The following is a 48,715-nucleotide window of genomic DNA, read 5'->3' on the forward strand; positions in this document are numbered from 1 at the left end:
CAATATGCGCATCTCTTCAAGCGTGTTGTGAGCCAGGCTCCGGCCGTCTCGTTTCATGAGCGATCCTGTCAATAGCTGTCGCTCAAGCATAGACCATTTGTCCGCTAAATTTCTGACCTATGAGTAACAGCTCTCGTCGGAGAGAGGCGTCGCGGCCTTTGGTTGCTGCCTGGGCCATCTGCGGCTGCGCGCTCCCGCGTGTCAGAACGCCACAGTGGGGGGCGACTTAGGAGATATCCTGTAGCGAACTTGCCCTAAGTCCCTTTGCCTGCGTGACATCGCAGCCGATATTAGATTGCCGCCGCGCTAAATGTGGGTAGGATGGTGGGTAGGAAGCCATCTGCGATTGAGGGAGTCTTACCTGGCGGGCCTGTGCAAGCGGTGGTTGGATTTGGCTGCCTTCCACCAGCGCGCTTCCGATACCTCCATGCCACGGAACTTCGCGCGCCACGTGTAGAACGACGCGTCACTGACGCCGTGCTTCCTACACAGCGCCGTCACCGGCGTGCCGGCCTCGGCTTTCTTCAGAAACCCGATAATTTGCTCTTCCGTAAAACGCTTCTTCATGTTCGTCTTCTTCTCCGAAAACGGACTTTATAGGTTCCGGCTGGCCCTGTTTTCCGGGGGGCAGGTCATGGGAGCGAAGTCACCTACCTCCGCTCAAGCAACGCCGAATACGCGATATAGAAAGCTCGAATACTTGGTTGGGCACGCAAGGATGCTTCGCTACTATCCAACGCTCCCATCCGAGCAGGAACCGGAAGGTTCCCGGCTGCGCCGCCCGTTGCGGCATTTCGCGACTTTCCAACTGCTGACATGTCTTCCCACTTGATTCCCGACGGCGCGGCCGACGGCGTCACGCGCCGGCTGGCCGCTGCGATCGCGTGCTCTGAGCCCGCGCACGATCCGTCCGCCATCGCCACCGCGCGGCGTGGCCTGCTCGACTTCCTTGCCGCCGCGTTCGCCGGCGCTCGCGACAACGGTTACCGCAAGCTGCTGGCGGTGTGCGGTCGCGATTCGGACGGCGCAGCAGCGGTGATCGGCAGTGCGACACCGGCGTCGCCGCAACATGCCGCGCTGCTCAACGGCTATGCAGGCCACGCGCTCGACTACGACGACGTGCACAGCAGCGTGCGCGGCCATCCGGGCACAGTGCTGCTGCCGGCGCTGCTCGCGCTCGCGCAGGTGCGCGCACGCAGCGCGCTCGAACTGCTCAACGCATACGTCGTCGGCGTCGAGACGATGGCGCGGGTCGGTCTCGCGCTCGGCAGCCACCACTACGAACTCGGCTTCCACAACACCGCGACGCTCGGCACGCTCGGCGCGGCCGCCGCCGCGGCGCGTCTGCTCGGGCTCGATGCAGCGACCACCGAAAATGCGCTCGGCGTCGCCGCGACGCAATCGGCCGGGCTGCGGCTGCAGTTCGGCAGCGAGGTCAAGCCGTTGCACGCGGGCCTTGCGGCGCGCGCGGGGCTGTTCGCCGCCGAACTCGCCGAGGCAGGACTGGCCGGTGCGCCGGGCGCGCTCGACGGCCCGGAAGGATTCTTTGCCGTGTTCGGCGGCGGCGCGGCGCAGCCGCCGCGCGTGCTGGCCGACTGGGGGGCGCCGTGGCAGATCGTGTCGCCCGGCCTGTACTTCAAGCCGTGGCCGTGCTGCACGGCAACCCATTACGCGGTGCAGGCCGCGCTCGATCTGCGCGCTCGCCACCGCATCGCGCCGGCGGACATCGATGGCATCGCGGTCACCTTCCCGCCAGGCGGCGACACGCCGCTGTCGAACCGACTGCCGGCAACCGGCCTCGAAGCGCGATTCAGCGTGGAGTACGCGGTGGCCGCCGCACTGACGGACGGGCCGCCCGGTGTCGCGACGTTCGCCGACGTGCCCGTGCGCGACGACCTGATCGCGCTCGCCGCACGCGTGACGCGGCGCCACGATGCCACGGCGCCGCGCGCATCGACCGATCCCGCGACGCGCTTCTCGGTCGTCGAGATCGCGCTGCGCGACGGCGGCACGCTGCGGCAGCGCACCGAACGCCTCGTCGGCGCCGGCGACCTTGCCGCAAAGTTCTTCGACGCGACCGCCCACGATCCCGCGCTCGCGTTCGTGCCGGAACTGGTCGACAAGATGCGAAGCACGGCCGATCTTGCCCGGCTTTTCCACACCTTTACGTCGCTTCAATCATGAGCATCGATCACAGCACACCTTCGCGCCGACAGATGCGCCTCGGGTTGTTCCTCCAGGGCGCAGGACACCACGTTGCCGGCTGGCGTCACCCCGATGCCGAATCCGGCAGCGAGAACTTCGATCTGCTGCGCCGCGTCGTGCAGACCGCCGAGCGCGCGAAGTTCGACATGGTCTTCCTGGCCGACGGCTTGACGAGCGGCCCCGACGCGCATCCGTCGATGGCGATGCGCTTCGAGCCGCTGAGCCTGCTGTCGGCGCTCGCGATGCATACCCGGCACATCGGCCTTGCGGCGACCGCGTCGACGACGTACAGCGAGCCCTACCACATCGCGCGCGTGTTCGCATCGCTCGACCACCTGAGCGGCGGGCGCGCCGCATGGAACGTCGTGACGACTTCATACGATCGCACCGCCGCGAATTTCACGCGTGGCAATCATCCGGATCACGCGCAGCGCTACGAGATGGCCGGCGAATTCGTCGATGTCGTGAAGGGGCTGTGGGACAGCTGGGACGACGACGCGGTCGTCAGGGACAAGGCGCGCGGCGTGTATTTCGACCCGGCGAAGGTGCACGCGCTCAATCACGCTGGACGCTTCTTCAATGTGAGGGGGCCGCTCAACGCGTCGCGACCGCCACAGGGCTATCCGGTCGTGATTCAGGCCGGCTCGTCGGGGCCCGGCCAGGATCTTGCCGCGCGCACCGCGGAAGTCGTGTTCACCGCGCAGCAGACGCTTGAGGAAGCGCAGGCCTTCTATCGCGACCTTAAGGGGCGGCTTGCGGCATACGGCCGCACTGGTGACGCACTTGCCGTGATGCCGGGCGTATTTCCGGTGATCGGCCGCACCGAGCAGGAGGCCAAGGACAAGTATGCACAGCTCCAGCAATGGACAGATACGTCGGGCGCGCTGACGCTGCTGTCCGATCGTCTCGGCCACGACGTGTCGAAGTATCCGCTCGACGGCCCGCTGCCCGACCTGCCCGAATCCGATCAGTTGAAGAGCCGCGCGAAGCTGCTTACCGATCTCGCGCGCCGCGAGAACCTCACGCTGCGCGAACTCTACTATCTCGTCGCCGGCGCGCGCGGGCACCGGATCGTGTGGGGCACGCCGACGCAGGTCGCAGACGCGCTGGAGGAGTGGTTCGATGGTGGCGCCGCAGACGGCTTCAACATCATGCCGCCATATTTCCCGGGCGGGCTCGACGATTTCGTCGAGCATGTCGTGCCGGAGCTGCAGCGTCGCGGCCTGTTCCGTACCGAATACGAAGGCACGACGCTGCGCGACCATCTCGGGCTCGCGCGCCCGGCGAGCCGCTACGTGGCACGCTGAGTCAGACCGCGAAGCGCGTCAGGTCGAGTGCGACCGGTGCGCTGTCGCGGCTCACGGGCGCATTGCCGGCCGGGCCGAGCGCATGCGCGAGGAATGCGCGCGTGCGCGGGCTTTGCGGCGCGCGGAACAATTGCGCGGCCGGCCCGTGCTCGACGATCACACCCGCCTCGGTGAAGTAGACGACATCGCTGATCTCCTCGGCGAACCGCATCTCGTGCGTGACGAGTACGCAGGTCATGCCGTCGCGCACGAGATCGCGAATCACCGACAGCACGTCGCCGACGGTTTCCGGATCGAGCGCGGACGTCACCTCGTCGAACAGGATCAGTTCGGGCTGCATCGCGAGCGCGCGGGCGATCGCGACGCGCTGCTGCTGGCCGCCCGACAGCTCACCGGGGTATGCGTGCGCCTTGTCCGCGAGGCGCACGCGTTCGAGCAGCGCGTGCGCGGTGCGCACCGCATCGGTGCGATCGCGGCCGAGAATCCGGACCGGGGCGACGACGAGGTTGTCAATCACGCTCAGGTGCGGAAACAGGTTGTATTGCTGGAACACGAAGCCGACGCGCTTGCGCAGCGCGATTTCGTCGCGCTCCGATGCGATCCGCTCGACGCGCGTGCCGTCGACGTCGATCAGGCCGCGCTGCGGCCGCAACAGCCCCGTGATGCAACGCAGGATCGTCGATTTGCCGGAGCCGGACGGACCGATGATGGACACGGCCTGGCCACGGTGCACGTCGAGATCGATGCCGCGCAGCACGGGCGTCGTGCCGTAGGACAGATGCACGTCGCGCAGGCGGACGAGCGGCTCGTCCGCGCCGCGCGGAGTTTCAGTGGAATGCATGACGTCTTTCGAGAAGGCGGGTGAAACGGGCGATTGGGTAGCAGTACGCGAAAAACAGGCCGAGTACCGTGAAATAGACGACGACGGTGAAGTCGGCGCGCGCGACGGTGTTGCTCGCGACCTGCGCGGTGTCGAGCAGGTCGTGCACGCCGACGAGCGAGGCGAGCGCGGTGGCCATCGTGATGCTCGCGTACAGATTCATCCACGGCGGAAGCATGCGGCGCACGCATTGCGGCAGGATGATCCAGCGGAACACCTGCACGCGGCTGAACGCGAGCGAGCGTGCGGCGTCCCACTGCGCATGCGGAATCGACTGGATCGCGCCGCGGAAGATTTCCGCGAAGTTCGCGCTCGCGGGCAGCGCGAGGCCGAGCGTCACCTTGAACCAGTCCGGAAACGGCAGCGACGCATGGCCGAACCTGATTTCGAACGGGAATACGTAAGTCGAAAAATAGATCAGCACGAGAAGCGGCGCGTTGCGGAACAGCTGCACGTACGCACGCGCCGCGACGCGTGCGATGCCGAACCGCGACAGCGTCAGCGGACCGAGCACGAGGCCGGCGAGCGTGCCTATTGCGATCGCGATCGCGCTGATGCCGATGTTGACCAGCATCGCCTTGCCGAGCGTCGGCAGCCACGTGGCGAGCGCGACGAGGGTCGGGTGACGGCGACCCGCAACGGCCAGAGCGACGACGGCCAGCGCGGCCAGTGTTGCCGCGACAGCGCTCCATCGCACCAGGCGCGCGGGCTGCGCGTGCATGTCAATGGCCATAGCCGGGTATCCTCAGGCGGTGTTCCAGCCAACGTCCCGCGACGTTGACCGTGAACGTGAGCGCGCCGAAGAAGAGCAGGATCAGGATCATCAACTCGAGCACATTGTCGCGCTGCGTCCAGATCATGATCGACGCATAGGTGACGTCGCCGACGGCGATCGCCGAGGCGACCGTCGTCATCTTCACGAGGTCGACCAGGTTGTTGACGAGCGCGGGCAGCGCGAAGCGCACCGCGAGCGGAAGCTGCACGTGCCAGAGCCGCTGGCGGCGGCTGTAGCCGAGCGACTGCGCGGCTTCAAGCGTTGCGCGCGGCACCGCTTCGAGGCCGGCGCGCAGCGCTTCCGCATGGAACGCGCCCTTGTGCAGCGAGATCACGATTACGCTCCAGATGAACGGCGTCAGCGGATTGCCGCCCAAATCGCGCAGTGCGGCGCTGATCAGCATGTTGACGACGAGGAATGCGCAGAACAATTGCACGAGCGTCGGTGTGTTGCGGGTGACCTCGACGAATGCGCGCGCAGGGCGCGCGAGCGCTGCGCTCGGCGACACCAGCAACGCGGCGAGCACGACGCCGCAGGCGAGGCTGCCGAGCGCAGTCGCGACCGACAATTCGAGCGTCACGCCCATCCCGTGCACGAACGAGGCGCGCTCGTCCGCGGCGAGCACGAAGCCGTAGTCGAGGCCGAGCTTGCGGAGCGCATCGACGGCGTCGGCCGCCGTCATGTGCGCTGCGCCTTGAGCTTCGCGTGCAGGTCGAGCACGGCTTGCGACGGCGTCATTCCGTTCTTGCGCTCGACGTCGAGCAGCCAGCCGCTGCGATGCCAGTCCTGGACGATCCGGTCGAGCGCGCTCTGCGTATCGGTCTCGCCCTTGCGGACCCAGATCACCGCCGGCGACGGAATCAGATCGGTCGGCAGCGGCGTCGCATAGTCCTGCCAGTCCGGGTTGCGCTCGACCAGCATGCGCAGCGTCGGCGCGACGTGCACGGCGGCCACGCAGTTGTTGCCGCGCAGTGCGAGCAGCGATTCGGGCTGGCCGCGGAACGCCTTCACCTGCGCACCGTATTCCGTCGCGAGCGGTTTCGTATAGTTGCTGCCTTGCGACACGCAAACGGGCTTGCCGTGCACGTCGGCCCAGGACTTGATGCCGCTGTCCTTGCGCGTGATCAGCGCACCGCCGATGGATTCGAACGGCGTCGGCGCATACGACAGTATCTGCGCGCGCTCCGTCGTCAGCTCCATGTTGGCGATCAGCGCGTCGACCTTGCCCTGCTGCAGGAATTGCACGCGGTTCGACGGCTGCACAGGTGTCAGCTCGGCGTCCACACCGAGCCGTTTCGCGACGTCGTTCGCCAGATCGACGTTGAAGCCGACCGGTTTTTGCGTTGCGGGATCGAGCGAGCCGAACGGCGGGCCCGACAGGATCACGCCGATCGTGATCTTGTGACGTTGATGGATGCGATCGAGCGTGCTGTCCGCGCGAGCGACACCGGACAAAGCGGAAAGGAGGGCGGCGAGGAACAGCGCGTGGCCCGACGTAGTGCGAAACGATCTGCTGAACATAGGAAAGAGGGACGTTGTGTGAGCGAAGCGGGGCGGCGCATCGCGCCCGGTTGTCGGAACCCTGTATTTTCGGGATGTGGAACGCATCCAAGAACCAAGAAATTCTCATACCGTTATCTGGTCCTCAGATTTACGCAGAGGAACACGACGCTCGCACGGCCGGAATGGCGATGTGGCGGAGGGCTTCCGCCAGCGTATGCTGCAACAACCTTCGCGAATCCATTATCCGGCCGCGCCCACCACCACCGGGCCGGCTGAAGCGGGGCGTGCGGTCGGCGATCGCGCCATCCTCCGACCATCCGCCCAACGGTTTTCTAAATCACCTTTGGTTCTAGAGTTCGCACTTTTTATTCTTTATCGTAATTTCGTGGTTCTGTCATATTTTCGTGCACCGAATTCATCGGACGAGAAAAATGTCAAAGACCACCATCATCGCGACGATCGGGCCGGCGTCGAATACCACTGAAACGCTGCTCGCGCTGCACCGTGCGGGGATGACCGTCGCGCGCCTAAACGGTTCGCACGGTTCACTCGACTGGCATCGTACACGGACTCACCAACATGGGTGGCGCGTTGCTCGCCGTCTATGCGGCCAGCCGATACGACGACAAGCACGCGATGCGTGCGGCGATCTCGCGCTACTACCTGCTGTTCGGCACGATCCAGCTCGGCACGCTGGCGCTGCTGCGCCCGGCTGCACTTGATGTGCGCGGCGCAGTGATGGCGCCGATCGCGGTCGCCATCTACTTTGCGGTCGGCAACGTGCTGTTCGCGCGGGCCGGTGCGCCGTTGTACGAGCGTGCAATGACCGCGTTCATCGGCGTCTATGGCGCGGTCGTGCTGGCGAAGACGCTGGTCTTCGCGTGACGGGAGCCCAACCGATGCAGAACGTCCTGACCGCGCTGGTTCCGATTTTCGTGCTGATCCTGGCGGGATTCGTGCTGCGGCAGCGCCGGCTGCTGCCGGACGAATTCTGGCTACCATGTGAAACGCTGAACTACTACTACATGTTTCCCGCGCTGATGTTCAGCCAGGTCGCGAAAGCGAATTTGACGCAGTTTCCGGTCCGGCCGATCGCGGTCGCGATCCTCGGCGCGGTGGCGGCAAGCGCGGCGCTGCTGTACGTGTGGCGCGCGTGGAGCCGGCAGCCCGGGACGGTGTTCTCGTCGGTGATCCAGGGCGCGTTGCGGCCCAATACGTATGTGGGCGTTGCCGCCGCGGCAGCGTTGTACGGCAGCGTCGGTCTCACGCTCACGTCGATCAGCATAGCGGTCGCGATTCCGCTGCTGAACGTCGCGTCGATCATCATCCTGATGCAGCATGGCCGTGGTGGCGCGCCGTCGGCGCGGCAGATCGGCGGCGCGCTGCTGAGGAACCCGGTCATCATGTCGGTCGTGCTTGGCGCCGCGTTCAATCTCGGCGGGCTGCGTTTGCCGGGCGTGGTGGCAAGCGTGCTGTCGATTCTCGGCGCGGCGTCGCTGCCGCTCGGCCTGCTCGCGGTGGGCGCAGGCCTCGACGTGAAGGCCGCGAAGGCGGCACGCGGCCCGGTGTTCCAGTCGTCGGTGATCAAGTTGCTGCTCGTGCCGCTGCTGACCTTCTGGATCGGTTTCAGCCTCGGCATCCGCGGCCCGGCGCTGACGACGATCGTCCTGTTCAATGCGTTGCCGTGCACGCCGTCCGCCTACATCATGGCGAAGCTGCTCGGCGGCGATCATCGTTTGTCTGCCGGCATCATTACGGTTCAGACGGCGCTCGCAGCCGTCACGATGCCGCTGGTGCTGCTCGTGTTCCACGGTTGAACCGGTTTGCGCCCGCTTCGGACGGCGCGAATCTGCTCGCGAGAAGCCGGATCGACTCGATCCGCTGCGCGGCGTGCGCGAGCGGGTTGTCGATGACGAATTCGTCCACGCCGTAGCGGCGCTGCAGATCGGCGAGCGACGCATGCACCGTGTCGGGCGTGCCGTGCACGATGAATGTGTCGCGCGGTTCGATCCGGTGCGCGCCGCCGCCCGACTGGCGCACGAACGTGTCGGCCTGCACGAGGCTGCCGACCGTGACCGGTTGCCCGTCGCCGACCTGCACGCGATAGCGCTGGAAGCCTTCGGCCAGTCGCGCGGCTTCGCTCGCGGAGCCGGCGACGACGACCGACACCGCGAGCAGCGGTGCACGGCCGCCGGACGCCGTGCGGTAATGATCGAGCGCGCGCGCGATTTCGGCGGACGCGCCGTTGATATGTGCCGCGTAGACGAAGTCCCAGCCGAGATGCGCGGCCAATGCCGCGCTGTCCGTGCTCGCGCCGAGCAGGAAACGCGGCGGCGCGGCCGGCGGCAGCGGCGTCGCGCGCAGCTCGGCGCCGAACGCGTCTCCTTCGTCGGCGCCGGCCGGCGCGGCGTCCCGTTCGTTCAGGTGGCGATCGAGTTCCGCCGCGAGCGCGGCGAAGTCCGGCTTGTGCGCGGCGCCGCGCGACTGCTGCAGCGCGTGCGTCGACAGCGGCAGCACACCCGGCGCCTTGCCGATACCGAGATCGACGCGTCCGGGCGCGAGCGACGCGAGCAGGTTGAAGTTCTCGGCAACCTTGTCGGGGGTGTCTCCGGGGGAAAGCGGACTCTTGTCCAGCAGGCTCAATGCGTAGTCACGCATCCGGGAATCGAAAACGGCAGCGGTGGCGGTTCGGCTTCGGCGAATGCGCGGGCCGCAACGGCTGCGTTTCGTGAAGCGATCATCTGATTGGTTGTCCGAGATTATTTTCGTCATGCCGCGGGTGGTCAAACAATCAAGTCGAATAAGCAAAGCCGAAAATATTTGTACTGTCTGCCCTGTGTGTTCCTGCCAATGCCGATAGACTTTTTGAAACGGCGAGCGAGCCAAATCTTCCGGTATTTTCGTGAGAATGACCTGTCAGCACGCTGCTCCTCCATTTGAATTCTGCTGCTTCCATCCGCTATCCACAATCATTCGTATAACTGAATGGAAATCCTGAAAATGAATCCGATCGCCGTGATTGACCGATGCGTTGCGCCGTCGCCGGCCGCTGGTCACCGGGGGCCCGCATGAGCGCGGCGGGCCGCAGGCGGCTGAAGACGCTGGTGGGCGCAGGCAGCGTGCTGTACGCCGACGGTGACACCGATGCGCGCCGCGGCGTGACACGCGCGGCCGACCTCGCACGCAAGGCAGAACGCGCAAAAATCACCGGGCTGTTCACCGCCGATCTGCTGCAGGCGGACCCCGACGGCCTGTCCGGCGGCACGGGCAGCCAGGAGCCGATCGTCGCGCTTGCCGCGCTCAGCCAGGCAACTTCCGATATCGGCCTTGTCGCGACCGTGTCGACGACCTACCACCATCCGTACAATCTGGCGCGCCTGATTGGCACCCTCGATCACGTGAGCGGCGGGCGTGCCGCGTGGAATGCGGTGACATCGTCCGTCGGCGAGGAGAACTTCGGCGATTCGGCGCTGCCGGATCCGGCGCGCCGCTATGCGCGCGCGACGGAATTCGTCGAGGTCGTTCATGCGCTGTTCGACGCGAACGACGCGTCGGCCGCGCGGCGCACCGCGAGCGGCGGAGTCGCGGTCGATCCGCAGAAGCTGCACCGCATCGACTATCGCGGCGAGCACTTCCGCGTGCAGGGGCCGCTCAACGTGCCGCCATCGCCGCAACGCCGTCCCGTGCAGTTCCAGGCCGGACAGTCGCGCGAAGGCGTCACGCTCGGCGCGCGCCATGCGGAAGTCGTCTACACGTCGCAGCCGACGCTCGACGCCGCCGGCGCGTTCGTCGCCGAGCTGCACCGGCAGGCGCGCGCCTTCGGCCGCGCCGGGCGCCTGCCGCTCGTGATGAACTCGTTTCACTCGGTGATCGGCGAATCGGATGCCGACGTGCGCCGGCGCCTCGTGGAAAAGCACGAGCGGATCGATTTCGGAAAGGGCCGACTGAAGCTCGCGGACATGCTCGGCGGCGGCATCGAGCTCGGCGGCCTGCCGCTCGATCAGCCGCTGCCCACGAGTCTGCTGCCCGACATCGACAGCGTGAATCGCCGGCGCGGCCGGGTTGAGATCTTCGTCCGCTATGCGCAGCAGGGGCTGACGTTGCGCGAGCTGATCGTCCAGGCGCAGGAGACCGGCCACTGGTTCGTCGCCGGCACGCCGGAGCAACTCGCGGACGCGATCGAGGCGCGTTACCGGGCGGGCTGGGTCGACATCCTGTCGCTGCATGGGCTCGGGCAGCCGGATCAGGAGGACCTGCTGCTCAACGGGCTCCTGCCGGAGCTGCGCAAGCGGCAACTGATCGACACCGACTATCGCGGCGGCGACTTCCGCTCGAATCTCGAGCTGCCGGCGTGGCAGCGGGAAACCGAGCCGGCATGAGCAGCATCGCGCGATCATCGTTACTCTCACTCACCTGCGGAACAGGAACATGGAATATCGGCAACTTGGACGGAACGGCATCAAGGTGTCGGCACTGACGCTCGGTACGATGATGTTCGGCGGTCCGACTTCGGAAGGCGACGCGCGGCGCATCATCGACAAGGCATTCGAGCAGGGCGTGAATTCGATCGATACCGCGGACGTCTATGCGGGCGGCGAGTCGGAGCGAATCGTCGGTCGCGCGATCGCGTCCCGTCGCGACGGCTGGGTGCTCGCGACCAAGTTCGCGAATTCGCAGGGCGCGGGCCCGAACGACCGCGGCGCGTCGCGCAAGCACATCGTGCAGGCGGTCGAGGCAAGCCTCAAGCGCCTGAACACCGACTACATCGATCTGCTGTACCTGCATCGCGAGGATCACGAGACGCCGGTCGAGGAAACCGTGCGCGCGCTGAACGACCTGATCCGCGCGGGCAAGTTGCGCTATTACGGGCTGTCGAATCACCGCGCGTGGCGGATCGCGGAGTTCAGCCACGTCGCGCAGGCGCTCGGCGTCGACGGCCCTGCCGCGAGCCAGCCACTCTACAACATCGCAAACCGGCAGGCCGAAGCGGAGCAACTGACCGCCGCGCATCGCTACGGGCTCGGCGTGATTTCCTACAGCCCGCTCGCGCGCGGCGTGCTGACCGGCAAGTACGAACCGGGCGCGGCGCCGTCGGACGACACGCGCGCCGGCCGCAATGACCGGCGCTTGCTGGAAACCGAATGGCGGCCGGAGACGATCCGTCTCGCACGGCGCGTCCAGGAGCATGCACACGCGCGCGGCGTGCCGGCCAGCCGGTTCGCGCTCGCGTGGGTGCTGAACAGCACGTACGTCGCATCGACGATCGCCGGGCCGCGCACCGAAGCGCAGTGGGACGACTATCTGCCGGCGCTCGACTACCGGCTCGATGCCGATGACGAGGCGTTCGTCGACGCGCTCGTGGCGACCGGGCACTCGTCGACGCCCGGCTTCAACGATCCGGGCCATCCGTTCTTCGGCCGCGTGCCGCGCAACGGGGGCACGCAAACCGACATCCGCACAGGACACCGCGAATGAACGCCCCGCACGTCTTCGACGCGCACGACCGCCTGCGCGACGCGCTTGCCGCGCTGCCGGAGCTTGCCGCCGCGATCGGCGTGGACGCCGCGCAGCGCGAGGCGCGGCGCGAATTGCCGTTCGAAGGCTTCCAGCTGTTTCGACGCTCGGCGCTCGGCATACTGCGCATCCCGGCCGCACAAGGCGGCCTCGGCGGCACGCTCGTCGACCTGTTCGACGTGATCGCGACGCTCGCCGCCGCGGATTCCAATCTCGCGCATGCGCTGCGTATCCACTACGACCAGACCGAGGTTCTGCGTCTGTCGCCGCGCTCGCCGTTCAACGACCTGCAGATCGAACGTGCACGCACCGGCGCGATCTTCGGCGGTGCTTCGACCGAGCGCGGCACGTCGCGCCCCGGCGAGAATACGACCGTGCTGCGCAAGGATGGCGCGCACTATCGCGTGAGCGGCCGCAAGTACTACTCGACTGGCACCGCGTTCGCCGATTACGCCCGCATCAACGTGCAGGACGAAGCGGGCGCGTTCATTTCGGCAATCATCCCGGTCGAACGCGAAGGCCTGCAGGTCGTCGACGACTGGGACGGAATGGGCCAGCGGATGACGGCGAGCGGCAGCCTGTTGCTCGACCACGTGCAGGTGTTCGCCGACGAAATCGCACATCGCGACGGCACGACGCTCGTCGGCCGGCATACCGGCGCGCTGCGCCAGCTGCATCTCGTCGCGGTCGGCGCGGGGATCGTGCGCAACGTCGTGGCCGACGCCCGGCACTATGTGCTGCGGCATGCGCGTGCTGCGCTGCACAGCCCGGCGCCGTCGGCACGCGAGGATCTGCTGGTTCAGCAGGTGGTCGGCGATCTGTCCGCGCACAGCCATGCGATCGATGCGCTGGTGCGCGAAAACGCGCGCACGCTCGACCGCTCGGCGGACGCAATTCTCGCGGACGCCCCGGACGCGGAGGCGCTCGTGCTTGACGGCGCGCTCGCGACCGCGCGAACCCAGCTCATCGTCAGCAAGCTCGCGCTGCATGCGGCGGAGCGGCTGTTCGAGGTCGGCGGCGCATCGGCGACGTCGCGCCTGCACAACCTCGATCGCCACTGGCGCAACCTGCGTACGATCTTCAGCCACAACCCGCTGCTGCACAAGGCGCGGGTCGTCGGCGACTACGAGCTGAACGGCGTGACCACCCACCTGACCGAAGGGCGGGTTTTCTGACATCGACCACCATGACGACACGTACCGGGCAGTTGCATCTTGGCGCGTTCCTCTATCCGACGGGCCATCACATCGTCGCGTGGCGGCATCCCGACGCGCAGGCGGACGCCGGCGTCAACTTCCGCCATTTCGCACAGCTTGCGCGGGCGGCGGAAGCCGCGAAGTTCGACCTCGTGTTCCTCGCGGACGGCGTCGGCACGCGCGGTGACGACGTCGATTTCCTGAGCCGCACCGCGCACAGCTACGTCGCGCAGTTCGAGCCGCTGACGCTGCTGTCGGCGCTCGCGGCCGTGACCGAGCGGATCGGCCTTGTCGGCACCGCGTCGACCAGCTTCAACGAGCCGTTCCATATCGCGCGCAAGTTCGCGTCGCTCGACCATCTGAGCGACGGCCGCGCGGGCTGGAACCTCGTCACGTCGTCGAGTGTGCACGAGGCGCGCAACTTCAACCGCGACGTGCATTTCGAGCACGGCGAGCGCTATGCGCGCGCCGAGGAGTTCGCCGACGTCGTGCGCGGGCTGTGGGATAGCTGGGACGACGACGCGTTCGTGCGCGACAAGGCCGCCGGCCGCTTCTTTGATCCGGACAAGCGCCACGTGCTCGACCATCGGGGCCGTTTCTTCCAGGTACGCGGGCCGCTGAACGTCGCGCGCTCGCCACAAGGGCATCCGGTCGTGGTGCAGGCGGGCTCGTCGCACGCCGGCACGCGGCTCGCGGCGCGCACCGCCGAGGTGATCTTCACTGCACAGCAGACGCTCGACGACGCGGTCGCGTTCTACGCAGACGTGAAAGGGCAGCTCGATGCGTTCGGCCGCGATCCGGACGAGCTGAAGATCATGCCCGGCGTGTTTCCGATCGTCGGCCGCACCGAGAGCGAGGCGAACGAGAAGTTCGACGCGCTGCAATCGCTGATCGATCCGAAGGTCGGGCTCGCACTCGTGTCTGGGCTGACGGGCGGCTTCGACCTGTCCGCATATCCGCTCGACGGACCGATTCCGCCGTTGCCGGAGACGAACGCGAGCAAGAGCCGTCAGCAGCTGACGCTCGAACTCGCGCGCCGCGAGAACCTGACGATCCGTCAGCTTTACCTGCGTATCGCCGGCGCGCGTGGCCACTGGCAGATCGTCGGCACGCCGGAGCAGATCGTCGACCAGCTCGAGGAGCGGTTCGTGCACTACGGCGCGGACGGCTTCAACGTGATGGCGCCAACCTTGCCCGGCGGGCTCGACGACTTCATCGCGCTGGTGTTGCCCGAGTTGCGCCGACGCGGGCTGTTCCGCGACGAATACGCGGGCCGCACGCTGCGCGACCATCTAGGCTTGCGGCGGCCGGCCCGGCGCCTGCCTGCGGCCCGTCAGGCGCCGGCTGCCGCCGCCTGACGAAGCGCATCGCCGTCGTCGGTCGCGGCGTCAGCGCCGCAGGCCGGCTTCGCGGAGCAGCGGCAGCACGCGCTCTCCGAAGAAGTCGAGATCGGGCTTGAAGTCGTAGAAACTCAACTGCACGCCGTCGATGCCGGCGCGATGCAGTCGCAGGATGTAATCGACGACTTCCTCCGGCGAACCGGTGATCGACACGTTGCCACCGATCGCGCGCGCGGCTGCCTGCGAGCGCTGCTCGAAGCCGCCGCGCCACGCGTGCGCGTCGCTGTCGAAGCGGTGGAAGCTGCCTTCGTCCGCGTGCGCGACGATTGCGTCACGGTATGCGCGCGCCTCGGCCGGCGTCTCGCGGCAGATCACGAGCGGATTCAGCAGCGTGCGAATCGTCCGGCCATGCGCGGCTGCGGCGGCCTTCACGCGCGCGGTGTGCGCGGGCAGCGCGTCGAGCGCACGATCGATGTCCGGGCCGGCCGGGCTCGTGATGAACACGACGTCCGAATAGCGCGCGGCGAATGCGATGCCGGCGTCGGAGCCGGTCGCGTTGATCAGCAGCGGGCGGCCATAGCGCGGCTTCGGCGTGACGAACGCGCCGTTCAGGCGCCAGCTCGACAGCGCTGGCTCGAAGCTGAAGTTGTCCGGCTGCGCCCAGAGCTGCTGGACCGCGTCGAGGAATTCGGCGGCCAGCTCGTAGCGCCGGTCGTGCTCGATCCGGTGCCAGCCGAACATCTCGTGCTCGATCGCGCGATGGCCGGTCACGACATTGATCCCCCAGCGCCCGCGCGAGATGTGGTCGAGCGTCGCGGTGAACTTCGCGAAATGCAGCGGATGCCACGGTCCGTAGAGCACATGGCTCGTCGCAGCGAGGATGATGCGTTCGGTGCGTGCGGTCAGCGCGGCGAGCGTCATGAACGAATCGAGCGCCTGGCCATTGAATACGCCGCCGTACCCGCCCTTCGGCAGCCACTGCGACAGCGCGAACACGAGATCGAAGCCGAGCGCCTCGGCCTTCTCGACGAGCACGGCGTTGTAGTCGAACGACCAGTCGGTCGTGCGCGGTAGCGTCGACGCGCTCCAGCCGCCGGCCTGGATCGGCAGGAACAGCCCGAGCATCAGCGGCTGCGCAAACGCGCGTGATACGGGGCTGTTCGGGAATTCGGCCGGCGAACGGACGTCGACGAAGGAGGGCTGGGTGGCAAAAGGGACGCTGCGCTCGGCCAGTGGGGTGTCGCTCACGATGGGTGTCCTGTGCGGTGCGCCGCGCGGCATGCGCGAACGCTCAAGCGGCGAAAGCGGTGCCGACGCGACGATGCGGATGCAACGCGCTGTGCTTCGCTTCCGGCCCGAAAAGTTAAGCATGCGAAGCATCAATTCGCCAAAGAACGATTTCTGATTTTCTATTGAGCGAGCGGGCTGCACGGGCAGCCCGTCCGCACGGCTGCGTACCCGCTTCGCCCGCGCTCAGGATGCCAGCCACACGTCCGCCAGCGAGCCGTTCAGCCCTGTCGCCGTCGTCGTATGGTCCTGCACGCGGCGGTTCGCGATCGTCACCTGCTTGAGCGCGACGAGGTTGATGTCCGGCAACTCGTCTTCGACGATTTGCTGGAAGCGCTTGAACAGGTCGAGCCGCCGCGCGGCATCCGATTCGATGGCCGCGGCCTCGAGCAGCTGATCCACTTCCGGGTTCACGTAGTGCGAGCCGTTCGAGAACGGCACCCCACGCTTGAAATTCTGCGACCAGTACAGACGCTGCACGCCCGCCGTCGGATCGAAGAAATTGCCCATCGAATTGTTCGTGAAATCGAACGCACGGTCCGTGTAGACGCGGCGGATGTAGGTCGGAAAATCCTGCGCGCGGATCGTCACGTCGATCCCGACACGCGCCAGCGCGGATCTCACGTAGTCGGCGACGCGCCTGAACCCATCGCCGTAGGGCAGGAAGTCGTGCGTCAGCGCGAAGCGCTTGCCGTTGGCTCCGCGCGGGTAGCCCGCCGCGTCGAGCAATGCTTCCGCGCGCCTCGGATCGTACGGATACGGTGACGGGCGCGGATCGTGGAACGGCGAGCCGGGTGCGATCGGCGTCGGCGATTCGGCAGCGTAGCCGTACCAGATCGTGTTGCGGATCACGTTGCGGTCGAGCGCGTGCGCGATCGCCTGGCGCACCGGCAGCTTGCCGAGCACCGGATGATCGAGATTGAACTCGATCCGCGTCTGTGTGATCGAGTACTCATAGCCGCGCGTTTCCAGCCCGAGTTTCGGGTTCGCGCTCAGCCGCGCGAGTTCCGACAGCGGCACCGGGCTCTCGCCGCCGAGATCGACGGTGCCCGACTCGAATGCCACCGCCCGCGCGGCCGCGTCGGGGATGAACTTGACGATCAGCGTGTCGATGTATGGCTTGCCAGCATCCCAGTAGTCCGGGTTGCGCTCGTAGACGACGTGTGAGCCGCGCACCCATTCCTTGAAGCGGAACGGACCGGTGCCGACCGGCGCGTTGTTGTTCGGGTGGGACGCCACGTTCTGCGCGGTCGCGTCCTTGTACAGGTGTTTCGGCACGATCGGCGATTCGGCGGCGTCGAACGCGCGCAGCAGGTACGGTGACGGCTTCGACAGGACGACTACGACGGTCCAGTCGTCCGGCGTGCGCACGTCGGCGACGTTCGCGAACGTGCCGCGCCCGCGCGGATGCGCGCCCTTGAGCAGGCCGATCGAGAACGCAACGTCGGCCGACGTGAATGGCCGGCCATCGTGCCACTTGACGCCGCGGCGCAGCGTGAAGCGGTATTGCAGGCCGTCCGGGCTGACCTGCCACGCGGTGGCGAGCTGCGGCTTCGGCTTCAGGTCGAATCCATACGCGAGCAGGCCTTCGTTCGTTTTGGCACTGGTCTTCAGCGTCGAGCCGGCCGTGTTCGCGATCGACAGCAGCGTCGGCGGCTCCGGTTCGACGAGCAGCGTCAGCACGCCGCCGCGGCGGGGCGGCGCGCCGGCCGCCAGTGCGCGCGGCACGGCGAATGAAAACGGTGCGGTGGCGAGAAGCGCGCCGGTCAGCGCGACGAAGTGGCGGCGATCGTGACGTGGCATGGGCGGTAGCGGTATCGGCGAGTGGATGGTGGCCACATGGTGCGTCGTTTGCGACGGCCGCCGAACCAAGCATTTTTGCTATGGATAGCTGCCGCGCGCAGGATGCCGCGCAAGCGCCGGAAGCGCCGCGTGCGCGTCGTCGACGCCTGTCGTCGCGCGTGCCCGCTTGCCCGTTCGCGGCGCCGTCATAACGATAGCTGCAACGATTGGTTCGTGCGCCCGGAGCGGATTGCTAGGATTTTTCGTCCGCCTGCCGCGTTCGACGCACGCAGGCCCGGCTTGATCCCGGCAATCGGAACGTTATCAAATGGCACGTCTGACCCGTCGCGAGTTTCTCATTGCATCCGGCGCCGCGCTCGCGGGCGCGGGCCTCCCGCAGGCCGCACAGGCGCAGGCGCCCGGCGCGGCGCGCCCGCGCGGCGGCACGCTGAACGTGTTGATCAATCCCGAGCCGACGGTGCTCGTGTCGCTGTTCCAGACCACCGGGCCGACGCTGGCCGCAAGCTCGAAGGTGCATGAAGGCCTGCTCGCTTATGACTTCGACCTGAAGCCGAAGCCGCAGCTCGCCACCGCGTGGCAGGTCAGCCCGGACGGCCTGCAATACCGCTTCACGCTGCGTCGCGGTGTCAGATGGCACGACGGCCGCCCGTTCACGTCGGCCGACGTCGCGTTTTCGATCGAGCTGCTGAAACAGCTGCATCCGCGCGGCCGCAGCACGTTCGCGAACGTGACGAAGGTGCTCGCGCCCGATCCTTACACGGTGGCCGTCGAGCTGTCGAAGCCGGCGCCGTTCCTGATCCGGGCGCTGTCGGCCGGCGAGTCGCCGATCGTCGCGAAGCACCTGTATGAGACGGGCGACCCGCTGTCCAATCCGCGCAACCACGCGCCGGTCGGCACCGGTCCGTTCCGCTTCCGGTCGTGGACGCGTGGCGCGAGCATCGTCTACGAACGCAACCCGGACTACTGGGATGCCGGCAAGCCGTACATCGACGCGCTAGTCTACAAGGTGATCCCCGATCCCGCCGCGCGCTCGGCGGCGTTCGAGACGGGTGCGCTCGACCTGGGCGGCGAGAACCCGGTGCCGCTGACCGACCTCCCGCGCCTGTCGACGCTGCCGCACCTCGCGGTCGACACGCGCGGCTATCGCTTCCTCGCGCCGCAGGCGGAGATCGATTTCAATCTCGCGCATCCGATCCTGAAGGATCGGCGCGTGCGGCAGGCGATCGCACACGCGATCAACGTGCAGGTCGTGCAGAAGACCGTCGCCTACGGTTACGCCGACGTGTCCCCGACGCCGATCACGCCCGCATCGACGTATCACGACGCGCAGCTCGCGCCGGTCGCATTCGATCCGGCCACGGCCGAGGCGCTGCTCGATGCGGCCGGCTACCCGCGCAGTGCGGGCGGCACGCGCTTCGCGCTGACCCACGACTACCTGCCGTACGGCGACCTGTATCGCCGGCAGGCCGATTACGTGAAATCCGCGCTCGCGCGCGTCGGAATCGACGTGACGGTCCGTTCCCAGGATTTGCCGTCGTTCCTGAAGCGCGTGTACACCGATCGCCAGTTCGACTTCACGAGCATCGGCGTGAACACGCTGTTCGATCCGAGCGTCGGCGTGCAGCGTCTGTACTGGTCGAAGAACATCCGGCCCGGGGTGCCGTTCTCGAACGCGCCGCATTACAGCAATCCCGACGTCGACCGCCTGCTCGAGGCGGCATCGACCGAACTCGACGAGCGCCGCCGCGTGTCGCTGTACCGGCAGTTCCAGCAAGCGGTCAGCCGCGACCTGCCGATCCTGAATCTGATCGCGCCGCGGATGGTGACGCTCGCGAACCGCCGCGTGCACGACCACACGGTGACGGCCCAAGGCCTCGAAGGCAATCTCGCCGACGTCTACCTGAGCGCCTGATGAAGAGGAGAGCGCCCCGATGAACCGACACGCACGCTGGCGCACGATCCTGCGCCGCACCGCCTGGCAGGCGATGCCGACCGTGGTCGGCATCGTGATCGTCAATTTCTTCCTGCTGAAGCTGATGCCCGGCGACGCCGCCGACGTGATCGCCGGCGAGGCCGGCTCCGCGACCGTCGAGACGATGACGATGCTGCGCGCGAAGTTCGGTCTCGACCAGCCCGTGCTGCACCAGCTCGTGGCGTACCTCGCGCACCTGTCGCACTTCAGCCTCGGCTATTCGCCGCGTTACGACATGCCGGTGATGCCGCTGATCCTGTCGCGGCTGCCGAACACGTTGCTGCTGATGGTCGTCGCGCTGTCGCTCGCGCTCGCCGTCGGCGTCGCGCTCGGCGCGGTGATGGCGCACTGGGCCGGCAAGTGGCCGGACCGCGTGCTGTCCGTGTTCGCGCTGCTGTTCTATTCGACGCCCGGATTCTGGATCGGCCTGCTCGCGATCGTGCTGTTCTCGGTGCGCCTCGGCTGGCTGCCGAGCGGCGGCAACGTGACGATCGGCGCGCACCTGACCGGCTTCGCGTATCTGGCCGACGTCGCGCGACATGTGCTGCTGCCGGCCCTGACGCTGTCGACGTTCTTCGTCGCAATCTATGCGCGGCTCACGCGCGCCGCGATGCTCGAAGTGCAGCGGCAGGATTTCGTGCGCACCGCGCAGGCCAAGGGGCTGCATCCGTGGCGCGTGACCGTGGGGCACGTGCTGCGCAATGCGCTCGTGCCGCTGACGACCGTCGTCGGCATGCATTTCGGCACGCTGCTCGGCGGCGCGGCCGTCACCGAAACCGTGTTCAGCTGGCCGGGGCTCGGCCGGCTCGCGCTCGATGCGGTGCTCGCGCGCGATTTCAGCGTGCTGCTCGGCGTGCTGCTGCTGTCGTCGATGCTGGTGATCGTCGCGAACGCGCTGGTGGACCTGCTGCAGGCATGGCTCGACCCGCGAGTCGCGTGATGCATCGTTCGTCTTTTTTGTCGCGGAGAGACGTGCCATGAGTGCCGATTCGTCGAATTTCAACCCAGTTGCCGGCCAGGATAGGCCGATCGGCTCGCCGTGGCGGCGCCAGCTCGCCGGCGCGCTGTTCGGCCGCCATGGCGCAGGCGCGTCCGCCGCCGCCTCGGCGCGGCCGGGCGCGTGGCGGCTGCTGCTGCGCAATCCGTCCGCGTGCGCGGGGCTCGTGCTGCTGGCGGCATTCGTCGTGCTCGCGTTCGCCGCGCCAAAGCTGTATCCGGGCGACCCGCTCGACATGGTCGCGGCGCCGTTCGAATGGCCGGGCGCCGATCCGCAATTCTGGCTTGGCACCGATTCGCTTGGCCGCGACGTCGCGGCGGGCGTCGCGCACGGCACGCGCGTGTCGCTGCTGATCGGCGCGGCATCGGCCGCGATCGGCTTGGCGATCGGGACGCTCGTCGGTGCGATCGGCGGCTACTTCGGCGGGATCGTCGACGACGTGCTCGTGCGCGTGACCGAACTGTTCCAGACTGTGCCGTCGTTCCTGCTCGTGATCGTGATCGTTGCGATCGGCCGGCCGGACGTCGTCGTCATCGCGCTCGCGATCGGCATCGCATCGTGGCCGACCGTCGCGCGGATCGTGCGCGCCGAATTCCGCACGCTGCGGCGCGCGGATTTCGTGCTCGCCGCGCGCACGCAGGGCTTCGGCGACGCGCGCATCATCTTCGGCGAGATCCTGCCGAACGCGCTGCCGCCCGTGATCGTCACCGCATCGGTGATGGTCGCGAGCGCTATCCTTATCGAGTCGTCGCTGTCGTTCCTTGGCATGGGCGATCCGAACGTGGTGAGCTGGGGCGCGATGATCGGCTTCGGCCGCGACTCGCTGCGCACCGCGTGGTATCTGACTGCGATTCCGGGCGCCGCGATCGTGCTCGCCGTGCTCGCGCTCAACCTGCTCGGCGACGGCCTGAACGATGCGCTGAACCCGCGGCTGCGGCAACGGAACTGAGGATCAACGATGGCCACTCTGCTCGAAGTGCGCGATCTGCGCGTCGGTTTCGGCACGCACGAGGCGGTGCGTGGCGTGAGCTTCGACATCGCGGCCGGAGAGACGCTCGCGCTCGTCGGCGAATCCGGCTGCGGCAAATCGGCGACCGCGCTGTCGCTGATGCGCCTCGTGCCCGAGCCGGGCCGGGTGACCGGCAGCATCCGCTTCGACGGACACGATCTGCTCGCGCTGAAGCCCGCGCAGATCCGCGACATTCGCGGCCGGCAGATCTCAATGATCTTTCAGGAGCCGATGACGTCGCTCAATCCGGTGCTGCCGATCGGCGCGCAGATCGTCGAGACGCTGCGCCAGCACGAGTCGCTGTCGCAACGGGCCGCACACGCGCGGGCGGTCGAGCTGCTCGATCTGGTGCGGCTTCCGGAGCCGCAGCGCCGTGCGTTCGACTACCCGCACGAGCTGTCCGGCGGGCAGCGTCAGCGCGTGATGATCGCGATCGCAGTCGCCTGCCGGCCGCGGCTGCTGATCGCCGACGAGCCGACGACCGCGCTCGACGTGACGATCCAGTCGCACATCCTCGCGCTGCTCGATACGCTGCGTCGCGAGCTGTCGATGTCGCTGCTGCTGATTACCCACGATCTCGGCGTCGTTGCCGATCACGCGGATCGCGTCGCGGTGATGCTGGCCGGACGCAAGGTGGAGGAGGCGCCGGCGGCGGAGTTGTTCGCGCAGCCACGGCATGCATACACGCGGGGGCTCCTCGGCGCGTCGTTGAATCTCGCGGACGATCTGCACTATCGCGGATGGACGCTGCCGGAAATCCGGCACGGTGAGGCCGATGCCGAAGGTGGCTTCACCATCGTGCCGCGTACGGCGCGCACGGTGCCGCCCACGCCGGCCCCGGCGCGGCGCACACCGGCCGCAAACGATGTGCCGCCGCTGCTGGCGGTACACAATCTGCGCGTCGACTACGTGCAGCGGCAAAACAGGACGCCACTGCGCGCGGTAGACGACATCACGTTCGACATCGCGCGCGGCGAATCGGTCGGGCTCGTCGGTGAGTCGGGCTGCGGAAAATCGACGCTGTCGCGCGCGATCATGCGCGTCGCGCCAGTTGCTCAGGGCGAGATCCGGCTGAACGGAAAGGACCTGGTGCCGCTCGCGGAGCGTGCGCTGCGTCCATTGCGGCGGCAGATTCAGATGGTGTTCCAGGATCCGTACGCGTCACTGAATCCGCGCCGGACGGTCGCGCAGATTCTCGACACGGCGCTCGCGGTCAACGGCGTGGCCGACGCCGCGGCGCGCCGTTCGCGCGTGCGGACGATGCTCGACCGCGTGCGCCTGCCGTCGACGGCGCTCGACCGGTTCCCGCACGAGTTCTCCGGCGGACAGCGGCAACGGATCGCGATCGCGCGGGCGCTGGTGCTCGAACCGTCGCTGCTGATCTGCGACGAGCCGGTGTCGGCGCTCGACGTGTCGATCCAGGCGCAGATCCTGAACCTGCTTGTCGAGCTGAAGGAACAGCTTGGCCTCGCGTTCCTGTTCATTTCGCACGACCTGTCGGTTGTCCGCTATATCGCGGACCGCGTGCACGTGATGCAGCACGGCCGGATCGTCGAGAGCGGCGACCATCGCGACATCTGGCGCGCGCCGCAGCATCCGTACACGCGCACGCTGCTCGACGCGATACCGGGGCGGAAGCTCGACGTGCAGGCGGCCTGAAGCGCGGCGGCGATCGCCGCCGCGACGGACAACCGTCAGAACTTCACGCGCAGCCCGCCGACGACGGCCACCTGGCGGTTCGTCGACGACGCGCTGCCGATGTTCGCGATCGACGCGATCGCCCGGTAGCCGCCGGGCGTTGCCGTGCTCGGATCGCCGGCCGCGAGCTGATAGATGCCCGACAGATACAGATCGGTGCGCTTCGACAGCGCATAGTCGAAGCCGAGCGTGAACTGGTGCCAGCGCGGCTTGGGCGTCTGGCCGCCGGTGCCGCGCAGCCCGCTTGCGCGGCCGTCGGTGAACGTGTACACGCCGATCAGCGTCGCCGCCGGTGTAAGCTGGTAGCGCGCGTTCACGTCGTAGTTGTTGAACTTGCGCGACGAGCCGTCGAGATAGTCGAGCTGCGTGTGGCTCCACGCGAAGCCGAGCGTGGCGCGGCCGAGCATGTAGTTCGCGCCCGCGACGCCGATCTGCTGCTTGAGCACGCCGCCGTTCAGCCCGTAGAAGAACGCCCCGCTGTAGTCGTTGCCGGTCGTGCTCGTCGCGCCGCCGACCGCGCCCGTCGTATTCGACGTCGCATTCGGATGATTGAGGCGTACGTAGCCCGCACCCACCGACAGCGGGCCGCTCACGTAGTTCGCAGACACGCCCCACGCGCTGTTGTTCGAGAAGCCCGTGCCGGCGCCGCCATTCGCCTGGTTGCTGAACGCGTACAGCAGGTCAGCCGTGAAGCCGCCGATCGTGTCGCTGCGGAACTTCACCGCGTTGTTCACCCGGAAGCTCTGGTTCAGGTTGTCGTTGTCGCCCACATGGGTCGCCGCCGACCAGAACCCCGACCCCGCGTACTGGGCGACCAGATCGGCAAGCGGCTCGTACTGCCGACCGAACGTCAGCGTGCCGATGCCCGTCTTGCCGAGGCCGACGTACGCGGATCGGCCGAACAGGCGGCCGCCCTGGCCGAGCGTGCCGTCGCTCGGCTTGAAGCCGCTTTCGAGCGTGAAGACGGCCTTCAGCCCGTTCCCGAGATCTTCGGTGCCCTTCAGGCCCCAGCGGCTGCCGCTCAGCTTGCCGCTCGTCTGCTGGATATTGCTCGCGCCGCCCTGATTGTTCGTATACGCGATGCCTGCATCGACCAGACCGTACAGCGTGACCGAGCTTTGCGCGTGTGCGTTGATCGACGCGATCGAAACCAAACCTGCCGTCAGCAATTTGTTGTTCATCGAGGTCCTTCGTTTTTCATGAGGATGTTTGCGAGGAGCCCGATGCTATTGATTCCAACATGCCGAATGAATGATCGATCGCTGAATTGCAATCGTGCATGTCGCTGATTTGCAAATGCCGATGCCAACCCGCCGATGAATGCGCCGTGATCGCGTCGGCGCCACACGCTGTCGCCGGCATACCGCGTCGATGACGGACTCGAAACGCCGGAAAACCTGCGACGGATTGATATCGATAGGCGAATTGATTCGGAGTGCGTGGCATGCCAGGTGATGTTTTTGTGCAACGGATGCGGGCGCGCCGTGCGGCCGATACGGCAGTCGTGCACTTGCATGACGATGGAGGAATTGGTTGTTTGGCGGGTACGGGGAGGGCCGGTAAAGTCACGAATCCGGCCGGCGCGTGCCGAGCTCATCGACGTCCGGCGGGTCGGGTTCGAGCGGCCGTGCCACGCGGTGATCTGGATCGACTACGTTACCCCGGGCCGACTGTGAGGCCAGGTCGATCGCTGCATGAGTTGCTGAACGTGGAAACGAGGCAGGGTCGTGCCGAATTCGGATTGGCGGACGGTCAACGTAGCGGCGGTGTAAGCCGATGACGTCATGACCCCGCGCATCGCGCGTGGGAGAGGCTGCCGCCTCTCCCGTGTTACTGCGAGCGTGAAGACCGGTCAATGCGCCCACTTCGCCGCTTGCAGCGTTGCGTAAACCGCCTCGACCTGATCGAGGTATCGGCCGCTGCGCCCGCTGAAGCCCAGCACGACGCTGCCTGCTGGAACGCCCCAGCTGTACGGAGACCCGCCGTCGCCACCACCGCCGATACTGCGGTTGTCGCTGATGGTCACGCGCAGTTGATCGGTATATTGACCGGCACGGCCGCGCAGGCTGGTCACGAACTGGCCCGGCAACAGCGTCAACGTCTGGCTCAATCCGCCGCCGCCGCCGCCGTGGTTTGCGGTCCGGCGCGTACCGTCCTTGTCGATGTACGTGACGATCAGCGCATCGACATAACCCCCGCTGCGCAACTGGACGCTGCTGATGCGCGTCTGGCGCTGCAGATAGGTATTGACGTCGACGTCATAGAACGGATCGCCGCCGTCGCCGCCATGCACGGGAGACTCGGCAATCTGATACTGGAGTTGCGGCGTACCCAGTTCCAGCGACGGAAGCGGGGGGCGCTTGAACGACGCGGTAGGATCGTTGATATAGGTTTCCAGCTGATCGTTGATGGCCTTGATGTCGCTCCAGACCACCTTCCCGGCTTCGCTCACCTTCGCATCGCTGTAGTCCCCGTAGAATCGGTAGACGGCTTGAAGCCAGTCGATCTGGTTATCGAGCTGAACCACCTTCGCCAGATCGTCGGCGAGGCCCGACGCAGCGCGATCGCCCACCAGGTAGGTTCGATTATGGGCGATAGGCTCGAAACTTCCCACCCCCGGCACATGCTCATAACCCGTCGAGCCGAACGACAGTATGGACGGTGCGTCGATCGGTATGCCGGGAAAATCGAGCGCATACTGAATCAGCGTTTCCGGAGCCGGCAGTTTCGGATTGGCGATTCCGGCCACGTTCTGATTGAATGAAATGCGCACCTGGGTTTTCTTCGTCACGAGATCCAGTTTGGCCTGGAGGTCGCCGCTCACGGTGCCGAATTCGAAGATGCCGTTGGCCTTCAATTCAGCGGTGACGCTGTTCTGTTCCTCGCGGGTTTGCGCATAGAACGTGTACACGGCGTAGTACTCGGAACCGATGGTTTGCGACGAAATGAACGCGTCGCCGTAGCTGCGGAAGAAACTGCGCAGCTGATCATTGCCCACCGGAGGAGGAACGTCGTTCTTGAGCCTGAACGCAGTCGCCGTTTCCACGCCCTTGACGTGGCGGGCATGCACGACGATGTTCAAGCTGTACGTCGTCAGGTTCAGCTGACGCACGAAGTCGCTTTTCTCGCTGACGCTCCCGAACGGACCGAATCCAACTGATACGGATTGCGAAATATCAAGGGCCTGATAAAGCGTTTCCGTGTCGAGTGCGACCTGATAGAAGACCGAGCTCGATCCGCCGTTGGTGACCTGTGTGCCTTCCACGGCAGTCGATACGCCGTAGCCGTTCACGCTGTCGTAGCCCTGGAACAGACTGGCCGGCGGTGGCGGGACAAAGAAATCGATTGCAGCAAGTTCATCAGTCGTCGGAATCTTTGCTAGCGAAGGTGTTTCGAGAATAGCTCCCATGATGCTCGCTCCGTAAGTGCGGTTTAGTGATCTGAAACGTTTCAGAATGACCTTCGTGATTATTCACTCCGGATTGGCTTTCGCCGACCTGGAGTCAGAAATATATGCACGGGCGAACGGATCGGATCGATTATTTTTTCATGACGTTATACGTCTTTGTTCTTTTTTCTCCGCGACACATACGAAGGCGACACGCTTCGCGAGTACTTGGGGCTGACGTGATGCCGCATCGCGGAACGGCATGACGCCCGCGCGTGCGGCCTGCGCTAGTATGTCCGTTCGTTTCCGGACCGATCCTGCCTTATTCCGCAATCAGGAGAACCTCATCGTGGAGCATGACGTCGCCACTGTCGAGCAGCTCGAGTTGATCTACGGCAAGCCGCACGAATGCGCGCTATGGAAGGAAATCGACTTCCTCAACGACGACTATCAGGCGTTCGTTCGCGCGTCGCCGTTCGTCGTGCTTTCGTCGGTGGGGCCGCATGGCACGGACTGTTCGCCGAGAGGCGATCCGGCCGGCTTCGTAGCGATCTTCGATGCGTGCACGCTGGTGCTGCCGGACCGGCAGGGCAACAATCGCATCGACACGCTACGCAATATCGTCGCCGATCCGCGCGTGTCGCTGCTGTTCCTGATTCCCGGCATCGGCGAAACGCAGCGGGTCAACGGGCGTGCGCGAATCACGACCGAGCCCGGCGTGCTCGCGCGCTTCGACATGCACGGCAAGCAGCCGCGCACGGCGATTGTCGTGACGGTCGACGCCGTCTATTTCCATTGTTCGAAGGCGATCGTCCGATCGGGGCTCTGGAATCCGGACGCGCAGATCGAGCGCAGCCGGCTGCCGAGCGCCGGCGTGATGCATCGCCGGTTGAGCGGCGGCGGCTTCGACGGCGAGACCTACGATCGGGAGCTACCCGCGCGGACGCTGGCCGGGCTGTATTAGCCGGATTGTGCCACCGCGAACGGGTTGGCGGACAGGCGAGCGCGGAGTGCTCGCGCAGGATGGCGCCCTCGTAGTCGCCGAGCCGGAACGACGGCGAGGGCGCGAGCACCAGCTCGGAAGCATGAAGGCTTCAGTGCTGAATGTGCACGACAGCCTCGCGGATGTCGACGGCTTTCAGAATGAGTCGGCGCTGCGTTCGCCTTCGGCCTGCGGCGCGCTGCCACCGTCGGCTCCGCGACGTGAAGCGACGCGGGCGGCCTGTTTTCGTCAGTTGAGCGCAGTCGCGGCCGCCGCGACGACTGGCGAACCGGAGAGTGCATTGGACGCTGCACCGTCAGGGCCGACCGGAATGTCGCCGACGAGCGTGGTGCGGTAGAGCTGGCGGTCGAACTCGAGGTCGAAGATATCGGTCGGCGCAAGATGGGCCGTCGAGCGATTGTCCCAGAACGCGACGCTGCCCGGCTCCCACTTGAAGCGCACCGTGAATTCGGGGCGCGTGATGTGTTCCCACAGTAGTTCGAGCAGTACCTCGCTCTCGCGCGGCGCGAGACCGACAACCGACTTCAGAAAGCTTGGGCTCACATAGAGCGCCCGTTCGCCGGTCTCGGGATGCACGCGCACGAGCGGATGCTCTGCGACGAGTGTATTCGCCCGAACCGCGTCGTTGAATGCGGCACTGGCCGCGGCGCCCGCCGGCGCCGCGAAGCGATGAATGCCACGCAGGCCATCGACGAAGCGCCGAAGCGGCGCCGACAAGGTCTCGTAAGCACGCACCAGATTGGTCCACTGCGTGTCGCCGCCGTATGCCGGAATGGTGACGCCGCGCAGGATCGATGCCCATGGCGGATTGACGGCCGCGGTGACGTCAGTGTGCCAGCCGGTCCACGGCCGCCTGAGCGGCTCGCCGTCGAAGCGTGTTGCTTTGCGGTACTTGGAGATGGAGTAGACCTCCGGGTACCCGTCCACGTGGCCGAACACCGGATGCCCGCGCGTCAGCTCACCGAAGTGCGCGGCGAACGCAACGTGTTGCTCGTGTGTGAGCGATTGCTCGCGAAAGAACACGACGCGCCACTTGAGCAGAGCGGCGCGGATCTCGTGGATTTCATGAGCGCCCAGCGGCTGAGTGAGATCGACGCCGCGAATTTCGGCGCCGATATGGGCGGACTGCGGAATGACATCGACCGGTCCGGACTGCGACGCGGTTACGGCGCTCATGCAATGCTCCTTGCAGAATGAGATGAAGAGACCTTCCGGTCGCCACGGCTACCGCAGGGCGACGGCACAGCGAGGCGGCGCGAAACTGTCACTGCAGCGTCGCGCCGCGGCCCTTGAGCGTGACGCTGCTCCGGCCGTCCACACCGACCGGCACGTCGCCATGCACCGTCGCGCGTCGTACGATGCGTCGCGCGCCGCCATAGTCGTTGATCGCATAGTGCTGTGTGGCGCGGTTGTCCCAGATCGCTACGTCGCCTTCGCGCCAACTCCAGCGAACAGTGTTCTCGAGACGGGTCACGTGCTCGTGGAAGATCTGCAGCAGATTCGCGGAGTCGCGCGTGGAGAGCCCTTTCAGGCGCTGCACGAAATGTCCGAGCACGAGCGTGCGCTCGCCGGTCTGCGGATGAACGCGAACGACGGGATGCTCGGTCTCGTACACCGTCGACGTGAACACTTCACGGTAGCGTTTGAGTTGCGCGTCGTCGGCGTTAACGTGCGACGACGCGTAGTCGTACGCATTGGTATGCACGGCCCGGAGCGTATCGGCGAGCGCGCGCAGCGGCTCGGGCAGGTCCGTGTACGCAGCGGCCGTATTCGCCCAGACGGTGTCGCCGCCCACGGGCGGAATCACGACCGCGCGCAGGATCGAAATCTTCGGGTACGCGTCGACGAACGTCACATCGGTGTGCCACGAATTTGCGCGCGCGCCGTGGGCGGAGTCGAGTTCGAGCAGGCGCGTGCTGCCTTCCACGGAGGGCACCGTCGGATGCGCGACCGTCTCGCCGAAGCGGCGTGCGAAGGCTTCCTGCGTGACATCGTCGAGATGCTGCTGATTCCGCAAGAAGATCACCTTATGCTGCAGCAGCGCGGCCGCCAGCGCGTCGAACGTCGCGTCGTCGAGCGTGGGCGACAGATCGACGCCCGAGATCTCGGCACCAATCCGTCCGGCGACCTGGCGAAGTGCGAACGGAAAGCGGATTGCGCCGGCAAGGGCGTGGGCGTCATGCGGCGACAGACGGTCGGCAAGCTGGGATTCGGACATCGGAAGTCTCCGTGGCGGGGGGAACGAGGGTTCATTCAAGCAGGGTATGTCACAAAACAGAACCGATGAATCATCAGAACCTTAGTTGGAAATCCTGCGCAATCGATATGACAACCGATGCTTGGCAGGCGGGCGCAGGATCACAGCGCGCCCGGACGCGGATCGGGCACGAACCCGTCGCGGTTGGGCATGCGCACCTTCGGCAGGGTCTTCGCGTCGAGCCGCGTGTCATCGGGCACCACCTGGTTCAGGTACAGGAGATAGGCAGTGACGGCGTAGACCTCGTCCGCACTGAGCGACTGCGGTGCGTTGTACGGCATCGCACGGCGGATGTAGTCGAAAAGGGTCGTCGCATACGGCCAGTAACTGCCCACCGTCTTTCTCGGCTTCGCGCTCGACAGCGTGCCGGCGCCGCCGAAGAGCGGATCCCCGATGCCGCCCTGGCCGGCGTCGCCGTGGCACATCGCGCAACGTGCGGCGAAGATCCCGCGGCCGTGCGCAACCGTGCCCGATCCGGCCGGGAGGCCGGTGCCGTCGGCACTCACGTCGATGTCCCATGACGCGATCGCCGAGCGATCCACCGGCTGGCCGAGGTCGAAACGCGCGGCAGCGGCAGTGACGCCAAACGCGCCGGTCACGACCGCCACGGAAATCGCAGTGCGCTTACGCATTGCGCACCTCGCCGTCCGCGTCCACGCGCCAGTTCTGGATGCCGTTGTAGTGATAGACGGTGTTGAGGCCGCGTGCGGCCACCAGTGCCTCGCGGGTCGGTTGCACGTAGCCCGTCTCGTCGACGGCGCGGCTTTGCAGGGCGGCGGGTTCACCACGCCAGGTCCAGTCGGCCTCGAAGCGCGTCAGCGCGCGATCGTGGGCCTCGCTCGTGAGCCGCGCCGCCTGCCAGATCCTGCCGCCGTCCGTCGACACGTCCACGCGGCGAATGCGGCCACGCCCGGACCATGCGTAGCCGCTGATCGGATAGTAGCCGTGCGAAGCCAGCCGGTGTCCGGCGGACGGGCGGGTGATGACGGATTTCGCGTCCATCTCGAAGACGAATTGCCGCGCGCAGCCATTCGGTAGCAGGCTCGTGTACTTCGACGTCTCTTCGCGCGTCATCACGGGAGTGCTCACGAGCTTCAGGCGGCGCAGCCATTTGATGTTCGTATTGCCCTCGAAGCCCGGCACGATCAGGCGCAGCGGGTAGCCGTTCTCAGGCCGCAGCCGCTCCCCGTTCTGCGCGTACACGACAAGCGCACGCTCGAGTATCCGGCCGAGGGGCAGGCTGCGCGTCATCGCAGCGCCATCGGCGCCTTCGGCGAGCAGCCAGCGCGCGTCCGGGGCCACGCCGGTTTCGTCGAGCAGCGTCGACAGCCGCACGGCTGTCCATTCGCAGCACGAGAGCAGGCCGTGCGTGAACTGGACCGGCAGCCCGCTCGGGCCGCTCCATTCGCTTCCGGTGTTGCCCGAACATTCGAGAAAGTGCACGCGCGATTCGGCCGGAAAGCGTAGCAGGTCGTCCATCGTGAACAGCCGCGGCTCGCGCACGAGGCCATGCACGACGAGGCGGTGCTGCTCGGGATCGATGGCCGGCACGCCGGCGTGGTGGCGCTCATACACGAGTCCGTTCGGCGTAATGGTGCCGGTGAGGTCGGCGAGCGGTGTCATGGACGAGCCGGCGCCCGGCAGCGCCGGCATTCGTGCGCTGCGCCGGATGACATCGCCTTCGCGTGGCGACGGCAAGCCGTAGGCCGGTGACAGCAGCGGAGCACCGGGCTCGAGCGTCCATGGCGGGACGGCGAGCGGTATCGCGGCGCCGGCTGCCTGCGCTTGTGCAGCCGGGAGCTGGCTCGCCGCCCATCCGCCGGCCAGGGTGCCCGCCAGGCGTCGCAGCACGCCCCGGCGGGCGGGACGCGCGGGCGACGAGGTTGAGTCGGGCACCGCGTGTTGCGGTGAGCGGTCGTTTGTCATCGGGTGGGCATCGTGAATCGGCCGGGCCGCGCAGCGCGTGGCCGTCGGGCGGACGGCCGCTCAGGCGCTGGCGCCCGCGTGCCGGTCCACGAGACGGGAACGGAAATGCCCGGAGGCTGGCGCCGTGTCATCGGTTCAGTTGCCGATCGTCGACGGGGCGCGCGGTGTCGCCCGCATTGCCGGCGCCGGCGTCGCCGCGCGGCGCAGCGTCTTCGTCGAATTCGGCGAGCACGGTTTCGCGCAGGCGCACGAACTCGGGCGCGTCACGGCGGCGCGGCCGCGGCAGGTTCACATCGAGCACGCGCGCGATCCGGCCCGGACGCGCCGCCATCGTGACGACGCGATCGCCCAGATACACCGCCTCCTCGACGTCGTGCGTGACGAGGATCATCGTGATGCGCTCCCGCTCCCAGATGCGCAGCAATTCGTTTTGCAGGCGCGCGCGCGTTTGTGCATCGAGTGCGCCAAACGGCTCGTCAAGCAGCAGCAGGCGGGGGCGGTTCACGAGGCCGCGCGCAATCGCGACCCGCTGCGCCATGCCGCCCGAGAGTTGGTGCGGATACGCGCGCGCAAAGTCCTGCAGCCCGACGAGCGCGAGGTGCTCGTCGACCGCGCGCCGCTTTGCCGCCGGGTCGAGCGGCGCATTGCGCAGCGCGGCCGCAACGTTTTGCTCGACGGTGAGCCATGGGAACAGCCGGTGGTCCTGGAACACGATGCCGCGTTGCAGCGACGTATCGCGCACGCGTTCGCCGCCGGCGACGATCTCGCCGGCATAGTCGGCGTCGAGGCCGGCGATGAGCCTCAGCAGCGTGGATTTGCCGCATCCGCTCGCGCCGACGATGCTGACGAATTCGCCCGCGCGCACGGGCAGCGAAACGTCATCGAGCACAGTGAGCGTCCTGTCCGGTTGCACGTAGTGTTTGCTGACGTGAACGATGTCGAGTGAGTCGGAAACGGCAGTAGTCATGGTAGTGGACGTTGGGCGAATGAATGTCGGACGGCGCGCTGAAGGCCGCGGAATACGGGGTTACGCGGGAGCGCCGCCGCGCCGCGCGAGCAGCTTGCGCTCGATGCGGCGGGCGAATGCATTGAGTGCCCAGCCGGTCAGCCCCACCACGACGATGCCGAACACCACCAGATCCATGCGGAACTGTTCACTGCCGTCGATGAGCGTGTTGCCGATGCCGCTGCCCGCGACCAGCAGGTACTCGGCACCGAGCGTCGCGAGCCACGAATAGATGAGCCCGAGATAGAGCCCCGTAAAGATCGACGGCAGCGCGGCCGGGAGGATCACATGGCGGATCAACTGCAGCCGCGAATAGCGCAGCGCGCGTGCGACGTCGACGTACCTGCGCGGCACCTCATGAATGCCGTCGCATGTGTGGGCGGCCACCGGCAGCAGTGCGGCAAGCGACAGGAATACGACCTTGGCCGCGTCGCCGAGGCCGAACCAGACGGAGATCAGCGGGATCCACGCGAACAGCGAGATCTGCTTGAATGTGTCGAAGCTCGGGCCGACCATCCGCGAGGCGATACGCGACAGCCCAAGTGCGCTACCGAGCAGCAGGCCGCCTGCGGTGCCGAGCGCGAACCCGCAGGCTTCGCGCGCGAGCGAGGCCGACAGCGAGCGCATGAGCGCGCCGCTCGTCCATTGGGCCCACGCCGTGTGCAGTACCGCGCCCGGACTGACGAAAAGGCCGCTGCGAATCGCATGGCTTGCCGCGAGCGCCCACCACAGCGCGAGGATCGTGAGCGGCAGCACGAGGCCGCGCCAGTCCGGCGCGCGTCGGCGCGATACGGCACGTGCCGGCGCCGCTTGGACGGAAGTCTGCAGGGGTTTGTTTCCCTGCGGATGACGGGTCGGGTTTGCACTCATTCACGGAACGCCGAAGGCTGCCCGCGGCGCAGGCGCGCCTCGAGCGCGTCGAGCAACCGGTTGATCAGATAGCCGATTGCACCCACAACCACGACCGCCGCCATGACGAGGTCCAGCTGGAACAGCTGGCGGCCGTACACGATCAGGTAGCCCAGTCCCTCCGACGAGGCGACGAGTTCAACGACGACAAGTGCGAGCCACGCTTTCGTGAACGCGAGCCGCACGCTGGTGGCGAGGGCGGGTACGGCAGCCGGCAGCACGACGAAGGCGATGCGCTGCCAACGCCCGTAGCCGAACACGCGCGCGACTTCGTCGAGCGCGACGGGCGTCTGGCGAAAGCCTTGCAGCGTGCCGAGCGTTACCGGCACGAGGGCCGCGTGGGCGATCAGCAGATACTTGAGCGGTTCGCCAACTCCGACGAGCAGCAGCAGAAAAGGCAGCCAGCCGAGCACCGGAATCTGCACGACGGCGTTGAAGCTCGGCAGCAGGTACGCCTCCAGCGTGCGCGACAGACCCATCGCGGTACCAATGAAAAGGCCGGCCAGCGTTCCGGCAGCGAAGCCGAGCAGCACGCGCTGCAGGCTGATCAGTGTGTTGCGCGCGAGGTCGCCACTCGTGGCGAGGTCGACGAGCGTGTGGTACACGTTCGCCGGTGGCGGCAGGATCTGCGGCGCGATCCAGCCGCGCTCGCTGCCGACACTCCAGAGCGTGACCAGCAGCGCCGGCAGCACCCATGGCGCAAGATGCCACAACCAGGTGCGCAACCACGCCCTCGCACGGGGTGCGGACGCAGACACGGTCGGCAACAGCGCAATTGCGGTATCGCTCATTGTGGTTCCCTGTGCGAAGCGTATTGCATCACGACGACGGCTTGCCCGCTGCGTCGTACGGTGTCCAGTAGTGCTCGAGGTGCAGCGTGCGCAACGCAGTGTCGAGATACTTCGGCTCGATCCAGCCGTCCACGTCCACCGGCTGGCGAATCAGCTTGAGCCTCAGCGCGTCCTGCGCGACGGTCTTGTAGCGCGCGACGAAGAACGGATCGAGCAACGGCGAATTGCGGCTCTTCAGGCTCTGGCCCGCGAATTCGGCCTGCCATGACGAATAGGGCACACCGCTTTTCGCCCACAGCTTGAAGAGCGCATCGCGATTAGTCTCGTCGGACGACCAGCGTGCGCCCTGCACGAAGGCGGTAACGACGCGCTGGACGATATCGGGGTGGGCGCGCTCGAAATCGTCGAGCACGAGCAGATGGCTCTGCCGAGTCAGCTGCGGGCCGTCGTTCTGCGATTCGTAGATGATCTTCGCGAGGCCCGCGTCACGCAGCTTGTACAGGTGATAGTCGTTGACCGACGCGTCGATGCCTTTCGACGCGAGCGCGGCCAGCGAGCTTGCGGTGTCGAGGTTGATGACGTGCAGGTCTCGCTCGTCGAGCTGATTCTGTGCGAGGGCGTTGTCCACGACCAGCTGGAGATTCGTGCCGCGAAATATCGATACGCGGCGGCCCTTCAGATCCTTGATCGAACGGATGTCCGAATCCGGCGGAACCGCAATCTTGATGCCGCTGCGCACGCCTGTCGCGAGCAGCAGGTGCGTCTTCAACTGGTTGGCGCGCGCGAGCACCGCGGGCAGGTCGCCCTGAAACGCGAAATCGAGCGATTTGTCGGCAATTGCTTCATTGACGGCGGGCCCCGCGCCCTTGAAGAACACCCATTCCACCTTGATGCCATCCGCTGCGAATTCCTTTTCGAGCAGTTGCTGCAACTGGACCGTCGCGGCCGAGGAGCCGCCGAATGTCGGCGGATCCCCGGTGCCCTGCTGGGCGACACCAATACGGATGGCGGATGGCTTGTCGGCGTGCGCGGCCGCGGCTGTGAGCGATAGCGCGCAAGCGATCAGGAACGTTCGTAACAGGCGGGAAGCGAGCATGGATCGATTCGATGGCAGATGTTGTCGATGAAGCACAGGCAGGGGCGTTCAGCCCATTCTCGGCGCCAGCGCAGGTCTCCACAAGCGACGAATCGGACTATGCTTATCGCGACTCGCCGGATTTCGACAGCGTTGCCCTGCAGTCCTGTATAACGCTGTGCTTTCAGTCCGGTTACCTCGTGGGAACCGCCTGGATACTGCCTATGGAAGGGCCGTGGAAGTAAGCTCCCTGGAGTGCCTGACCATGCGACGCTGGGGCGTGCGGCAATGACGCGTTGCGGGCCGGCGCACGCGTTCGGCTTCTCTGACGCGCCGCACTACGCAAGGGCACCGCGGGCCGCCGTTGATCGTACCGCTTTAATTCCCTCTGCTCATATCGTTAGCGTAACCGAATAGTTGGCGGAAGAAGGGGGCTCAGTAGAATGCGTGGACCCCCGATGGCTTGTCCGCAAACCTGTCGATTTCGGGGCCTTTCGATCAACTCTGGGCTTGAATCATGAAATCCATTCGTTCCATCCTGCTCGTCGCACTGTTTCAGGCCGTTGCGGCAACGAGTGCATTCGCTGGCGACGATCTCGCACGGATCAAGTCCTCGGGCGCGTTCCGCGTAGGCACCGAAGGCACCTATGCGCCGTTCACCTATCACGACGAATCCGGCAAGCTGACCGGCTTCGACGTCGACATCGCGACGGCGGTCGCGCAGCACCTCGGCGTCAAGCCGCAATTCGTGGAAGGCAAGTGGGATGGGCTGATTGCGGGTCTCGACGTGAAGCGGTACGACGCGGTCATCAACGAGGTGTCGATCACCGAGGCGCGCAAGGTCAAGTACGACTTCTCTACGCCGTACATCGCGACGCACGCGGTGCTGATCGTGCGATCGGACAACACGACGATCAAGTCGTTCGACGACCTGAAGGGAAAAAAGTCGGGCAACACGCTGACGAGCAACTTCGGCAAGCTGGCGGCCGCGCACGGCGCCGAGGTGGTGCCGGTGCAGGGCTTCAACGAGTCGATCGACCTGCTCACGTCGGGCCGCGTGGACGCGACGATCAACGATTCGTTGTCTTACCTCGACTTCAAGAAGCACAAGCCCGACGCGAAGCTGAAGGTCGCCGCCACCGACACGTCGGGCGACGACGACCAGTCGGGCGTGCTGATCCGCAAGGGCAACCCCGAGCTGAAGGCGGCGATCGACAAGGCGCTTGCCGACATCAAGGCCGACGGTACCTACGCGAAGATCTCGCTGAAGTACTTCGGCAAGGACGTTTCACAATAACGCGAGGTTAGGCAATGCCGGCGTGGCTGCAACTGATGGCGCAATCGCTTTGGCCGCTGCTCTATGCGGGGCTCGTGTTCACGGTGCCGCTCACGCTGGCGTCTTTCGCGATCGGGGTGACGATCGCGTTCTTCGCCGCGCTGCTGCGCCTGTTCGGGCCACCCGCCGCGGCAAGCGCGGTGCGCGGCTATATCTGGCTCTTTCGCGGCTCGCCGCTGCTGGTTCAGCTGTTCGTCATCTTCTACGGGCTGCCCAATGTAGGCGTCGTGCTCGATCCGTTTACGGCGGCGATCATCGGCTTCTCGTTGAACGTCGGCGCCTACAACGGGGAGATTATTCGCGGCGTGATCGAGGCGATACCGAAGGGGCAGTGGGAGGCCGCGTACTCGATGAACATGACGCGCGCGCAGGCACTGCGCCGCGTGATCCTCCCGCAGGCCGCACGCGTGGCCCTGCCGGCGCTGTCGAACGCGTTCATCGCGCTCGTCAAGGACACATCGCTCGCCGCCGTGCTTACCGTGCCGGAGATCTTCCAGGCGGCGCAGCGCATCGCCGCCGTGACGTATGAACCGTTGATTCTCTATACCGAGGCCGGGTTGATCTATCTGGTGTTCAGTTCGGTTCTGTCGTCCGCGCAGGTGCGGCTCGAGGCGCGCTTCGGCCGCCATGCGCGATTCGAGGCGGCGCGCGCATGATCCGGCTCGAACATATCGACAAGCACTTCCACGGGCAGCGCGTGCTCGCGAACGTCGACCTCTCGCTTGCGCGCGGCAGCGTGACCGCGCTGATCGGACCGTCCGGCAGCGGCAAAAGCACGCTGTTGCGCTGCATCAACCTGCTCGAGATACCGGACGCTGGCGCGCTGACGGTCGGCGATACGCGGGTAGAGTTCTCGCACGAACGCAGGCTCGCGAATCGTGACGTCTTCGCGCTGCGCCGGCATACGGGCATGGTGTTCCAGAACTTTCAGCTGTTTCCCCATCTGACCGTGCTCCAAAATGTGATGGAGGGGCTCCTGACCGTGCAGAATTGGGATGCCGCCCGCGCACGGGCGCGCGCAGGGGAGCTGCTCGAGAAGGTCGGTATCGCGCATAAGGCCGATGCATGGCCGTCCACGCTGTCGGGTGGCCAGCAGCAGCGCGTCGCGATCGCACGCGCACTCGCGCCGTCACCGCAGGTTCTCCTGTGCGACGAGCCGACGTCGGCGCTCGATCCCGGACTCGCCGCCGAGGTCGTCGAGACGCTGCGCAGGCTCGGGCACGAGGGCATGACGATGCTGATGGCGACGCATGACCTGCGCCTTGCCGCGTCGATTGCGCGTCATGTCGTGTTTTTGCACGGCGGTCGCGTGGTCGAGGCGGGTTCCGCGCAGGACGTCTTCGTGCGGCCGCGCGAGCGGGAGACCGCCCAATTCGTGTCGACGCTGACACAAAGCCTGTCGGCAGTCTGGGCCGACTAGCCGTGGCGGGACATGCCGTTCGACAGACGAATGCGCGCGGCATCTCGTGGAATTCGTCTTCGTGCGGCGCAACCCCAATACAGCTGGTCTCAGAGAGGACACGCCCGTCGCGACAGTTCGCGACTGGTGTGTGAATCAGGCTCCGTATAGAGTCATCAGCGCGCCGGGTCGGATCGAGAGGCGCACCTCTCATTGAGCACGCGCTCCGTTGATTCAATCCGTGAACGCGAAAACACCCTCCGCAGCAATGTCGCCGAGTGGTCGGCGTCCGCTCGGCGCTTCTCGCCCCCTCAGACCTTCGGGCAGTTGCGCGGGATCTCCTGGCCTTCCAATCGCCACGGCGGCCTCGATCGCATAGTCGTGCGGCAACGCCAGCTCCTGGCGAATGTGCTCGAGCTCGATGCCCGCCAGCCCGTGTGCCTTCCACCCGGAAAGACTCGCCTGCAGTGCGAACTGTGCCCATGCGGCGCCCGCGTCGAATGCATGCGTCGTGGAGGCAACCGGGGCGGCGCCGCCGGGCGGCAAGAAAGTCTTCTTCGAGAGCACGATGACGATGGCGGCCGCATGTTGCGCCCAGCTCCGGTTGAACTCGTTCAGGAAGCCGAGGAAGCGCGGCCAGTGCTCCGTATCGCGGCGCGCATAGACGAAGCGCCATGGCTGCACGTTATACGAGGAGGGCGCCCAGCGTGCGGCCTCCAGAAACGTGAGCAGCGTCTCCTCGGAAAGCGGATCTCGCGTGAAGGCGCGGGGTGACCAGCGGTCGAGAAACTGGCGGTCGATGGCGTATTCGGCAGTGCGTTGATTGGAGGTTGTCATGTCAGGCTCCCGTTGGTCGAGCGGCGTGGCAGGCGCCCGATGGCGCCGCCGGAAACTGGAGTATAAAAGTGGCCTGCCGGTCCGCTAACCAATTTGTCTTGTCATGCTTATGACTTTGCGATGGCGGAATTCCGCGGTTGAGGCAGTGTCCGAGCCCTTCCACTCGTGCCACATTTTCCGGTCAGTGAGCGGGCACCGTCTTCGCGTCGATCTCTCGGATCTGCTCGCGCAAAATCCGCGACGGGGAAATCAAACGTGCCGCGCAGATTGATACCTTCCAGATTCGTCGGCGCGATACGCCGCAGATACTCGGGGCGCACTGGCCGCTGTCCGAGCACCTCGATCCGCTCGACCGCCCGCTGCATATGCACGGTGTTCCACGCCAGGACAGCATTGGTCAGCAGGCTCAGCGCTGACGACACGGCCATGAGCGTGTGGCGATGACGCGTGAGTTCGGCCGGGATCTTCCCCTGATGGGGGGAACGTACTTTTGGTGCGATTTCTGGCGGTTATAGGGAGCCGAGCCACTCGCGGCAAGGCTTTGCCGCCCTTGGCATTTCGCGCGGCCCACCTAATCGCAGGTCCTTGATCTTCTGGCTCTTTTCAGAGCAAACCGCCATTTTCCGCACGAAAAGGACGATCACCCCACAAAGGCATCACTGATTTACCGGCGAACGAAGAATCTGCGAGCGGTACAACTGCTGCTCGGACACACCAAACTAGAAAGTACAGTTCGCTACCTCGGCATTGAAGTCGACGATGCCCTCGAGATCGCGGAGCAGACCGAAGTTTGATGGCGTGACGGCCGGCGGGCGGTCACTTGCCGGCCACTTTGAGTCGTTCGGCATCGTGGGCCAGATTGTTGACAATCCAGCGCTATCACATGATCATGCCCCAGCACGCCAAACCGAACGCGGACAGCCATTCTTCTGTTTAGGTCCATCCTCACTCGCTTTTGTTTCCGTTTTCGCCAACGTAGCACTGGTTTCTGGGGCTCGTCGCCCCGCTCAGTTAGCACACGCGGCGCGATCGGCCACCTCTCGAAGGACGCTGCGCTAGTTGCCATATCAATGGCTGTTGAAAGGTGAGTCGTGAATACATCCTGCCCATTTAGCTCCCTTCCATCTGATCGTATTCTTGGTGAAAACGACAAAGCGTTATGGTTTAAAGATGGGTTTCCCGTCTCGCCAGGTCATAGCTTGGTCATCCCCAAACGACATGTGGCATCTTTTTTTGAAACTACAGCTGAAGAACGTGTAGCACTATTGGCGTTGCTGGACTTGGCCAAAAAACAGTTCAGGAAAGCAATACCCCTGATGGTTTTAACATCGGGATCAATGTGGGCGCTGCCGCTGGGCAGACGGTCCCACACCTGCACATCCACCTGATCCCGCGCTACCTTGGGGACCAGGAAGACCCTAGAGGCGGGGTGCGAAAGATATTTCCTGAGAAAGCTGATTACTGGAGCAAATAATGAATTTTGATTTTCGCGGCCCATATAAAATTCAGTGGTGCAGAGATGATAATAAGGACCGTAAAATAGACCGGGGCGAACTTCTGGGGCTTAAGAGGGAACTTCAATCTCAAAACCTTGGGCGATGCCGTGGCTGTTATATGTTTACCTTGGAATACGGTGACAAATATATCCCCTACTATATCGGTCAAGCAGTTCAGAACGACCTGATCGCGGAATCATTCGCTAAAAAGTACAAATTGGAAATTTATGACGATGTTGTAAAGGAGGGGAGAGTTTGGCCGCATATTTTTTATTTACCGAAATTAACTCCAATGGGAAAATATGCCGGCACAGCAATAAAAGGAAGCGACAGATCGATTGATTTTCTTGAAGATTTCCTTATTGCCTCCGCCCTCCAAAAAAATTCTTGTTTGAGAAATGTAAAAAAGACTGGATTTTGGAGAGACATGCATGTTGCAGGACGCTCCGTGCAGAATCTGGAGGGCCTCGGCTTATTCGGTTGAGGCCAAGAAAGCCTTTTCTAGTTGAGCGCTTGAAGAAGCGTGTGGTTTCGGGGTGCGTCCCCTATCGAGATTCCTGATGGACTGCGTCGGGTCGAACTGAGCCGGACGCGTCAGGCCGGGTTCGGCCAGGAATGGTCATCCCGGCTAGCCCCCAATTTAAGTTGACGTCGTGACGGCTTACCACGTCGATATTGCATTGAAAACATTCCCTTCGCCCGTCGTAACAGTAAAGTACGCGCTGACTGCCCTCGGCGAAGGCCATCCAGTATCGAAAAATCCGTGGCGATCCTGCGCCCCAGCCCAATCGACCTGACCGGTACAGCCACCATGTATACGGAACCAAGAATCAAACGCAGGGGATGTTAACTCCGGGACTGACAGCGTAAATTTCTTAAAGTTTTTCGCCTCTATCACCGCAGGAAACTGCTGGCCTACTGGCCCATCTTTCAGGCTGAGAGGAAGTAAGCCGGAAGCTGTACCGCTTGGCGACTGGCTCCTCGAGAAGATATCTTTAATAGTTACCGGTTGTGTGGACGCGTTGAAAACAGTAACTTGCCACGACAAGTACACCGCGGCAGGACCGTTGAAACACAGAACTTTATCCACCCTCTTCAACGGAATATCATTCGGGGCAACCTCGATATTCAAAGCCTCCTGATTGAATTTGTTGGCAACATTCCCCTCATATGCCTGCCATGCTGTCCCCGCTAATGCGGCAATACTGATAGCAACCGCAACTCTGGGATCTGTAATTTTCACCATGTTCTATATTCACCATTTTTCGACCGGAACGGCCCCGGTCAGGTAATTAGCCCGCATTCTTGTATCGCGCCCGCGCACGACCAACGGCAGGATGCTGCACGAGCAGCAAGCGGTACATATTGCCTCAATTTTGGGATATCGAACCCTAATTTTCAAGGGACGTAAGGCACTTACGTGGCAAATCTTGAGGGGCGGCTGAGATGCATGGTGAGCTCGCCAAGCGCGCTTTCTAGCGGCGCTACGAACGAAAAGCTCTCCGGAGTAGTAGCGACGTTGTTGAAGTTCAACATCCAGACGGTTTTCCGGGGCGAGTGAAAAGTATCCGCCGAGTAGATGCAGATTGAGTGCATCGCCTCATTTAGCCCATGAATGGCTGCTTTACGGCTACTTGACGGACCCTCTCGGGTCGACATGAGCCCGTCGGACGACATACGCGCAGGGCGCTCAAATGTGCGGCGCAACAGAAAACGCGCGCATCAACCGGAAAATACGAATACCCAAGATAGACCGACCTGACGCGCTCCTTAGCACCGTTCGCCGGCCGACGCGATGAGGCCGGAGCGGTGCTTCTTGCCCCACGACTTGCCGCCGCGCAGGAAGTGCAGCCAGCCGAGCACCGCGCCGACGTGGCGCAGCAGCTGGAACGTGAACGGCTCCACGATGGCCGCCGCGACGGCCATCCAAAGGCTCGATCCGGTGCGCAGGCCGGTCCAGCGCCGGTAAAGGTGGATGCTCCACACGTAGAACGCCAGATCGAGCACCGTCTTCAGAAAAATGACGCTGAAGATCGACACGACGATCGCGTCGTGGCGGCCGAGCAGAAACGCGACCAGCAGCCCGAAGGCGGTCAGTCCGTAGACTGGCTGCATCGTATCGAACGCCTTCACGGGCAACATCAGCGTGCCGAGCGTTCCGTACCGCCGGTTGCCCGTCATGTCGCTATTCCAGGATTGGGTCTCAAGGAAACCCGCGAACCAGCGGCGGCGTTGCCGCAGAAAACTGGCGAGCGTGTCGGGCGCGTCGGTGCGCGCGTGCGCGTCGCCGACCACGCGCACGTCCCAGTCGAGCCGTCGGTCTGCCGAATAGCGGCGCAGCCGGTGGATCAGCTCGTAGTCTTCTACGAGGCATTGCGGATCGAAGCCGCCGACCGCGACGAGAGCGTCCCGCCGGAACGATGCGAACGCACCCGACACGAGCAGCAGGCTGTCCGCTCGCATCCACGCAAAGCGCGAAATGAAGTTGCGCATGTATTCATACGTCTGGAACCACTGGAACATGCGGCCGCCCACGGACTTGCTGCATACCGGCACCAGAATGCCCGTGGCCGCCACGAGCGTCGGTCTTCCGGCGAAGGCCGCGCGCATTGCGCGGGTGGCGTCGGGCGCGAGCAGCGTGTCGGCGTCGACGGTCATCACGGTCTCGGTCGTCATCGCCGCTATCGCCGCGTTCAGCGCGCGCGCCTTGCCGCCGTGCGGCACGCGCAGCCAGTAGAGGTTCGGGTGACGAGCGCTCGGCGCGCTCAACTCACCGAGCGCAGGCGCCGTCAGGCCGAATCGGCGGGTGAGCAGCTCGGCGGTGCCGTCGGTGGAGCCGTCGTCGGCGATCACGATCTGCGCCGGACCGTCGACCTGTTCGAGCAGCGCGGCGAGCGTCACCGGCAGCACGGCCGCCTCGTCATGCGCCGCGACGATGACACCCATCTCCGGCAACCGTCGCTCACGCTGCGCCGCGCGCGTCGATACGATTCGCCGTGCGAGCGGCAGCGTTTTTGCCGTAACGAAAAACAGCAGCAGCGTGTCGTAGACGACATAGATGATGCCGCTCGACCATGCGAGGACGCCGTGGAGAAAGAACGCTCGCGCGAACAGCAGCAGCCACAGCACCGTGACGCCGCCGTGAATCAGCCTGCTGGTCCACCTCGCCGGGCGCGGCACGATACGCGGAGACACGCGCGCCAACGCTTCATCCAGCAACTTCTTCCGCGCGGCTGCCGAACCGGTCGATTGTGCCGCCGGGCGCACGGCGTCAATGGCGATCTCGGCGTCCATCACGGCACCATCCGTTTGAAGACCGACTGACGATCGAGCCATTGATGCTTGAGCGCGCCGCCGATGTGCATCGCGAGCAACGCATAGAGCGCATAACCGAGCCACGTATGCAGCGTGCCGAGGCCCGTGTGCAGCGGTTCCTTGACGGACGGATCGAGGTTCATCACGAAGCCGATGCGCGGCCACGGGAACAGGTTGAAAAGCCGCATCGGATGCGTGAGCGCATCCTTCCATGCGGAGTCGTGCGCCCATCCCGAGAGCGGCAGCGCGATCATCAACAGGTACAGCAGGAAGTGCGCGACGTGTGCGGCCACGCGCTCCCACGACGGGAACTCGCGCGGCAACGGCGGCGGCCGGTGTGAAACGCGCCACAGGATGCGCATGAGCGCAAGGCCGAGCACGGTGATGCCGATCGACTTGTGCGTGTCGATTACCGGACGCACCCAGCCATCGGGCAGTGAGTCCGCGCTCAAGCCAAGGGCCGCGTTACCGATCATCAAAACGGCGATGGTCCAGTGAAGGACCATCGCCGTGCGTGTGTACTGCGACGGCGCCTGCGCGCCGTCGAGCGTGATCGGTGGCGATTCGATGCGTGTCGTCATAAGTTGATTGATGGGGCAGAAGCTTGGGGTCGAAAGCGTTTTGGAAAGCGCGTCTGAAACTACGACCCATCGATCTCCGAGAACGTTCCGCTGCGCCGTTTTGTCCCCTTGCTTCGTGTATAAAGGAAGCGACCCTGGACTAACAGAGCCCGCCGTCCGTGCCCGAAACACCACCCTCAAGCACAGAGCCCACTGCAAAGCGTGCGCACATCGGTCTGACGCCGTGGCAGGCCATGGGCCATTGCCGGCGGCATCGGCCTTTTGCTTGTGAGCCTGTTGGTGGAGTTGAGCCCTTTTCGGGAAAAACTGGATGAACGGGTGCTGGTTACGGAAATTCGAACGGCACCTCCGCCCCAGGCACACCGCGTGTACTGCTTCAATAGCCGCGTCGCATTATCGGCAACGCGGACTGCACCGCCAGACCAGGACGACTCGTTTCCGCGCCAGTTCAGCTGACTGACCTGCTCGCCGACGGCAGTGCTTGCTCCATTCTGCCGAGGATATTGACGCCCTGAATCGACATCCGATGCGCGCGCCACCTGTATCGATGGATGCGGGCCTCGCGAACGCGACGCTCGCGGGCGCGATTGGATGATAACAGGACGCCCACGCTCCCACGGCTACATGCGCTACCTGATGCAGCACGTGGCAGTTGAGGTTGACCCGCTCGCGCCCCCCGTCAGTTGATCTCTTCGCCCTCAAATCGCTACCGATTGGGGGCTTTTCTATGCGCCCCGGACTCATGCCGGTTGCCGCGGCTCGTTCGATTCTCGGCCCCGTCATTTCATTCCACGCGCTCCCCGCATCTCCTCAGGCTATGCCACCAGCACGCTATCGAGCACCGACCCGTGCCGACTACAGGAGAGAACCCCAATTTGACGCTTGCTCAACCGACAGCGAGAAACGTCAGTTCCTGGAGGACTACATCGCCGAGGGATTCGCAGGCGAGAGCGCGAACCACCAATCAGTCTCCTCAAGCGACCACCCGCCCACCGCGTGACAAGGCGCCGGCCAAGATAATTGGCGCGCCCCACTATGCAGCGCTATACGGCGACAACGCCGATTGCAACGCATAACTACTGCAAGCAACTATCCTTCGATCTCCTGCGGCAATGGCGACACGAAGCAGGAGCTATCGCCAGAAGCGGAACAGCAGAGTAGTGACTCCACCGATGTAGGCAAGCTCCTTGACCATCGAGCATGCCCCTACGAGCTTTTCAAGAATTTCATCGAGGAGCACATTCGACGTCCGCTCGTCAACTTCAGTAACGGGGTTCTCGAGATCCAGAAGTGGAACCCAATACCGCTTCATAAAATTGTCGCCCCGGAAATAGAGATCATGGCCACCCGTAAAGAAGCGGTTCAAAAACTTTTCGTTGTTGAAGCCATGAAAGCCAGTTTTTCCTGCTTTTCCAAGAAGCGGCGCGAATGCATCGGACAGCCATAAAATAAAATCCCGCGTCCCGCAGTCGTTGATGATTCGCACATCGCCAAATGATTTTATGAACGACCAGTCAAAGCGCGCCCTTAACACACTTCCAGACAGAACCAGCATCCGGACCGGAAGCATTCTCCCATCGCTCTCCATTTTTCGCAATGCACGAGCCACCACATAAGTTCCGAAACTGTGGCTAAAAATGACGAAATCTCGCTCTGGCTCGCGCTCAACAAGATTGCTTAAGTGCAGCTGGAAGCGACGCACCTCGCGATCGCGTAAGAAGGGAATCAGGAATGAAAAAACCGAAAAGTAGCCATAACGATACGTCTGGAAGTCGATATCTCCAGTCTGCGCGGACGTGAGCCGCTTGAACCTCCGCTGCCACTCTCCGAAGGTCCGTATGCCATGGACGGTCAGGACACTCATGGAGCGATCGGCTATCGCCCTCGTGAGCTGGGAACCGATAGCATATTGCAAAGCCTGTTCGATCGCGGGCTTCCAAGCGTTTGTGCCAGGAGCAGCCTCAAGCACGCAGGTACAGAAAGCTCCGAAGCTTTCCCGAAACTCGCCGAGGTCCGAAGAGTGAGACGTGATCCCGATAATTTTTCCCGGTTTTTTGAATCCAGGCCTTCTATGAAGCTGTTCAAGAAGGTCGTGGCTGTTCGTCCGAGATGGATTTTCGCTCTCCCTTTTCGGCAGTACGACGTCCAGCAGGAGCGCATCGAAATATTGCGCTCGTAGCATTTGCTTGGCTTCGTCAGAATTCGTTGCTCGATAAATCTCGTCCGCTTGCGCACAACCTTTTTCGACCAAGAAATCGGTGATAGACGCTCCACGTTTTTTATCATCATCAACGATTAGAATTTTCATTTTACTGGTTTGATAAGTCTATCGAACTCAAACTTCCACGCGCTTTTGGAACTATCAAAGTAGACTAGTCCGCGAAAATTCGCTCCGCACTCCTGGGCCAGAAGTTCTCCTAGTTCCTTCAGCGAGAGCGAGTTACCGCGATCGCTGAAGGATTCATATTGGGTAAGGAAAACGATAGGCGTTGGCACTTTGCGTCGCACTATCTTTCTGGCTATTTCTCGTCCACCATTCGATCGAAATCGACCGCCGCCCTCTCGTCCTGCCCGATCGTATGTCGGTAGACTGATGTCCATGATGACGAGATCGAATTCGTCGCTTTCAACCAATTGACAGCCAGAAGCATATGAGCGAGCTTGCGACACCGTGGATGCAGGAAACGCCTCAGACAGGTGTGCCAAAATCCGATCGCGTTTATGTTCGTTATCCTCAATCAGTAGAATTTTACGATTCATAGATGATGTCCGCGCAGAAGTCGGACTCCCTTTTGTCAATCGATAGCGACAGCTTCGGGCTTGCCATCTTGAGATGGTTGTACGCCTTTCCTATACCTGACCCGCCTTCGACTCGCATAAGACTGATGGACTCGGGGGCGGCCATCCGTGTTCGGATATCAGCAAGCACCTCCGGGGTAAGGCCGGCAGCACGCTCCGAGGTGATCGGATTTGACACGCAAATCTTCAGGTACCGGCCGTACGCGGCCCCCTCGATACGCACTCTCGTTTCCGGACCATATCCACTGCGCTTGAAGCAGTTGTCGAACAGATTCATGACCGCTATGACGAAAGGCTTTAGCCCGGTCCCCGCGATCTTCTGACGGATGAAGTCCTTCGGCAGGTTCACCTCCATATCGTGAGTGAAATTTTTTACTGTTTTGAAGCATCTTACAGCGATGTCCACCAGCGTCATAAGCGAGTGGTCTCTTGTATAAGGGTTGACATTCCGCTTGAACCACTCAACTACTGTTGCTATGTCCTCTTTTATGCCGCTGCGGACCTGTACGATAGCGGTCATGAGGTCAAGAGCTGCGGCGCTTCCCTTTGCCTGATTGATACGTCGAATCAGTTCTTCGAATAAGTCATCCACCTGTGTTCGGAAAACGGCGTTCAGCTTTTCACGCATCACATGTAGGCAGGATTCGGTCCGCTGCCAAAGCATCTCGGTGATGAAGTCGATCAATTTTGCAGCATCGTCGGTCTGATCGGCGAAGGCCTGGATGTACTCAAATTGTCCCACATCCAGCGAGAACTCGAATATCGGGCTGTCAGGCTTGTCGGTGGGAAGTTGAGTGGTGATCTGCATCCAGTTTTCAGCCTGGTCAATCAGCTTGTTGAACTCATTCGAGAACCAGCGAAAATGTGAATCAATATCGTTCAGCGTTCGCTTGGTAAGGAATACGTTTTTTTCTCGCCAAAAGCGATTGGAATCGTACTCTCCTTTTTCGTTAAGCTCTGTCAGCAGATGCGCCTCCTCAAGCCCATTCCATTACACACAAGTCGGCGTGAGCGGCTTGTAAACTTTCGCGGCTTGCCGTTTACTCTTGCTTTTTGCATGACGCGCGAATGGCACGAGCAACGGAGAGTTGGGCGGCAATGGAATTCAAGG

43 protein-coding genes and 5 pseudogenes are annotated in these 48,715 nt (G+C 64.6%); 21 read left to right on the forward strand and 27 right to left on the reverse strand.

What is annotated here, in order from left to right:
* Positions 1–378 precede the first annotated feature (378 nt).
* Positions 379–567: pseudogene (locus tag DID96_RS31025) on the reverse strand (transposase); the annotation flags it as partial.
* Between the two features lie 249 nt (positions 568–816).
* Between DID96_RS31025 and DID96_RS31030 the strand changes: the two are divergent.
* Both DID96_RS31030 and DID96_RS31035 read left to right on the forward strand, forming a co-directional pair.
* Positions 817–2,184 (forward strand): MmgE/PrpD family protein, encoded by a 1,368-nt coding sequence (locus DID96_RS31030; protein ID WP_124603045.1) that lies wholly within the window; start codon positions 817–819, stop codon positions 2,182–2,184.
* Positions 2,181–3,512: an LLM class flavin-dependent oxidoreductase gene (locus DID96_RS31035; protein WP_124603046.1), complete on the forward strand. Its 1,332-nt coding sequence runs from the start codon at positions 2,181–2,183 to the stop codon at positions 3,510–3,512. Before DID96_RS31030 ends, DID96_RS31035 begins: the two co-directional genes overlap by 4 nt.
* A gap of 1 nt (position 3,513) precedes the next feature.
* Here DID96_RS31035 and DID96_RS31040 read toward each other — a convergent pair whose 3' ends face one another.
* The 4 genes from DID96_RS31040 to DID96_RS31055 are packed head-to-tail and all read right to left on the reverse strand — an operon-like array spanning position 3,514 to position 6,688.
* Positions 3,514–4,353 carry an amino acid ABC transporter ATP-binding protein gene (locus tag DID96_RS31040; RefSeq protein WP_124603047.1) on the reverse strand — a complete coding sequence of 280 codons (840 nt, stop codon included), beginning with the start codon at positions 4,351–4,353 and terminating at the stop codon, positions 3,514–3,516.
* Complete coding sequence (locus tag DID96_RS31045) at positions 4,340–5,125, reverse strand: amino acid ABC transporter permease (protein ID WP_124603048.1); 786 nt, start codon at positions 5,123–5,125, stop codon at positions 4,340–4,342. Before DID96_RS31045 ends, DID96_RS31040 begins: the two co-directional genes overlap by 14 nt.
* Positions 5,115–5,849, reverse strand: coding sequence for an amino acid ABC transporter permease (locus DID96_RS31050; RefSeq protein WP_124603049.1), 735 nt, complete (start codon positions 5,847–5,849; stop codon positions 5,115–5,117). Before DID96_RS31050 ends, DID96_RS31045 begins: the two co-directional genes overlap by 11 nt.
* The gene (locus DID96_RS31055; protein WP_124603050.1) at positions 5,846–6,688 is read right to left on the reverse strand and encodes a transporter substrate-binding domain-containing protein; all 843 of its coding nucleotides are present in this window, start codon (positions 6,686–6,688) and stop codon (positions 5,846–5,848) included. The genes DID96_RS31050 and DID96_RS31055 overlap by 4 nt, the downstream gene beginning before the upstream one ends.
* Before the next feature lie 196 nt (positions 6,689–6,884).
* Here DID96_RS31055 and DID96_RS38125 point away from each other — a divergent pair, with 196 nt between their 5' ends.
* The 3 genes from DID96_RS38125 to DID96_RS31070 all read left to right on the forward strand — a co-directional run bounded on the left by DID96_RS38125 (position 6,885) and on the right by DID96_RS31070 (position 8,487).
* A complete protein-coding gene (locus DID96_RS38125) occupies positions 6,885–7,154 on the forward strand; it encodes a hypothetical protein (protein ID WP_148094523.1) in 270 nt (89 codons plus the stop codon).
* A gap of 95 nt (positions 7,155–7,249) precedes the next feature.
* Positions 7,250–7,555, forward strand: coding sequence for a hypothetical protein (locus DID96_RS31065; RefSeq protein ID WP_260464062.1), 306 nt, complete (start codon positions 7,250–7,252; stop codon positions 7,553–7,555).
* A gap of 14 nt (positions 7,556–7,569) precedes the next feature.
* Complete coding sequence (locus DID96_RS31070; RefSeq protein WP_124603051.1) at positions 7,570–8,487, forward strand: AEC family transporter; 918 nt, start codon at positions 7,570–7,572, stop codon at positions 8,485–8,487.
* On the opposite strand, the gene DID96_RS31075 is transcribed toward DID96_RS31070, so the two are convergent.
* Both DID96_RS31075 and DID96_RS38500 read right to left on the reverse strand, forming a co-directional pair.
* The gene (locus DID96_RS31075; RefSeq protein ID WP_260464063.1) at positions 8,450–9,457 is read right to left on the reverse strand and encodes an LLM class flavin-dependent oxidoreductase; all 1,008 of its coding nucleotides are present in this window, start codon (positions 9,455–9,457) and stop codon (positions 8,450–8,452) included. The genes DID96_RS31070 and DID96_RS31075 overlap by 38 nt on opposite strands.
* A 4-nt stretch (positions 9,458–9,461) precedes the next feature.
* Entirely contained in the window at positions 9,462–9,626 is a 165-nt protein-coding gene (locus DID96_RS38500; RefSeq protein WP_185732424.1) for a hypothetical protein, read from the reverse strand.
* A gap of 112 nt (positions 9,627–9,738) precedes the next feature.
* Between DID96_RS38500 and DID96_RS31080 the strand changes: the two genes are divergently transcribed.
* Genes DID96_RS31080 through DID96_RS31095 form a run of 4 tightly spaced genes read left to right on the forward strand, consistent with a single transcriptional unit; the run spans position 9,739 to position 14,738 of the window.
* On the forward strand, positions 9,739–11,049 hold the full coding sequence (locus tag DID96_RS31080; RefSeq protein ID WP_124603052.1) for an NtaA/DmoA family FMN-dependent monooxygenase: 1,311 nt from the start codon (positions 9,739–9,741) through the stop codon (positions 11,047–11,049).
* Positions 11,050–11,098: 49 nt separating this feature from the next.
* Positions 11,099–12,145, forward strand: a complete 1,047-nt coding sequence (locus DID96_RS31085; RefSeq protein WP_124603053.1) for an aldo/keto reductase — start codon at positions 11,099–11,101, stop codon at positions 12,143–12,145.
* Complete coding sequence (locus DID96_RS31090) at positions 12,142–13,359, forward strand: acyl-CoA dehydrogenase family protein (protein WP_124603054.1); 1,218 nt, start codon at positions 12,142–12,144, stop codon at positions 13,357–13,359. Before DID96_RS31085 ends, DID96_RS31090 begins: the two co-directional genes overlap by 4 nt.
* Before the next feature lie 11 nt (positions 13,360–13,370).
* Positions 13,371–14,738, forward strand: a complete 1,368-nt coding sequence (locus DID96_RS31095; protein WP_124603055.1) for an LLM class flavin-dependent oxidoreductase — start codon at positions 13,371–13,373, stop codon at positions 14,736–14,738.
* 30 nt (positions 14,739–14,768) lie between these two features.
* On the opposite strand, the gene DID96_RS31100 is transcribed toward DID96_RS31095, so the two are convergent.
* Together DID96_RS31100 and DID96_RS31105 are read right to left on the reverse strand one after the other, a co-directional pair.
* Positions 14,769–15,971, reverse strand: coding sequence for an LLM class flavin-dependent oxidoreductase (locus DID96_RS31100; RefSeq protein ID WP_409333828.1), 1,203 nt, complete (start codon positions 15,969–15,971; stop codon positions 14,769–14,771).
* A 222-nt stretch (positions 15,972–16,193) separates the two neighbouring features.
* A complete protein-coding gene (locus DID96_RS31105) occupies positions 16,194–17,810 on the reverse strand; it encodes an ABC transporter substrate-binding protein (RefSeq protein WP_124603057.1) in 1,617 nt (538 codons plus the stop codon).
* 307 nt (positions 17,811–18,117) lie between these two features.
* Between DID96_RS31105 and DID96_RS31110 the strand changes: the two genes are divergently transcribed.
* The 4 genes from DID96_RS31110 to DID96_RS31125 are packed head-to-tail and all read left to right on the forward strand — an operon-like array spanning position 18,118 to position 23,447.
* Positions 18,118–19,722, forward strand: a complete 1,605-nt coding sequence (locus DID96_RS31110; RefSeq protein WP_124603058.1) for an ABC transporter substrate-binding protein — start codon at positions 18,118–18,120, stop codon at positions 19,720–19,722.
* Positions 19,723–19,741: 19 nt separating this feature from the next.
* Positions 19,742–20,722, forward strand: a complete 981-nt coding sequence (locus DID96_RS31115; RefSeq protein ID WP_124603059.1) for an ABC transporter permease — start codon at positions 19,742–19,744, stop codon at positions 20,720–20,722.
* Between the two features lie 37 nt (positions 20,723–20,759).
* Positions 20,760–21,728 carry an ABC transporter permease gene (locus DID96_RS31120; protein ID WP_124603060.1) on the forward strand — a complete coding sequence of 323 codons (969 nt, stop codon included), beginning with the start codon at positions 20,760–20,762 and terminating at the stop codon, positions 21,726–21,728.
* Between the two features lie 9 nt (positions 21,729–21,737).
* Positions 21,738–23,447: an ABC transporter ATP-binding protein gene (locus DID96_RS31125; RefSeq protein ID WP_124603061.1), complete on the forward strand. Its 1,710-nt coding sequence runs from the start codon at positions 21,738–21,740 to the stop codon at positions 23,445–23,447.
* Positions 23,448–23,482: 35 nt separating this feature from the next.
* On the opposite strand, the gene DID96_RS31130 is transcribed toward DID96_RS31125, so the two are convergent.
* The gene (locus tag DID96_RS31130) at positions 23,483–24,667 is read right to left on the reverse strand and encodes a porin (protein ID WP_124603062.1); all 1,185 of its coding nucleotides are present in this window, start codon (positions 24,665–24,667) and stop codon (positions 23,483–23,485) included.
* A gap of 671 nt (positions 24,668–25,338) precedes the next feature.
* A complete protein-coding gene (locus DID96_RS31135; RefSeq protein WP_124603063.1) occupies positions 25,339–26,895 on the reverse strand; it encodes a jacalin-like lectin in 1,557 nt (518 codons plus the stop codon).
* Between the two features lie 325 nt (positions 26,896–27,220).
* Here DID96_RS31135 and DID96_RS31140 point away from each other — a divergent pair, with 325 nt between their 5' ends.
* Complete coding sequence (locus tag DID96_RS31140; protein ID WP_409333829.1) at positions 27,221–27,838, forward strand: pyridoxamine 5'-phosphate oxidase family protein; 618 nt, start codon at positions 27,221–27,223, stop codon at positions 27,836–27,838.
* Positions 27,839–28,105: 267 nt separating this feature from the next.
* Here DID96_RS31140 and DID96_RS31145 read toward each other — a convergent pair whose 3' ends face one another.
* From DID96_RS31145 to DID96_RS31180, 8 genes and pseudogenes are all read right to left on the reverse strand, one after another.
* Positions 28,106–29,053 (reverse strand): TauD/TfdA family dioxygenase, encoded by a 948-nt coding sequence (locus tag DID96_RS31145; RefSeq protein ID WP_124603065.1) that lies wholly within the window; start codon positions 29,051–29,053, stop codon positions 28,106–28,108.
* Positions 29,054–29,141: 88 nt separating this feature from the next.
* A complete protein-coding gene (locus tag DID96_RS31150) occupies positions 29,142–30,095 on the reverse strand; it encodes a TauD/TfdA family dioxygenase (RefSeq protein WP_124603066.1) in 954 nt (317 codons plus the stop codon).
* 140 nt (positions 30,096–30,235) lie between these two features.
* Positions 30,236–30,766 (reverse strand): c-type cytochrome, encoded by a 531-nt coding sequence (locus DID96_RS31155; protein WP_124603067.1) that lies wholly within the window; start codon positions 30,764–30,766, stop codon positions 30,236–30,238.
* Between the two features lie 55 nt (positions 30,767–30,821).
* Positions 30,822–32,060 (reverse strand): annotated as a pseudogene (gene soxC / locus DID96_RS31160) (sulfite dehydrogenase); the annotation flags it as partial.
* A 127-nt stretch (positions 32,061–32,187) separates the two neighbouring features.
* On the reverse strand, positions 32,188–33,027 hold the full coding sequence (locus DID96_RS31165) for an ABC transporter ATP-binding protein (RefSeq protein ID WP_124603069.1): 840 nt from the start codon (positions 33,025–33,027) through the stop codon (positions 32,188–32,190).
* Positions 33,028–33,087: 60 nt separating this feature from the next.
* On the reverse strand, positions 33,088–33,936 hold the full coding sequence (locus tag DID96_RS31170; RefSeq protein ID WP_124603070.1) for an ABC transporter permease: 849 nt from the start codon (positions 33,934–33,936) through the stop codon (positions 33,088–33,090).
* Positions 33,933–34,766 carry an ABC transporter permease gene (locus DID96_RS31175; RefSeq protein ID WP_124603071.1) on the reverse strand — a complete coding sequence of 278 codons (834 nt, stop codon included), beginning with the start codon at positions 34,764–34,766 and terminating at the stop codon, positions 33,933–33,935. Before DID96_RS31175 ends, DID96_RS31170 begins: the two co-directional genes overlap by 4 nt.
* 28 nt (positions 34,767–34,794) lie before the next feature.
* On the reverse strand, positions 34,795–35,862 hold the full coding sequence (locus tag DID96_RS31180) for an ABC transporter substrate-binding protein (protein ID WP_124603072.1): 1,068 nt from the start codon (positions 35,860–35,862) through the stop codon (positions 34,795–34,797).
* An 11-nt stretch (positions 35,863–35,873) separates the two neighbouring features.
* Here DID96_RS31180 and DID96_RS31185 point away from each other — a divergent pair, with 11 nt between their 5' ends.
* The 4 genes from DID96_RS31185 (at position 35,874) to DID96_RS31200 (ending at position 38,597) form a co-directional block, all read left to right on the forward strand.
* Positions 35,874–36,086, forward strand: a complete 213-nt coding sequence (locus tag DID96_RS31185) for a hypothetical protein (RefSeq protein ID WP_124603073.1) — start codon at positions 35,874–35,876, stop codon at positions 36,084–36,086.
* Between the two features lie 272 nt (positions 36,087–36,358).
* Positions 36,359–37,138, forward strand: coding sequence for an amino acid ABC transporter substrate-binding protein (locus DID96_RS31190; RefSeq protein WP_124603074.1), 780 nt, complete (start codon positions 36,359–36,361; stop codon positions 37,136–37,138).
* Positions 37,139–37,152: 14 nt separating this feature from the next.
* Positions 37,153–37,833, forward strand: a complete 681-nt coding sequence (locus tag DID96_RS31195) for an amino acid ABC transporter permease (RefSeq protein WP_124603075.1) — start codon at positions 37,153–37,155, stop codon at positions 37,831–37,833.
* Positions 37,830–38,597: an amino acid ABC transporter ATP-binding protein gene (locus DID96_RS31200; protein ID WP_124603076.1), complete on the forward strand. Its 768-nt coding sequence runs from the start codon at positions 37,830–37,832 to the stop codon at positions 38,595–38,597. Before DID96_RS31195 ends, DID96_RS31200 begins: the two co-directional genes overlap by 4 nt.
* Positions 38,598–38,810: 213 nt before the next feature.
* Here the strand turns inward: DID96_RS31200 and DID96_RS31205 are convergent, their stop codons facing one another.
* Both DID96_RS31205 and DID96_RS31210 read right to left on the reverse strand, forming a co-directional pair.
* Entirely contained in the window at positions 38,811–39,413 is a 603-nt protein-coding gene (locus tag DID96_RS31205) for a nitroreductase family protein (RefSeq protein ID WP_124603077.1), read from the reverse strand.
* 107 nt (positions 39,414–39,520) lie between these two features.
* A pseudogene (locus DID96_RS31210) lies at positions 39,521–39,898 on the reverse strand (Tn3 family transposase); the annotation flags it as partial.
* 162 nt (positions 39,899–40,060) lie between these two features.
* On the opposite strand from DID96_RS31210, the pseudogene DID96_RS39150 reads away from it, so the two are divergent.
* The 3 genes and pseudogenes from DID96_RS39150 to DID96_RS31225 all read left to right on the forward strand — a co-directional run.
* Positions 40,061–40,207, forward strand: a pseudogene (locus DID96_RS39150) (integrase); the annotation flags it as partial.
* Between the two features lie 297 nt (positions 40,208–40,504).
* Positions 40,505–40,887: pseudogene (locus tag DID96_RS31220) on the forward strand (HIT family protein).
* A complete protein-coding gene (locus tag DID96_RS31225; RefSeq protein ID WP_124603078.1) occupies positions 40,887–41,393 on the forward strand; it encodes a hypothetical protein in 507 nt (168 codons plus the stop codon). The pseudogene DID96_RS31220 and the gene DID96_RS31225 overlap by 1 nt, the downstream one beginning before the upstream one ends.
* Positions 41,394–41,570: 177 nt before the next feature.
* On the opposite strand, the gene DID96_RS31230 is transcribed toward DID96_RS31225, so the two are convergent.
* The 6 genes from DID96_RS31230 to DID96_RS31255 all read right to left on the reverse strand — a co-directional run bounded on the left by DID96_RS31230 (position 41,571) and on the right by DID96_RS31255 (position 48,412).
* Entirely contained in the window at positions 41,571–42,155 is a 585-nt protein-coding gene (locus DID96_RS31230; RefSeq protein ID WP_124603079.1) for a hypothetical protein, read from the reverse strand.
* A 524-nt stretch (positions 42,156–42,679) separates the two neighbouring features.
* Complete coding sequence (locus DID96_RS31235) at positions 42,680–44,203, reverse strand: glycosyltransferase (RefSeq protein ID WP_124603080.1); 1,524 nt, start codon at positions 44,201–44,203, stop codon at positions 42,680–42,682.
* Positions 44,203–44,805: a cytochrome b gene (locus DID96_RS31240; RefSeq protein WP_124603081.1), complete on the reverse strand. Its 603-nt coding sequence runs from the start codon at positions 44,803–44,805 to the stop codon at positions 44,203–44,205. The genes DID96_RS31235 and DID96_RS31240 overlap by 1 nt, the downstream gene beginning before the upstream one ends.
* A gap of 1,132 nt (positions 44,806–45,937) precedes the next feature.
* Complete coding sequence (locus tag DID96_RS31245; protein WP_124603082.1) at positions 45,938–47,113, reverse strand: response regulator; 1,176 nt, start codon at positions 47,111–47,113, stop codon at positions 45,938–45,940.
* Positions 47,110–47,565 (reverse strand): response regulator transcription factor, encoded by a 456-nt coding sequence (locus DID96_RS31250; RefSeq protein WP_124603083.1) that lies wholly within the window; start codon positions 47,563–47,565, stop codon positions 47,110–47,112. The genes DID96_RS31245 and DID96_RS31250 overlap by 4 nt, the downstream gene beginning before the upstream one ends.
* Positions 47,555–48,412 (reverse strand): hypothetical protein, encoded by an 858-nt coding sequence (locus DID96_RS31255; RefSeq protein ID WP_124603084.1) that lies wholly within the window; start codon positions 48,410–48,412, stop codon positions 47,555–47,557. The genes DID96_RS31250 and DID96_RS31255 overlap by 11 nt, the downstream gene beginning before the upstream one ends.
* Positions 48,413–48,715 lie beyond the last annotated feature (303 nt).

Source organism: Burkholderia sp. Bp8963, assembly GCF_003854275.1.
Classification (GTDB): domain Bacteria; phylum Pseudomonadota; class Gammaproteobacteria; order Burkholderiales; family Burkholderiaceae; genus Burkholderia.

Bases quoted from the DNA above. Each gene is read 5' to 3' on its own strand.
- DID96_RS31030 (WP_124603045.1), top strand. From the start codon at position 817: ATGTCTTCCCACTTGATTCCCGACGGCGCGGCCGACGGCGTCACGCGC.
- DID96_RS31035 (WP_124603046.1), top strand. From the start codon at position 2,181: ATGAGCATCGATCACAGCACACCTTCGCGCCGACAGATGCGCCTCGGG.
- DID96_RS31040 (WP_124603047.1), bottom strand. From the start codon at position 4,353: ATGCATTCCACTGAAACTCCGCGCGGCGCGGACGAGCCGCTCGTCCGC.
- DID96_RS31045 (WP_124603048.1), bottom strand. From the start codon at position 5,125: ATGGCCATTGACATGCACGCGCAGCCCGCGCGCCTGGTGCGATGGAGC.
- DID96_RS31050 (WP_124603049.1), bottom strand. From the start codon at position 5,849: ATGACGGCGGCCGACGCCGTCGATGCGCTCCGCAAGCTCGGCCTCGAC.
- DID96_RS31055 (WP_124603050.1), bottom strand. From the start codon at position 6,688: ATGTTCAGCAGATCGTTTCGCACTACGTCGGGCCACGCGCTGTTCCTC.
- DID96_RS38125 (WP_148094523.1), top strand. From the start codon at position 6,885: ATGCTGCAACAACCTTCGCGAATCCATTATCCGGCCGCGCCCACCACC.
- DID96_RS31065 (WP_260464062.1), top strand. From the start codon at position 7,250: ATGGGTGGCGCGTTGCTCGCCGTCTATGCGGCCAGCCGATACGACGAC.
- DID96_RS31070 (WP_124603051.1), top strand. From the start codon at position 7,570: ATGCAGAACGTCCTGACCGCGCTGGTTCCGATTTTCGTGCTGATCCTG.
- DID96_RS38500 (WP_185732424.1), bottom strand. From the start codon at position 9,626: ATGGAAGCAGCAGAATTCAAATGGAGGAGCAGCGTGCTGACAGGTCAT.
- DID96_RS31080 (WP_124603052.1), top strand. From the start codon at position 9,739: ATGAGCGCGGCGGGCCGCAGGCGGCTGAAGACGCTGGTGGGCGCAGGC.
- DID96_RS31085 (WP_124603053.1), top strand. From the start codon at position 11,099: ATGGAATATCGGCAACTTGGACGGAACGGCATCAAGGTGTCGGCACTG.
- DID96_RS31090 (WP_124603054.1), top strand. From the start codon at position 12,142: ATGAACGCCCCGCACGTCTTCGACGCGCACGACCGCCTGCGCGACGCG.
- DID96_RS31095 (WP_124603055.1), top strand. From the start codon at position 13,371: ATGACGACACGTACCGGGCAGTTGCATCTTGGCGCGTTCCTCTATCCG.
- DID96_RS31105 (WP_124603057.1), bottom strand. From the start codon at position 17,810: ATGCCACGTCACGATCGCCGCCACTTCGTCGCGCTGACCGGCGCGCTT.
- DID96_RS31110 (WP_124603058.1), top strand. From the start codon at position 18,118: ATGGCACGTCTGACCCGTCGCGAGTTTCTCATTGCATCCGGCGCCGCG.
- DID96_RS31115 (WP_124603059.1), top strand. From the start codon at position 19,742: ATGAACCGACACGCACGCTGGCGCACGATCCTGCGCCGCACCGCCTGG.
- DID96_RS31120 (WP_124603060.1), top strand. From the start codon at position 20,760: ATGAGTGCCGATTCGTCGAATTTCAACCCAGTTGCCGGCCAGGATAGG.
- DID96_RS31125 (WP_124603061.1), top strand. From the start codon at position 21,738: ATGGCCACTCTGCTCGAAGTGCGCGATCTGCGCGTCGGTTTCGGCACG.
- DID96_RS31130 (WP_124603062.1), bottom strand. From the start codon at position 24,667: ATGAACAACAAATTGCTGACGGCAGGTTTGGTTTCGATCGCGTCGATC.
- DID96_RS31135 (WP_124603063.1), bottom strand. From the start codon at position 26,895: ATGGGAGCTATTCTCGAAACACCTTCGCTAGCAAAGATTCCGACGACT.
- DID96_RS31145 (WP_124603065.1), bottom strand. From the start codon at position 29,053: ATGAGCGCCGTAACCGCGTCGCAGTCCGGACCGGTCGATGTCATTCCG.
- DID96_RS31150 (WP_124603066.1), bottom strand. From the start codon at position 30,095: ATGTCCGAATCCCAGCTTGCCGACCGTCTGTCGCCGCATGACGCCCAC.
- DID96_RS31155 (WP_124603067.1), bottom strand. From the start codon at position 30,766: ATGCGTAAGCGCACTGCGATTTCCGTGGCGGTCGTGACCGGCGCGTTT.
- DID96_RS31165 (WP_124603069.1), bottom strand. From the start codon at position 33,027: ATGACTACTGCCGTTTCCGACTCACTCGACATCGTTCACGTCAGCAAA.
- DID96_RS31170 (WP_124603070.1), bottom strand. From the start codon at position 33,936: ATGAGTGCAAACCCGACCCGTCATCCGCAGGGAAACAAACCCCTGCAG.
- DID96_RS31175 (WP_124603071.1), bottom strand. From the start codon at position 34,766: ATGAGCGATACCGCAATTGCGCTGTTGCCGACCGTGTCTGCGTCCGCA.
- DID96_RS31180 (WP_124603072.1), bottom strand. From the start codon at position 35,862: ATGCTCGCTTCCCGCCTGTTACGAACGTTCCTGATCGCTTGCGCGCTA.
- DID96_RS31185 (WP_124603073.1), top strand. From the start codon at position 35,874: ATGGCAGATGTTGTCGATGAAGCACAGGCAGGGGCGTTCAGCCCATTC.
- DID96_RS31190 (WP_124603074.1), top strand. From the start codon at position 36,359: ATGAAATCCATTCGTTCCATCCTGCTCGTCGCACTGTTTCAGGCCGTT.
- DID96_RS31195 (WP_124603075.1), top strand. From the start codon at position 37,153: ATGCCGGCGTGGCTGCAACTGATGGCGCAATCGCTTTGGCCGCTGCTC.
- DID96_RS31200 (WP_124603076.1), top strand. From the start codon at position 37,830: ATGATCCGGCTCGAACATATCGACAAGCACTTCCACGGGCAGCGCGTG.
- DID96_RS31205 (WP_124603077.1), bottom strand. From the start codon at position 39,413: ATGACAACCTCCAATCAACGCACTGCCGAATACGCCATCGACCGCCAG.
- DID96_RS31225 (WP_124603078.1), top strand. From the start codon at position 40,887: ATGAATTTTGATTTTCGCGGCCCATATAAAATTCAGTGGTGCAGAGAT.
- DID96_RS31230 (WP_124603079.1), bottom strand. From the start codon at position 42,155: ATGGTGAAAATTACAGATCCCAGAGTTGCGGTTGCTATCAGTATTGCC.
- DID96_RS31235 (WP_124603080.1), bottom strand. From the start codon at position 44,203: ATGGACGCCGAGATCGCCATTGACGCCGTGCGCCCGGCGGCACAATCG.
- DID96_RS31240 (WP_124603081.1), bottom strand. From the start codon at position 44,805: ATGACGACACGCATCGAATCGCCACCGATCACGCTCGACGGCGCGCAG.
- DID96_RS31245 (WP_124603082.1), bottom strand. From the start codon at position 47,113: ATGAAAATTCTAATCGTTGATGATGATAAAAAACGTGGAGCGTCTATC.
- DID96_RS31250 (WP_124603083.1), bottom strand. From the start codon at position 47,565: ATGAATCGTAAAATTCTACTGATTGAGGATAACGAACATAAACGCGAT.
- DID96_RS31255 (WP_124603084.1), bottom strand. From the start codon at position 48,412: ATGCAGATCACCACTCAACTTCCCACCGACAAGCCTGACAGCCCGATA.